Here is a 56,327-nt window from a genome sequence, read left to right on the forward strand (position 1 = left end):
CGGGCCGCCTCGATGGCGGCGTTGAGGGCCAGCAGATTGGTTTGCCCGGCGATGTCCTTGATCACGCCGGCAATGGAGGAAATCTGGTTGGCCTGCTGATCCAGGGTGCGGATGCGGGTGGAGCCTTCGGATACCGTGGCGGCGATGCGCTGCATGGCCTCGGCGGCCTGCTCTGCCCGTTCCCGGCCCTGTTTGGAGAGATCCACGGCTTTGTGGGAATCCCCCTGGGTCTCCTCGGCGCTGTCGGAAATGTGGCTGGAACTGACCGTCAGCTGTTCAATGGCGGCGGCCATGGAGGAGGTGGCATCGGCCTGGGCACCGGTGGTGTCGGCCAGCTGGCTGGAGGCGGAGCTGATCGCCTGGGAGTTGCTGGCCAGGGTTTCCGCGTCCTGGCGGATTTCGGTGAGCATCTGGCGCAGGGAGAGCACCATCTGGCTCAGGGCATGGAGCAGGCTGCCGGGCTGGGTCTGGCCGATGGCCGCATGCAGGTTGCCGCCGGCCACCTGCTGCATGATGGCCGTGGCGGCGGCAGGTTCGCCACCGATCTGCTTGAGCACGCTGCGGGTCACCAGGTAGCAGATGCTGCCGATCAGGGCCAGCACCACCAGAGCCAGCAGGCCCTGGTAGATCAGGGTTTGCTGGAACTCCCGGTCCACTTCGTCGATATAGACGCCGGTGCCGATGATCCAGTCCCAGGCCGGGAATTTCTGGGCGTAGAGCACCTTGGGATACATGGTGGGGTCGCCCGCCTTCTTGACGAACTGGGTGTCCATGTAGGTGGTGGCCTGGTTCTGCAGCAGGCTTGCCAGTTCCCGGATGATCAGCTTGCCGCTGCCGTCCTTCACCTGGTCGCCCATGGGCTTGCCTTCCCATTCCGGCTTCAGGGCATGCATGACGCTGATGCCATCGGGGGTCCAGATGTAGAAATAGTCGCTCTTGCCGTCGGGGCCGTTGAAGCGGATCTGCCGCACGGCCGCCTTGGCGTGGGCCTGGGCCTCGTCGCGGCTGAGGTTGCCGGCGGCTTCCTGGCTTTGATAGTAGGCGACCACGTTGTAGGCGCCCTGGGTGATGGCGCGAATCTGTCCTTTTCTCTCATCCAGCATGAGGGAGCGGGTATTGAAGGCGGCGATGGCCGCCAGTGCCAGGACCCCCAGGAGCGCCACCAGCACCACCGCCAGGAGTCGGGTACGCAGGGAAAGTTGATCAAGCATGGGATTGTCCAAACTATATGAAACATGAAGTGCGCATTATATTTCCGCCACCAGCCATGCTGTGAAGGAAATCACACTTTTCTGCTTCAAATTGGTGCGCCTGCTTCTGCCCATGGTGCATGGTGGCACCGTTTTCTGGCGCCGCTTCCGCCAATTCCCCGGAAGTCCTTTAAGGATCAAGCGATTATGATCCTGGCACAACCCCTGCTATTTGATTGTCGCCCTTCCTCATGGCGCGACCATCATGAACAAGCCCAGCTTCTTCGACGAAATGAACGGTGCCGACGGCGCCGTCCGCTCCCACTACCAGACCTACCGGCGCTGGCTTTCCGAAACCCCTGACGAACGCATCGCCCGCAAGCGGGCCGAGGCCGACATCGCCTTCCGCCGCGTCGGCATCACCTTCGCCGTCTATGGCGAGGAGGCCGGCACCGAGCGGCTGATCCCCTTCGACATCATTCCCCGGGTCATCCCGGCAGATGAATGGAAGGCCCTCAAGGCCGGCCTCAAGCAGCGGGTCAAGGCTCTCAACCTGTTCCTCCACGACATCTACCACGACCAGGAAATCCTCAAGGCCGGGCGCATTCCCCGGGAGCAGGTGGAGGGCAACGCCCAGTTCCGTCCCATCATGCGCGGGGTGGACGTGCCGGCCGGCATCTATGCCCACATCGCCGGCGTGGACCTGGTGCGGGCCGGGGCCGGCGAGTTCTACGTGCTGGAAGACAACCTGCGGGTGCCCTCCGGCGTCTCCTACATGCTGGAAGACCGCAAGATGATGATGCGGCTCTTCCCCGAGCTCTTCTCCAAGCACAAGGTGGCCCCGGTGGAACACTACCCGGACCTGTTGCTGGAAACCCTGCGGGCCTCCGCCCCCAACGGCGTCTCCGATCCCACGGTGGTGGTGCTGACCCCGGGGGCCTACAACAGCGCCTACTTCGAGCACACCTTCCTGGCCCAGCAGATGGGGGTGGAACTGGTGGAAGGGCGGGACCTCTTCGTCGATAACGACACGGTCTACATGCGCACCACCCAGGGCCCCCAGCGGGTGGACGTGATCTACCGCCGCATCGACGACGACTTCATCGACCCCCAGGTCTTCCGCGCCGATTCCATGCTCGGCGTGCCCGGCATCCTGCAGGCCTACCGGGCCGGCAAGGTGACCCTGGCCAATGCGGTGGGCACCGGGGTGGCCGACGACAAGTCCATCTACCCCTATGTGCCGGAGATGGTGCGCTTCTACCTGGGGGAGGAGCCCATCCTCAACAACGTCCCCACCTACATGTGCCGCAAGCCCGACGACCTGGCCTACACCCTGGCCCACCTGCCGGAACTGGTGGTGAAGGAAGTCCATGGCGCCGGCGGCTACGGCATGCTGGTGGGGCCGGCCTCCACCCAGGCCGAGATCGAGGACTTCCGCCGGCGTCTTGTCGCCAACCCGGAAAAGTACATCGCCCAGCCCACCCTGGCCCTCTCCACCTGCCCCACCTTCGTCGAATCGGGCGTGGCGCCACGCCACATCGACCTGCGCCCCTTCGTCCTCTCCGGCAAGGAAGTGACCATGGTCCCCGGCGGCCTCACCCGGGTGGCCCTGCAGGAAGGCTCCCTGGTGGTGAACTCCTCCCAGGGCGGCGGCACCAAGGACACCTGGGTGCTGGAATGAAAAGCTTTGCCACAGAGGGCACAGAGAACACAGAGAAAATGCGATTGCATGACCAAGCCAATTTTTCTAGGCAAGGCCTATCTGCTGCGAGCTTGTCCCTCTGTGATCTCTGTGTCCTCTGTGGCTAATAAATAAGGAGCCGCATATGCTCAGTCGTACCGCCGATCACCTCTACTGGATGGCCCGCTACATCGAGCGGGCCGAGAACCTGGCCCGCCTGCTGGACGTCACCTACCAGATGTCCCTGGTGCCCCAGTCGCCGGAAGCGGCGAACCAGAACTGGAACGCCATCATCGTCCTCAACAGCCTGGAAGAGCCCTTCGCCAAGGCCTACGGCGAGCCCAGCGCGGAAAACGTGCTGCGCTTCATGGTGCGGGACGAAAGCAACTTCTCCTCCATCTACAGCTGCCTGCGGGCGGCCCGGGAAAACGCCCACGCCGTGCGCGGCACCCTCACCACGGAAATGTGGGAGACCATCAACGCCGCCTGGATCGACCTGCGGGCCCAGAGCTTCGAGCAGATCATGGCCGGCGGCATCACCGAGTTCTTCGAATGGGTCAAGCTGCGCTCGGCCCTGACCCGGGGCGTCACCTTCGGCACCCTGCTGCAGGACGAGGCGGCCCACTTCATCCGCATGGGTGGCCTCCTGGAGCGGGCCGACAACACAGCCCGCATCCTGGACGTGAAATACCACTTCCTGCAGCCCAACGGCGAAGGGGAGGAGGGCGGCGTCACCGACTTCTACCAGTGGGGCGCCCTGCTGCGCTCCCTTTCCGCCTTCGAGGTGTACCGCAAGGTGTACCGGGACGTCATCACCCCGGCCCGGGTGGCCGAGCTGCTGATCCTGCGCATGGACATGCCCCGCTCCCTGCACCACTGCCTGGACAAGGTGAATCACCTGCTGGGCCTGGTGGGCAACCGCCAGTCCAGCGAGACCCTGCGCCGGGCCGGCCTGCTGCATTCGCGCCTGCACTACGCCCGCATCGACGACGTGCTGGAGGCGGGCCTGCACGAGTACCTGACCGAGTTCATGGACGACATCTACGACCTGGGCAATCGCATCTCCCAGGATTTCCTGGTGCCGGCCTGAGGCGCACCAGTCGGGGGGCAGCCGGCGGCAGCTGCCTCTGGCCTTTTTTCACCCTCATAAAAACAGCGACGACGACATGACTTACTGCGTGGCAATGCGGCTCGATGCCGGCCTGGTCTTCCTTTCCGATTCCCGTACCAACGCCGGGGTGGACCACATCAACACCTTCCGCAAGATGACCGTCTGGGAGCGCCCGGGGGAGCGCATGCTGGTGCTGATGACCTCGGGCAACCTCTCCATCAGCCAGTCCGTGGTCAATGTGCTGAACGAGCACCTGGCGGCCAGCGACAAGCCCAATCTCTACAACGCCCCCAACCTGTTCGAAGCAGCGCGCCTGGTGGGCGACGCCCTGCGCGAGGTGCACCAGCGGGATGCGGCGGCCCTCAAGGAATTCGGCGTCGATTTCGCCGCCGCCTTCATCCTCGGTGGCCACATCCACGGCGAGGAGCCGCGCCTGTTCCAGATCTACGCCGCCGGCAACTTCATCGAGGCGACCCACGACACGCCCTATTTCCAAATCGGCGAATCCAAGTACGGCAAGCCCATCATCGACCGGGTGGTGAAAAAGGCCACCAGCCTGGAGGAGGCCTCCAAATGCGCCCTCATCTCCATGGATTCCACCATCCGCTCCAACCTCTCCGTCGGGCTGCCCCTGGACCTGTTGGTGTACGAGAAGGGAGACTTCAAGGTCACCCACCGCATCAAGATCGGCGCCGACGATGCCTACTTCAATCAGATCCGCACCCAATGGGGCGAACGCCTGCGCCAGGTCTTCGCCGAACTGCCCGACCCGGCCTGGGACTAAGGCCGGGAGCGGGCCGGCAGGCAACAAAAAAGGCGCCCGCGGGCGCCTTTTGCTTGGGCCGGGAAACGGCTCAGGGCTTGTTCACTTCCACCGCCGGATAGACGTAGGAGAACTTCTCGTTGCCCTTGAACAGTTCCAGGACGAAGGGCTGGGCCAGCTGGTAGAGGTCCAGGCGGGTGTAGTCCTTGCCCGGCACGGCGCCACCGTTGAGCAGGGAGGTCTCGATGTTGTAGGCGATGGCGTAGAACTCGTCGGCCAGGTCCAGGGCGCCCATCAGGTCGGCGGCACCCAGCAGGCGCTGGGGCGCGGCGCTCTTGGTCGCCGGCTTGGCGGCAGCAACGGGCTTGGTGGCGGGCTTGGTGCTGGCGGCCGGCTTGGCGACGACCGGCTTCGCTGCCGGTTTGGCCACGGGCTTGGCGGCAACTTTGGCGACAGGTTTGGCTGCGGGCTTCGCTGCCGGTTTTACGGCGGCTTTGGCGACGGGCTTGCTGGCGGGCTTGGCGGCGGTGGCGGCTTTGACGGGGGCTTTGGTGGCCATGGCGGTTTTCCTGTTTATTTGCGGCCGAATTTTTCGGCCAGGGCGGTGAGCTTGGCGGCGCGCTGGGCTTCCGCCTTCTTGGCATCTTCTTCGGCCTTCTTGGCGGCGGCTTCGGCGCGGCGTTGTTCGGCCTGTTTCTTGAAGCGTTCCTTCAGCACTTCGGCGGCGTGCTGGCGGTGTTCCTCGGCCACCTCGCCGGCGGCGTTGCCCTGCAGGTCGTGGCGCTGGGTGGCCTTCTCCATGTTCTTCAGGTAGCGGACCGAGTTGGTGTGGCGGAACAGGCTCACCTTCAGCAGCTTGGGGTCGATTTCCGGATACAGGGCGGCCAGTTGCTGGTTGATGCCGATGGCCAGGGGCAGGTGGTCGCGGAAAACCTGGAATTTTTCGCTCAGTTCGGCGAGGAATTCGCGGGGCGTGCTGAAGGCGGGAGAGGTCATCTGGGTGTTGGGTTGAAATGCGGAAGGGTGGGAGGTTATCACGCAGGGAAAATGCTGCAACTGGGCTGTAACAGGGGGCTGGGGCTCCCGTTCCTGGTGCGCCCGGGGCAGGCGTGCTCCGGGATGGTGCGGTTGATGGCTGGCGGCCGGCCCGGGGCCCAGTATCCATGCGCCTCTCCAGGGGGTGATCCGTCCTGGGGCATGGCCCGGCTCTTGCTAAATCCGGCTATCGCCCATCGCCCGGAGCCGCCCCGTGTCCATCCATGTCGCGCTGAACCACGTCACCCATTACCGCTACGACCGGCCCATCGCCCTGGGGCCCCAGGTGATCCGGCTGCGTCCGGCGCCCCACAGCCGCACCCCCATCCTCTCCTATTCCCTCAAGGTGATGCCGGGGGAACACTTCATCAACTGGCAGCAGGACCCCCAGGCCAACTGGCTGGCCCGCCTGGTGTTCCCGGAGAAGACCCGGGAGTTCCGGGTGGAGGTGGATCTGGTGGCCCAGATGTCGGTCATCAATCCCTTCGACTTCTTCCTCGAACCCTATGCGGAGGAGGTGCCTTTCGCCTACGAGGCCTGGCAGCGACACGAGCTGGCGCCCTATCTGTACACCCTGCCGGCGACGCCGAAATTCCAGGCCTATCTGGCTTCCATCTCCCGGGAGAAGTGCCGCAGCGTGGATTTCCTGGTGGCCCTCAACGCCCGCCTGGCCCGGGACATTTCCTACCTGATCCGCCTCGAGCCCGGGGTGCAGACGCCGGAAGAGACCCTGGCCAAGGGCTCCGGCTCCTGCCGCGACTCGGCCTGGCTGCTTTGCCAGCTGCTGCGCCACCTGGGCCTGGCGGCCCGCTTCGTTTCCGGCTACCTGATCCAGCTCACCGCCGACGTCAAATCCCTGGACGGTCCCTCCGGTCCCGCAGCCGATTTCACCGACCTGCACGCCTGGTGCGAGGTGTACCTGCCCGGCGCCGGCTGGATCGGCCTGGACCCCACCTCCGGCCTCTTCGCCGGCGAGGGCCACATTCCCCTGGCCGCCTCCCCCGAGCCTTCCTCGGCGGCGCCCATCAGCGGCGCCCTGGAGCCATGCGAATGCGAGTTCGGCCACACCATGGGCGTGACCCGCATCTGGGAAGCTCCCCGGGTGACCAAGCCCTACAGCGAGGAACAGTGGTCCCGCATCGAAGCCCTGGGGCAGACGGTGGACAGCGACCTGGCGGCCCGGGACGTGCGCCTGACCATGGGCGGCGAACCCACCTTCGTCTCCATGGACGACCCGGACGGGGCTGAGTGGAACACCGAGGCCCTGGGGCCGAAGAAGCGCCTGCTGGCGGCCGACCTGTTCCACCGCCTGCGGCAGAAGTACGCCCCCCGGGGCTTCATGCATTTCGGCCAGGGCAAGTGGTATCCGGGGGAACAGCTGCCCCGCTGGTCCCTCAACTGCTACTGGCGCCAGGACGGCGAGCCCCTGTGGCAGCGGCCCGAGCTGTACGCCGACGAGTCCCGGGACTACGGCGTCGATGCCGCCCGGGCCGGCGCCTTCCTCGGCGAAGTGGCGCGGCGCCTGGGCCTGGAGGAAAAGCATGTGTTCCCCGCCTACGAGGACGCCTTCTACTACCTGTGGCGGGAGCGGCGCCTGCCGGCCAACGTGGATCCCTTCGACGCCCGCCTCGACGATCCCCTGGAGCGGGCGCGCCTGGCCAAGGTGTTCACCCGGGGCCTGGAGCAGGCCGTGGGCCAGGTGCTGCCCCTGGGCAAGACGGCCGCCGGCCGCTGGCAGAGCGGCTCCTGGTTCCTGCGCAGCGAGCGCTGCTACCTGATCCCCGGCGACTCCCCGGTGGGCTACCGCCTGCCCCTGGATTCCCAGCCCTGGGTCAGCCAGTCCGACTACCCCTACCTCAATCCGCCGGACCCGGCGGCGCCCCGGGCGCCCCTGGCCCGCCACGCCGAACTGCGGCGGCAGGTGCCGGGCATTCCCACGGAGGCCATGCCTGGCAGGCAGGCAGCAAGCGCATCTCCGGGTGGCCTGCCTGGAGAAGCAAGTGGGGAGCGGGTCCCGGGGCATCACCAATCCGCCGCCTGGATCACCCGCACCGCCATGTGCGCCGAACCCCGTAACGGCGTGCTCTACATTTTCATGCCCCCCGTGGGCTGCCTGGAGGACTACCTGGAAGTGCTGGCGGCGGTGGAAGCCACCGCCGAGGCCCAGGGCCTGCCGGTCATGTTCGAAGGCTACGAGCCGCCCCGGGACCCGCGCCTGGAAGTGTTCCGGGTGACGCCGGACCCGGGGGTGATCGAGGTGAACATCCACCCGGCCAAATCCTGGGACGAACTGGTGGAGCGCACCAGCCACCTCTACGAGGCGGCCCGGGAAACCCGCCTCTCGACCGAGAAGTTCATGCTCGACGGCCGCCACACCGGCACCGGCGGCGGCAACCACTTCGTCCTCGGCGGCGCCACGCCGGCCGATTCCCCCTTCCTGCGCCGGCCCGACCTGCTGCGCAGCCTCATCTCCTACTGGCACAACCACCCCAGCCTGTCCTACCTCTTCTCCGGCCTCTTCGTCGGCCCCACCTCCCAGGCACCGCGGGTGGACGAGGCCCGCAACGACAGCCTCTACGAGCTGGAGACCGCCTTCCGCCAGTTCCCGCCGCCGGGGGAGGGGGGCGCCCCCTGGCTCACCGACCGGCTGCTGCGCAACCTGCTCATCGACGTCACCGGCAACACCCACCGGGCCGAGTTCTGCATCGACAAGCTGTTCTCCCCCGACGGCCCCACGGGGCGCCTGGGCCTCCTGGAACTGCGGGCCTTCGAGATGCCGCCCCACGCCCGCATGAGCCTGACCCAGCAACTGCTGCTGCGGGCCCTGGTGGCCCGCTTCTGGGCCCGTCCCTACGCCCCGGAGCGGCTGGCCCGCTGGGGCACGGAGCTGCACGACCGCTTCATGCTGCCCCACTTCATCGCCCAGGATTTCGCCGACGTGGTGACGGAAATGCAGGCGGCGGGCTACGCCTTCGATCCGGCCTGGTTCGCGCCCCACCTGGAATTCCGCTTCCCCCGCATCGGCGGCTTCGCCGTACGCGGCGTCGCCGTGGAGCTGCGCCACGCCCTGGAGCCCTGGCACGTCATGGGCGAGGAGGGCGCCGCCGGCGGCACCGTGCGCTATGTGGATTCCTCCGTGGAACGGCTCCAGGTCAAGGTCACGGGCCTGCCACCGGACCGCTACCGCCTCACCTGCAACGGCCATGCCGTGCCCCTGCAGCCCACCGGCACCGTCGGCGAGTTCGTCGCCGGGGTGCGCTACCGGGCCTGGCAGCCGGCCGCCTGCCTGCATCCCACCATCGGCGTCCATGCGCCCCTGACCTTCGACCTGGTGGATACCTGGATGGACCGCTCCCTGGGCGGCTGCCAGTACCACGTGGCCCATCCGGGCGGGCGCAATTTCGAGGCCTTCCCGGTCAATGCCTTCGAGGCCGAGAGCCGGCGCCTGGCCCGCTTCTTCCCCATGGGCCACACTCCGGGTCCCCTGGCGGGCCGGGGCCAGGCGGCGCCGCCGCAGAACCCGGAATTCCCGTTTACGCTAGACTTGCGCCGCCAGGGCCGGCCCTAGTCCCTCCCTGGAAAAAACCACCAGCGCGGCGCCCCTTTTCCCCGCCGCGCTTTTTTGCGGAACGCCATGGCGCGCACCCTTCTCTCCATCTATCCCGATTCCGCCGGCCGCTACGACGAAATGCTCGCCGGCGGCGGCGCGGTGCGTCCCCACTGGCAAGCCTTCTTTTCCCACCTGGACGCCGCCTCGCCGGAGCAGATGCGGGCCCGCCTGGCCTTCGTGCAGCGGCGCATCCAGGAAAACGGCGTCACCTACAACGTCTACGCCGACCCCAAGGGCACCGACCGGCCCTGGGAACTGGACCCCCTGCCGCTGATAATCCCCGCCGACGAGTGGCGCCAGCTCGCCGCCGCCGTGGCCCAGCGCGCCACCCTGCTCAACGCCGTCCTGGCCGACCTCTACGGCCCCCAGGACCTGCTGGCCTCGGGCCTGCTGCCGCCGGCCCTGGTGTACGGCCACGGCGGCTTCCTCTGGCCCTGCCGCCAGGTGCGCCAGCCCGGCGACACCTTCCTCCATTTCTACGCCGTGGACCTGGCCCGTTCGCCGGACGGCCGCTGGTGGGCCATCGCCGACCGCACCCAGGCCCCCTCCGGCGCCGGCTATTCCCTGGAAAACCGGCTGATCGTCTCCCGGGTCTTCCCCGACCTCTTCCGCGACCTGAAGGTGGAGCATCTGGCCGGCTTCTTCCGCAGCGTCCAGGAGAGCCTGGCCCACTACGCCCCGGACAGCGGCGAGGGCGGCGAGCCACCCCTGATCGTGCTGCTCACGCCCGGGCCCTACAACGAAACCTACTTCGAGCACGCCTACCTGGCCCGCTACCTGGGCTTCCCCCTGGTGGAAGGGCCGGACCTGACGGTGCGGGGCGAGACCGTCTTCCTCAAGACCCTCACCGGTCTGAAACGGGTGCACGCCATCCTGCGCCGCCAGGACGACGACTTCTGCGACCCCCTGGAGCTGCGCGGCGATTCCGCCCTCGGCGTGCCGGGCCTGCTGCAGGCGGTGCGGGCCGGCCGGGTGCTGGTGGCCAATGCCCTGGGCAGCGGCGTGGTGGAGTCGGGGGCGTTGCCGGGCTTCCTCCCGGCCATCTGCGAGCGCCTCCTGGGGGAACCCCTGCAGATGCCCTCGGTGGCCACCTGGTGGTGCGGCGAGGCGCCGGCCCTCAAATACACCAGCGAACACCTGGACCAGCTGGTGATCAAGGCGGCCTTTCCCGGCCGCCGCTTCGACCCCATTTTCGGCGCCGACCTGAAGGGCGCCCAGCGGGAGCAGCTGCTGGCCCGCCTGCAGGCCGAGCCCCAGGCCTACGTTGCCCAGGAACTGGTGCAGCTGTCCCAGGCCCCCACCTGGAGCCGCAGCCACGAGCGGCGCCTGCTGGCCCGGCCGGCGGGGCTGCGGGTCTATGCCGTGGCCACGCCCCAGGGCTACCGGGTGATGCCCGGCGGCCTCGCCCGGGTGGCCGGCGGTGCCGGTGCCCGGGTCATTTCCATGCAGCGGGGAGGCGCCTCCAAGGACGCCTGGGTGCTGTCCGACGAGCCGGTATCCACCTTCAGCCTGCTCAAGCCCTCCATCGGTGCCCGGGACGTGGTGCGGGGCGGTCGCAGCCTCTCTTCCCGGGTGGTGGAAAACCTCTTCTGGCTGGGCCGCTATTCGGAACGCTGCGACCATACCAGCCGCTTCCTGCGGGTGGCCCTGACCCGGCTCATCGACGCCGGCGGCGAGCCGGGTCCGGAGCTGTTCGCGGCCCTGGCGGTGGGCGAGGCCATGGGCCTGCTGCCGCCCCGGGACGATGCCGGGGAACAGGCGGCGGCCCGGCCGCCGGCCCCGCCCCCGACCCTGGCCGAGCGGCTGACCCGGGCGGTCTTCGACGACGCCTGGGATACCGGCCTGGCGGCGGGCCTGAAGCGCCTGCAATGGTCCGCCACCCAGGTGCGGGAGCGCCTCTCCATGGACCACTGGCACGCCATCAACCGCCTCAATCACGGCATGCAGGCCAGCAAGGAAAGCCGGCCCGAGCCCGGCGAGACCCTGGCCTGTCTCGACCAGGCCCTGCTCTCCTGCGCCTCCCTGGCCGGCTTCACCATGGACAACATGACCCGGGACGACGGCTGGCGCTTCCACGTGGTGGGCCGCCGCCTGGAGCGGCTGCACTTCCTGGCCTCGGCCATCGCCGGCTTCCTCGCCCTGGAGGGCAAGGATCGTTCCCAGGGCCAGGGCGGCCTGGAGTGGCTGCTGGAGCTGGCCGACAGCACCATCACCTACCGCTCCCGCTACCTCTCCCAGCCCGAGCTGCTGCCGGTGATCGACCTCCTGGTGCTGGATGAGGACAACCCCCACTCGGTGGCCTTCCAGGCCCAGGTGGTGGGGCGCTACCTGGGCCGCCTGCAACAGTCCCTGGGCGGCGGGGCCGGGGAGGCCGGCGCCCCCTTCACCGACGACCTGGAACTGCTGTTGGCCCGCCTGCGCAGCGTGGACCTTTCCCGCTTCCAGGGCGACGTCTGCGGCGACTGCATCGGCTGCAATGCCTGCGAGGACCTGGCGGCCGTGCTGTGGGCCCTGGCGGCGGCGGTGCGGGAGCTTTCCGACCGCCTGGCCATGCGCTACTTCACCCACGTGGGCGACGTCAGCTATCAGACGGTGGCGGCCTGAGCATGCCCTTGCACGATCCGGTTCCGGCCCTGGAGGCGCCCCTGGCGGCGGCCTACCGCATCACCCACGCCACCGAATACCGCTACGGAGCCCCGGTGGCCCTCTCCCAGCAGCTGCTGCACCTGACGCCCCGGCCCCTGCCCTGGCAGACGGTGCGGGAACACCGGCTGGAGGTGGAGCCCCTGCCATCCCTGCGCCTGGAGCGCTGGGACGCCTTCGGCAATCCGGTCACCCAGCTGGCCTTCGACGGTCCCCACGACAGCCTCACGGTGCGGGCCGAGACCGAGATCGAGGTGCTGCCCCGCTTTGCCGGCGAACTGCCCCCGGGCCAGCCCTGGGAAGGCTGGCGCCAGGCCCTGGTGTACCGGGGCGCCCTGCCGCCGCCGGCGGAACTGCTGGAGGCGGTGCAGTTCGCCTTTCCCTCTCCCTTCGTCAGTCTGGGGCCCGCCTTCGCCGCCTATGCGGCGCCGTCCTTCACCCCCGGCCGGGGCCTGCTGGCGGCGGCCAGGGACCTCATGGGGCGCATCCATGCCGAGTTCGAATTCGACCCCCAGGCCACCAGCGTCGCCACCCCGGTGGCCGAGGTGCTGGCCAGGAAGCGGGGCGTCTGCCAGGACTTCGCCCACCTCATGCTGGCCTGCCTGCGCTCCCTCGGCCTGCCGGCCCGTTACGTCAGCGGCTACCTGCTCACCGAGCCGCCCCCGGGCAGCCCCCGGCTGATCGGGGCCGACGCCTCCCACGCCTGGGTCTCCCTGTTCTGTCCCGGCCTGGGCTGGGTGGATCTGGACCCCACCAACGACCTCATTCCCGACAGCCGCCACATCACCCTGGCCTGGGGCCGGGACTTCGGCGACGTTTCCCCCATGCGCGGCGTCATCCTGGGCGGCGGCGCCCACGAGCTGGAGGTGGCTGTGACGGTGCTGCCCCTGGCTGCGCCGGCCTAGCCGCCGCAGCCATTGATAAAAGCCAAGGGGCCCTCGGGCCCCTTCTTTTTTGCCCCGGGCGGGGCAAGGGCCTCAGGCGGCCACGGCCAGGGTGTTGCGGTCGATGACCCGGCGCAGGACGAAGCTGGTATGGACGCCGGTGACTCCGGCGATGCGGTTGATGCGGTTGAGCAGCAGCTCCTGGTAGGCGTCCATGTCCTGCACCGCCACCTTCAGCTGGTAGTCGGACTGCTGGCCGGTGATGAGCAGGCATTCCAGGACCTCGGGCACCTGGGCGATGGCAGCCTCGAAATTGGTGAAGCGCTCCGGCGTGTGCTGGTCCATGGAAATGCCGATCAGGGCCATCAGGGACAGGCCCAGCTTTTTCGCGTCCAGCTGGGCCCGGTAGCCGGTGATGAGGCCCGCTTCCTCCAGGGCCCGCACCCGGCGCAGGCAGGGGGAGGGGGAGAGGCCGATGCGGTCGGCCAGGTCCTGGTTGCTGATGCGTCCGTCCTCCTGCAGCAGCTGCAAGATCTGGCGGTCGTAGCGGTCGATTTCCATAAAATTCCCGGGGTTTGTGAATGCTTGAAATTATTATTGTGCAATAGGTGATTTAGCGCAATTAAATTGCCGCAAATGTGATTTTTAGGCTGAAGAACGCAAGCACCTGCGGGGCCGAATTCTCTAACATTGCTCCATCGTTTGATTCATTCAGGAGCCCGCCATGTTGTCCAACCCGTCCAGCAAATATCGGCCTTTCGCCCCGGTGCAGCTCGCCGACCGCCAGTGGCCCAGCCGGGTCATCACTACCCCGCCGATGTGGATGAGCACGGACCTGCGGGACGGCAACCAGTCCCTCTTCGAACCGATGAATGTCGAGAAGAAGATGCGCATGTTCAAGACCCTCTGCCAGGTGGGCTTCAAGGAAATCGAGGTGGCTTTCCCCTCCGCTTCCCAGACCGACTTCAACTTCGTGCGCAGCCTCATCGAAGACGGCCACATCCCCCAGGACGTGACCATCGAGGTCCTCACCCAGGCCCGGGAACACCTCATCCGCCGCACCATGGAGTCCATCAAGGGCGCCCCCCGGGCCATCGTCCATGTCTATAACGCCACCTCCCAGCCCTTCCGCGACTTCGTCTTCGGCATGAGCAAGGCCGAGGTGGTGGCCATGGCGGTGGAAGCCGTCACCCTGATCAAGCAGCTGGCCGCCGAGATGCCGGAGACCGAGGTGGTGCTCGAGTACAGCCCGGAAACCTTCACCGCCACCGAACTCGATTTCGCCCTGGAAGTGTGCGACGCCGTCACCGCCGCCTGGGGCGCCACCCCGGACAACAAGGTGATCCTCAACCTGCCGACCACGGTGGAAATGGCCACGCCCAACATCTACGCCGACCAGATCGAGTGGATGCACCGCCACCTGGCCCGCCGCGACAGCGTCATCCTCAGCCTCCATCCCCACAACGACCGGGGCACCGCCGTGGCCGCCGCCGAGCTGGGCCTCATGGCCGGCGCCGACCGGGTCGAGGGCTGCCTCTTCGGCAACGGCGAGCGCACCGGCAATGTGGATATCGTCACCGTGGCCCTTAACATGTACACCCAGGGCGTCCATCCCGGCCTCGACTTTTCCGACATCAACGCCGTCGCCCGCACCGTCGAACACTGCAACCAGTTGCCCATTCACCCGCGCCATCCCTATGTGGGTGATCTCGTCTTCACGGCCTTCTCCGGCTCCCACCAGGACGCCATCAAGAAGGGTTTTTCCGCTCAAAAGGCGGATGCGCCGTGGAACGTTCCCTACCTCCCCATCGATCCCGCCGACGTGGGCCGCAGCTATGATTCCGTGATCCGGGTGAATAGCCAGTCGGGCAAGGGCGGCATCGCCTACCTGCTGGAGACGGAGTACGGCGTGGTCATGCCGCGCCGCCTGCAGGTGGAGTTTTCCGGGGTGGTCCAGCAGCACGCCGACAGCCACGGCAGCGAACTCACCGCCGCCGACATCTGGCAGCTCTTCTGTCGCACCTACCTGGAGCCGGTGGCGCCGGTGCATTACCGGGAACACCACCTGTTCGAGCACGGCAGCGCCCAGGGCATCCGCCTCTCGGTGGACATCGACGGCACCGCCCACCTGCTCAGCGGCGAAGGCAACGGCCCCATCGATGCTGCCATCCATGCCCTGCGCGGCGCCGGTATGCAGGTCCAGGTGCGCAGCTACGAGGAGCGCTCCATGACGCCGAGCCAGGACGGCGGCGAGGCCCGGGCCTGCGCCTTCGTCGAGATGGCCTGCGACGGCCGGGAGTTCTACGGCGTCGGCATCGACGGCAACATCGTCACCGCCTCCCTCAAGGCCATCGTCAGCGGCCTCAACCGCAGCGGCCAGCAGTTCCGCACCCACCAGGCGGCCTGAGGCCGGCGGCCGTCGCCGCATGCAAAACGGGGCCCGCGGGCCCCGTTTTTTTTTCGTGCTGCCGGCGCTGCCGGCTCAGCCCCAGCGGGCCAGCATCCACTTCTGCCGCTCGGCCCGGCCGACGAAGCTCCACACCGCCAGACGGCTCTGCTTCTGCCCCTGGCTCATGGCAATGATGCGGCTGGCGGTGGGCTTGACCTTGGCCAGGGCCGCTTCCACATGGCGCAGGTTTTCCGCCTTGGAGATGAGGGCGGAGAACCACAGGGCCCGCTTGGGGATGCCGGCGCTCTGCTCGATCAGGCGGGTGAGGAAGGCCCGTTCGCCACCGGGATACCACAGCTCGTTGTCCTGGCCGCCGAAGTTGGAGCCGCCCTTGCCCGGCGCCTGGCCCAGGTTCTTCTGCTTGCGCTCGCTGGCGAAGCGGGCGTCGGCGGCGGAGGCGTGGAAGGGCGGGTTGCACAGGGTCAGGTCGAACTTCTCGCCGGAGCGCAGCACGCCGACGAAGATGTTGTCCGGCACCGGCTGGTGGCGCAGCTCGATGGCGCCGGCCAGATGCTCGTTGGCGGCGACGATGCGGGCCACGTTGTCCAGGGACTTCTGTTCCGTATCGACGCCGACGAAACGCCAGCCGTATTCGGCGTGGCCGATGAGGGGATAGACGCCGTTGGCGCCGACGCCGATGTCCAGCACCCGCACCCGCTCCCCGGTGGGGATGCGGCCCTCGTTGCCTTCCGCCAGCATGTCGGCCAGGTGGTGCAGCAGGTCGGCCCGGCCCGGGATGGGCGGACACAGATAGCCGGGGGGGATGTCCCAGCCGGAAACGCCGTAGTCCGCCTCCAGCAGGGCCTTGTTGAGGGCCTTGACCGCCTTCGGGTTGGCGAAGTCGATGCTGGGGCTGCCGGCGGGTGTGGTGACGATGAAGCGGGCCAGCTCGGGCGTGATGGCCGCCAGGGTGGCGAAGTCGTAGCCGTGGGCGTGGCGGTTGCGCGGATGCAGGCCGGGCTTGGGGCTGGCGGGGGCGGCGGGATTGGTCATGGGCGATGGGCGGTGAGAGAGGGGGCGAGTATCCCACGGATCGGCGACGGCGCCGGGGAAAGGGTGGGGAAGGGCATGAATGGCCGTTTTGCTGGCGGCGGCAAGGCCGGCGGGTGGGGCAGCAAGGGAGGCGAGCGGTTTGCAGCGGCGTTTCCGGCCGGGGCGGCGGTTCGGCGGCGGGCCCGGATTCTACCGATACCCCCGCCAGGACGCCCGTCCCGCTGGCCTCTCCGTCATGGCATGCCCGGGATGGCCGTCCTGCCTGGCCCCTGGCCTGCCTAGCTGCTGGCGCTCTGGTACAGGGTGCGGAATACGGCCCAGCGGCGCGGGTCGATCTGGCCTGCTTCGAGGGCGCTGCGCAGGGCGCAGTCCGGTTCCCGGTCGTGGCGGCAGTCGCGGAAGCGGCACTGGCCCAGGTGGGGCGCCAGTTCGGCGAAGGCGTGCTCGATGTCGCTGCGAGACAGGTGCTGCAGGCCGAAATCCTGCAGGCCGGGGGAGTCGATCAGGTCGCCGGCCTCGGGTTTGGCCGGGTCCAGGTGGTAGAGGCGGGCGTGGGTGGTGGTGTGCTTGCCCGAATCCAGGGCTTCGGAAATTTCCCGGGTGGCGGCCCGGGCTTCGGGAATGAGGGCGTTCACCAGGGTCGATTTGCCCATGCCGGACTGGCCCACCAGCAGGCTGGTGTGGCCAGCCAGGAGCGGGCGCAGGGCCTCGGCCCCGTGCAGGGCGGAAAGCTCCAGCACCGGCACGCCGAGGGCGACGAAGGGGGCCAGGGCCTGGCGGGCCGGGGCGATCTTGTCCGCCAGGTCGCACTTGTTGAGGATGATGCGGGCGGCCACGCCCTGGTCCTGGGTGGCCACCAGGGTGCGGCAGACCAGCTCGAAGCTGAAGCCCGGCTCGGTGGCGACCACGATCAGCACCTGGCTGACGTTGGCGGCGATGAGCTTCTGCCGGTATTCGTTGGAGCGGTAGAGCAGGGAACTGCGCGGCGTGATGGCCTCGATGGCGCCCTGGTCCTTGGCCGGGCGGCTGATCTCGACCCGGTCGCCGCAGGCGATGTCGCTCTTCTTGCCCCGGGGGAAGCACAGCAGGGTCTCCCCGCCGGCCAGTTCCACCATGTACTGGCGGCCGTGGGCGGCCACCACCTGACCTGGGATGCGCTCGCTCATAGGGCCGCCAGCGCTTCGATCTTGGCGGCGCAGATGAAGTCGTTGCGGGAGAGGCCGCCCACGTCGTGGGTGCCGTAGGTGACGCGCACGGTGTTGTAGTTCACTTGCAGTTCCGGGTGATGGTTTTGCCGCTGGGCCAACCAGGCGACGCCGTTGGCGAAGAGCATGGCCGCCTCATAGCCGGTGAAATGGAAAGTCTTGGCGATATGGCCGTCCTCCCGGCTCCAGCCGGGCAGCAGGGGCAGCAGCATGGCCACCGTGGCGTCGTCCAGCCGGTGCTGGGGGCCGGAGAGGTGACGGCAGGTGTCGCGGGCCAGATCGTCCAGGAGCATGGCGCTTTCCTTCAGGCGGTTGCCCCGGCGCTGCTTCGGCGCTGGCTCAGGCGGGTGATGTGAGCGATGCGCAGGGCGGCGGGCGGGTGGGAATCGTAGAACAGGGAATGGAGCGGGTCCGGGGTCAGGGTGCTGGCGTTGTCCTCGTACAGCTTGACCAGGGCGGCCACCAGCTGCTCGCCGTCGGCGTGCTCCACCGCGTAGGCGTCGGCCTCGTATTCGTGGCGGCGGGAGAGCAGGCTGGAAAGGGGCGTCAGCAGGAAGGTGAACACCGGCGCCACCATGAAGAAGAGGATCAGGGCCAGGGCCGTGTTCCGGGCCGAGACGCCGAGACCGGCATAGAACCAGGGCGCTTCCATGAGCTGGCCGAGGAGCCAGAGGAAGCCCAGGGACATGGCGAAGAGCAGGGCGATGCGCTTGACGATGTGGCGCCGCTTGAAATGGCCCAGTTCGTGGGCCAGCACCGCTTCGGCCTCCACCGGGGAGAGGCGGGAGAGCAGGGTGTCGAAGAAGACGATGCGCTTGTTTTTGCCGAAGCCGGTGAAATAGGCGTTGCCGTGGGCGCTGCGTTTGGAGCCGTCCATGACGAAGAGGCCGGAGGCGGCGAAACCGCAGCGGGCCAGCAGGTCCTCGATGCGGGATTTCAGCTCGCCCGCTTCCAGGGGCGCGAACTTGTTGAAGAGGGGGGCGATCCAGGTCGGGTAGATGAACAGCAGCAAAAGATTGAAGCCGGACCAGAAGAGCCAGACGTAGAGCCACCAGTTCTCGCCCATGGAGCCCATCAGCCACAGCACCGCCAGCACCACCGGGGCGCCGATGGCGGCGCCCAGCAGGGTGCTTTTGAGCAGATCGGTGAGGAACAGGGCCGGGGTCATGCGGTTGAAGCCGAAGCGCTCCTCCAGCACGAACTGGCGATACCAGGCGAAAGGCAGGTCGATGGCGCCGGAAATGAGGGTGACGCTGCCGATCAGGCCCAGGCCGTAGCCCAGGGGGCTGTCCGGCAGCCAGCCCTGCCACAGGCCGTGCAGGGCCTGGATGCCGCCGCCTAGGGTGAAGCCGAGCAGGACCAGGGCTTCCAGGAGGGTGGCGGCCATGCCGAAGCGGTTGCGGGCCACGGTGTAGTCGGCGGCCTTCTGGTGGGCCTCCAGGGAGACGCGGGCGGAGAATTCGGCCGGCACCGCCTCGCGGTGGGCCTGGACGTGGGCGATCTGGCGCCGGGCCAGACCCAGGCGCAGGGCCAGGCTGAGGAGGAGGGCGGCGAGGAATACGAGGGTGAAGGTCACGGCAGGAAAGTCGTCTCGACAGGGAAAAAGCGGATTCGGGGCTGGTCCGGGGCGGGTTCGGCAGGCCGATGATGCAGGAAGGCAGTCAGCCGGCATGAAGCTGTGACAAAATAGAGGCTTCGCAAGTTTCTCCTCGGATTATGGCACAGGACGCAAACCACCTCGTCTGGCTGGATATGGAAATGACCGGCCTCAACCCGGACCAGGATCGCATCATCGAAATGGCCATGGTGGTCACCGACGTCAATCTCAACGTCCTGGCCGAGTCCCCCGTGTGGGCCGTGCACCAGGCCGAAGCGGTGCTGGACGGCATGGACGACTGGAACAAGAACACCCACGGCAAGTCCGGCCTGATCGACCGGGTGCGCGCCTCCGCCACCGACGAGGCCAAGGTCGAGGCCGAGGCCCTGGCCTTCATGGAACAGTGGGTGCCTCGCCGCGCCACGCCCATGTGCGGTAATTCCATCGGCCAGGACCGCCGTTTCATGGCCCGCTACATGCCGACCCTGGAAGACTATTTCCATTACCGGAATCTGGATGTGAGCACCCTCAAGGAACTGTGCCGGCGCTGGGCGCCCGAGGTGGCCCAGGGCTTCGCCAAGAAGGGCCTGCATACGGCCCTTTCCGACATCCACGAATCCATCGAAGAATTGCGGTACTACCGCGAAAAATTCCTGCGGGTCTGAGAATCCGCGGAAAAAACATTTACCACGTTGGGAGGAACAATGAGAAAAATTCTGGGAATGGCATTTCCCCTGCCCCTTGCCCTGAGCCTGTCCCTGGGTCTGCTGGCGGCGCCCGCGCACGCCGCGCCGCCCAAGAAGGAAGCCGCCCCGGCCCCCGCCGCCGCGCCGGCCCCGACCACGCCGGAAGAAAAGCTGGCGGCCATGAAGATCAACATCGCCGCCGCCGTCGCCGCCGGCAAGAAGGCCTCCTTCTTCTGCGCCAACTGTCACGGCGAGGACGGCAACAGCAAGTACCCGGAAGTGCCCAACCTGGCGGGCCAGAACCCGGCCTACCTGCTGGAGCAGATCCGCAAGTTCGGCTCCGGCCAGCGCAAGGATGAATTCATGCAGGGCCTGATCAAGGTGCTGTCCGACGACGAGCGGGTGCAGATTTCCCTGTTCTATTCCGAGTCCAAGGTGGTGCCGGGCAATGCGGACGCCGCCCTGGTGCGCCGCGGCCAGGATACCTTCGCCAAGCTGTGCGTGCGCTGCCACGGCGAGGACGCCCGCGGCAATGAGAAAATCGCCCGTCTGGCCGGCCAGCAGAAGGAATACCTGATCCGCTCCATCACCCGTTACCGGGACAAGACCGGCGAGCGCATCGATCCCCTGATGCAGATCGCCACCGCGCCCCTGACCAACGACGACATCAAGGCCGTGGCCGCCTACCTGACCACCAAGCGCTGAGCTGCTTCAGCCCGCGTCTGGCGCCGTCAAAAAGCCCGGGCCCCTGCTCCTGCGAAGGAGAGGGGCCCGGGTTTTTTCTTGTCTGAAAAAAAGCGATCTTTGCGGCGGCCTCAGCCGGCGCGGCGCTGGTACAGACGCAGCCTTTCCGTCTTGTCACCGGGACGGGCGCCTTCCCAAACCCGTTCCCAGCCGGTGCCGGCGGTACCGCTGCTCTTCACCGGCACCAGGGCCAGCATCCAGTCGCAGCGCTTGCCTTCGCTGCTGGCCAGGGGCAGGGGACGCAGGTCGCCGAAGATGTCTAGGGAGGCCTTCAGGGCCGGCGACAGTTCGCCCCGCACCGCGACACAGCCGTGCTTGGTCGGCAGGGCCTGGGTCAGGCCGGCCACCACCGGGCGGTAGCTCTTGCCGTAGTCCACCCAGGGGAACCACAGGGCGGCCACCAGTCCCCACAGCAGGGTGACGCCGGCGGTCCAGTGGGTCAGGCCCCGGTAGGGCGAACGGGGCGAGGAGAAAATGAGCCAGAACCAGGCGGCGCTGAGGGCCAGGGCAAAGAGCACGGGGAACAGGGCGAAGCTGCCTTCGAAGCCCGGCGCCAGCTTGACGAAATTGCGGGCGATCTTGGGCGGCAGGCCGAAGACCATGGCGCTCCAGCCCAGCCAGATGAGGGCGGCGGCCACGGTGAAGGTCATCATACCGAACCAGTCGAAAAGATTGGTGGCGCCCCGGCGCAGGGTCTTGATGCCGCCGGCGCCGAGCAGGGCCAGGGGGGGCAGCAGGGGCAGGGCGGCCACGCTCTTGGCATCCACCGTGCTGACCACGGTGAGGAAACTGGCGAGGAAGGCCGCCAGGGGCAGCAGCAGGGCCGGGGCGGGCGTCGCGGTCAGCCATTCCCGGCGCCGGGCCCACAGGGTCCACAGGGCCAGGGGCAGGGCCGGCCAGGCGTACCAGGGCAGCATGTTGAGCAGGACCAGGGCGTTGCGCCAGCCGGCTTCCAGGCTGCGCAGCTGGGCCAGTTCGCCGTTCCACCAGACGCCGGCCTGGGCCGGGGTCAGCAGCACGGACCATAGCAGGGGACCGGTGGCGGCCAGGGCCAGGGACAGCAGCAACAGGGGGGCGACCAGGGTTTTGCGCGGCGCCAGCCAGGGCAGCAGCACCAGGGGCAGGAGCAGGCCGGGCAGGGCGGCCAGGCCGGCGGCGAGGAAGGCCGTCAGGGCGCCGCCGCCGAAGACCAGGGCGCCGCTCCAGGGGTGGCGCCGCAGCAGGGTGAGGCCGGCCAGGGTGGCGGCCTGGGCGGCGAGGAAAGCGATGGCCGGCTGGGCTTCGTGGCTATGCACCAGCAGGCCGATGCAGCCGGCCAGCAGCAGGGGGGCGGAGGCGCTTTCGTCGCGGCCATGCAGCTCCCGGCTGGCCAGGGCGAGGAAACCCAGGGTCAGGGCGGCATAGAGGGCGGTGGCCAGGCGTGCGCCGTCGAACCAGGGCAGCAGCCAGGCGAAGGCCTTGGCGGCCAGGGCTGCGGTCCAGTAGTAGAGCGGCATGGCGTCGGGCCAGGCATCCCGCCCCAGTTGCAGGACCAGGCCGCCGTCGCCCTGCAGCAGGCGCCAGACGATGCCCAGGTGGGTGGCGTCCTCGGCCTTCCACGGATCGTGGCCCACCAGTCCCGGCAGCAGGAACAGGGCGAGCAGCAGGAGCAGGGGCAGTCCCCGGAAAGGGACGGGGTAGCGCGTGGCGGGGCCGGGGAAGTGGCGGTCGATCATGGCCGATAGGTGACTGGGGGTAAGGGCGGTCAAAGCAAAAAAGGCAGCCCGTGGCTGCCTTTTTCATTGCGCGGCGCCAGGCGCCGGATCGTCCGCAGAAGCTTAGGCGGACTTGCGCAGGTTGCCGAACTTCTGGTTGAACTTTTCAACGCGGCCGGCGGTGTCCATGATCTTCTGCTTGCCGGTGTAGAACGGGTGGCAGGAGGAGCACACTTCCACGTTCAGGGGCTTGCCCATGGTGGACTTGGTGGTGAAGGTGGCGCCGCAGGAGCAGGTGACCTGGATGTCGTTGTATTCGGGGTGGATACCGGGCTTCATGGTGTGTCCTTTCGAGTCTCTTGGCCGGCGGTTGTGACCGGCCCCTGGAAAACGCGGGATTATCCCTGAACTTTCCAGTAGTTGCAAATGTTTTGTCGGGGCGCCGCCGGGCCTCAGCGGCCGCTGCGCATGGCGTCGAAGAACTCGGCGTTGGCCTTGGTGGCCTTGACCTTGTCCAGCAGGAATTCCATCGCTTCCAGGTCGTCCATGTTGTACAGCAGCTTGCGCAGCACCCACATCTTCTGCAGCACGTCGGGCTTCAGCAGCAGTTCCTCGCGGCGGGTGCCGGAGCGGTTCACGTTGATGGCCGGGTAGATGCGCTTCTCGGCCATGCGGCGATCCAGGTGGATTTCCATGTTGCCGGTGCCCTTGAACTCTTCGTAGATCACGTCGTCCATGCGGGAGCCGGTTTCCACCAGGGCGGTGGCGATGATGGTGAGGGAGCCGCCTTCCTCGATGTTGCGGGCAGCGCCGAAGAAGCGCTTGGGCTTCTGCAGGGCGTTGGCGTCCACACCGCCGGTCAGCACCTTGCCGGAGGCGGGCTGCACGGTGTTGTAGGCGCGGGCCAGGCGGGTGATGGAATCGAGCAGGATGACCACATCCTTCTTGTGTTCCACCAGGCGCTTGGCCTTCTCGATGACCATTTCGGCGACGATGACGTGGCGGGTGGCCGGTTCGTCGAAGGTGGAGGCCACCACTTCGCCGCGCACGGTGCGCTGCATTTCCGTCACTTCTTCCGGACGCTCGTCGATGAGCAGGACGATCAGCTGCACGTCCGGATGGTTGGCCGTGATGGCGTGGGCGATGTGCTGCAGCATCACGGTCTTGCCGGACTTGGGCGGGGCCACCAGCAGGCCGCGCTGGCCCTTGCCGATGGGGGCGATCATGTCGATGACGCGGGAGGTGGTGTTCTCCTCGGCGCGGATCGGCCGCTCCAGGTGCAGGTGGGAGGAGGGGTGCAGGGGCGTCAGGTTCTCGAAGAGAATCTTGCTCTTGCACGCTTCCGGGGACTCGTAGTTGATCTTGTCCACCTTGACCAGGGCGAAGTAGCGTTCTCCGTCCTTGGGGGTGCGGATCTCGCCCTCGATGGTGTCGCCGGTATGCAGGTTGAAGCGGCGGATCTGGGAGGGGGAGACGTAGATGTCGTCGGTACTGGCCAGGTAGGAGGTTTCCGGGGAACGCAGGAAACCGAAGCCGTCGGGCAACACTTCCAGGACGCCGTCGCCGAAGATGCTCTCGCCCTTCTTCGCATGCTTCTTGAGCAGGGCGAAGATCAACTCCTGCTTGCGCAGCCGGTTGGCGCCCTCGATTTCGTTGGTCGTCGCCATTTCCAGCAATTGGCTGACGTGGAGGTTTTTCAGTTCGGATAGATGCATGGCGTAGGGGGAGTGTCGAGTTTCAGGAAGGGCGGACGGAAGCCGCGTTGAAACGACAGGCAGTGGAAGGCAGACAGAGAAAGTGTCGGGAATCGAAGGTGCGGCGTGCGGGCCGGACCCGGTCAGGGCTGAAACGAAAACGGTCAGGGCGGGGGAGAGCGACGGTGCTTCTTGGCCCGGAGAACCCGGTGTGTTGCAGCCTGAAAGTCCAACCCTTAATCGCGCAGGTTTTTAGTGTTCGTATGCGCTAGGCGCCCTGGTGCGGCGCGGCCGGAACTTTCAGGCAGGCAGCCTAAAGACTTTACAGGTTGCTGTCAATAAAGGCGGTGAGCTGGGACTTGGAGAGGGCGCCGACCTTGGTGGCCTCGACGTTGCCGCCCTTGAACAGCATCAGGGTGGGGATGCCGCGGATGCCGTACTTGGCCGGGGTCTTCTGGTTGTCGTCGATGTTCAGCTTGGCCACCTTGAGCTTGCCGGCGTATTCGGTGGACACCTCGTCCAGGATCGGGGCGATCATCTTGCAGGGACCGCACCATTCGGCCCAGTAGTCCACCAGCACGGGTTGCTCGGACTGAAGAACTTCGGCCTCGAAGCTGTCGTCGGTGACGTAATGGATGTGTTCGCTCATGGAAAAAGCCTCGTTGGGAATCTAAGTCTTTGGAGATTGGGGGAAATGTGTCCGGCGCCGGAAGGGGCGGACAGGTTGGAACGGGCCTATCCTAACGAAAAACCACGGGCATGGGAAGTTGCCGTAAACTTCGTCTCCCGGGAATCCGGCGCCACGGCCCGACTTCAGGCGAAGGCCGGTTGCGTCTGGCAATTCCCGATTCCGCATGCCGATATTATTTCGAGATTCCCATGGCCTACGTCGTCACTGAAAACTGCATCCGCTGCAAGTACACCGATTGCGTCGATGTCTGCCCCGTAGACTGCTTCCGCGAGGGGCCCAACTTCCTCGCCATCGACCCCCAGGAATGCATCGACTGCTCCCTGTGCGTGGCCGAGTGCCCGGCGGAGGCCATCTTCGCCGAGGACGACGTGCCCGTGGAACAGCGGCACATGATCGAACTCAACGCCGAGCTGGCCCGCCAGTGGCCGGCCATCACCCAGCGCCAGCCGGCGCCGGCGGATGCGGACGAGTGGAACGGCAAGCCGGACAAGCTCAAGCTGCTGCAACGCTGAGCCGGGTCCGCCTCGATGTCCGCCCTGCAAATCCTGCCCCTGCCTGCCGGTCCCGGTTTTCTGCCGGCCGTGGCCCAGGGCATCCTGGCCCTGGGCGCCGAGCGCGGCCTGGGCCTCAACCTGGCGTCCCTGCACGTCTGCGTCCCGGGCCTGCCCCTGGCCTCCCTGCTGCGCCGGGAGCTGGGCAGGGTGGCCGCCCAGCCCCTGCTGCTGCCGGTGTGCGACACCCTGGCCCGCTGGGCCGGGACCCAGGTGCTGCAGCCGCCCCCCCTGCCGGAGAGCGAGCGCCTGCTGCTGCTGCGGGCCGCCCTGGCCGAGCGCCGCTGGTTCGAGGAGGGCGCCCTGTGGGGCGTGGCCGGGGAGATGGCGGCCCTCTTCGACGAACTCACCGAGAATGCCCTGGCCCTGCCGGCGGACGAAGCCGCCTTCGTCGCCGAGCTGGAGGCGGCCTACGCCATTCGCCACAGCGTGCCCCTGGCCTTCGAGGCCCGGGTGGTGCATGAACTGTGGCGGGTCCTGGCCGGCCTGGGGCGACCCGACGCCCCAGGCGCCTACGCCCTGCAACTGGCCCGCCTCGCCGAGGCCGCCGCGGCGCCTCTGGTGGCGGTGCTGGACGGTCCGCCGGAAACGGCCCTGAAGCCGGCGGAAAAAGCCTTCTACCAGCGCTACGCCGAGCACCAGCCGGTGTTCCTCTACTACCCCATGCCGCGGCAGCAGGATGAAGCACCCCTGATGCGCACCCTGGCCGCCGCCTGGCCCCTGCCCGATCCGGCTCAGGAGATGGTGCCCCTGCTGGAACGGGCCCACGCCCTGCCGGCCCGGGTGCCCGCCAGCCCCCTGGCCGAGGGCCTGCAGATACTTGCCGCCCGGGGTCGGGAACAGGAGGCCCGGGGCGCTGCCGCCCTGGTGCTGCAATGGCTGCAGGAGGGCAAGCGGCGCATCGCCCTGATCGCCCAGGACCGCCTGGTGGCGCGCCGGGTGCGGGCCCTGCTGGAGCGGCGCGAGGTGCTGGTGGCGGACGAGACCGGCTGGAAGCTGTCCACCTCCCGGGCCGGCGCTGTCCTCGACGGCCTCCTGGAGACCGTGGCCGGCGCCGCCTATTACAAGGACGTGCTGGACCTCTTGAAGTCCCCCTTCCTCTGCGACGACCTGCGGGACAACGCCCGCAAGGGCGCCGTCTTCGTCCTGGAGCAGGCGGTGCGCCGGGGCGGCGTCAAGGCCGGCCTGGCCGGCATGCGCCGGGTGCTGCAGGCCGTGGATCAGCCCACCGCCGCCCAGGAGCGGGCCCTGGCCCTGCTCGATCGTCTGGAAGCGGCCCTCAAGCTGCTGGCCAGTCGCGATGCCACCCTGCCCGACTGGATCGCCCGCCTGGAAAAGGCGGTGGATGCCCTGGGCGCCCGCCAGCGCCTGCTCAAGGATGCCGCCGGGGCGGTGATTCTGGACCTGCTGGCCCAGCGCCGGGAGGAACTGGCGGAGAGCCGGGACCGCTTCCCCTTCCACGTCTTCCGCGACTGGCTCAACCGGGAGCTGGAAAGCGAAGTCTTCCGCGACCTCTCCATCGACAGTCCGGTGCTCATGACCCACCTGGCCGCCACCCGCCTGCGGCCCTTCGAGGCCGCCGTGTTGCTGGGCGGCGATGCGGGGCGCCTCAAGCCCGCCGAGCCGGCTGCCGCCTTCTTCAACCAGAGCGTGCGCCAGGAACTGGGCCTGCCCACCCGGGCTGTGGCCCAGGAGCGCCTGCGTGCCGACCTGGCCCTGCTCCTGGCCAGCGTGCCCCAGGTGGCGGTGACCTGGCAGGAGGAACGGGACGGGGAACCCCAGCTGCTGGCGCCGGAGCTGGACCGCCTCGCCGCCCTGCACCGCTTCGCCTGGGGGAGCAGCCTGCAGGGCGCCGTGGCCGCCCTGGCCGATCCGCCGGAAGGCGACGAGGCGCGCCCCGGCCCCACCCGGCGGCCGGCGCCGGTGCTGGCGCCGGAAGCGGTGCCCCTCAAGTATTCGGTCAGCGCCTACACCGCCCTGGTGGGCTGCCCCTACCGCTTCTTCGCCCGCCACGTGCTGCGCCTCAACGAGCTGGACGAGGTCAGCGAGGAAATGGAAAAGCGGGACTACGGCCTGCTGGTGCACGAAGTGCTGGAACGTTTCCATAAACAATACCCGGTGCTGACCCCGGTGCCCGAGGCCGAAGCCCTGGCGGCCCTGCAGGCGCTCACCCGGGAGGTCTTCGCCCGGGCCCTGGCCGACAACTACCTGGCCCTGGGCTGGCGCCTGCGCTGGGAAAAGCGCCTCGCCGCCTATCTCGCCTGGCAGCGCCAGCGCGAAGCCGAGGGCTGGTACTGGCACGACGCCGAGACCAAGCAGAGCCGCCTTTTCCCCCTGGCCGACGGCGTCCAGGTGGAACTGCATGGCCGCATCGACCGCACCGACACCGGCCCCGACGGCTATTCCCTGCTCGACTACAAGACCCGCAGCCGCCAGGCCATCAAGTCCGGCCTGGAAGAGGACCTGCAGCTGGCCGCCTACGCCGCCCTGGTGGGCGAGGACGCGGAAGAGGCCGCCTACGTGGTGCTGGACGACGACAAGGTGGAAGCCCTCTCCGCCAGCGAAGACCTGCAGGCCGACGCCCAGGCCCAGGCCGCGCGCCTGGTGCGGACGGTACAGGCCATGCGGGCCGGTGCCTCCCTGCCGGCCCACGGCGTCGCCGCCCTGTGCACCTATTGCGAAATGTCCGGCCTGTGCCGCTACGAACACGTGGATGAAATGAACGACGGCGTGAATGCCTGTGCCCCGGGGGAGCCCCGCCATGACTGATCCCCGCCAACTGGTGCTGGACGCCCTGGACCCCCGCCGCTCGGTGGTGGTGGAAGCCTGTGCCGGCAGCGGCAAGACCTGGCTGCTGGCTTCCCGCATCGTCCGTCTGCTGCTGGAGGGCGCCGCCCCCGGCGACATCCTGGCCATCACCTTCACCCGCAAGGCGGCCCGGGAAATCGAGGAGCGGGTCATGGGCTGGCTGCGGGACCTGGCGGCCATGCCCGATGTCGAGGCCACTGTTTTCCTCGCCGAGCGCGGCATGACGGCGGATGCCGGCCTGCTGCGCCGGGCCCGGGGCCTCTACGAGCGGGTGGCGGATGCCCAGCCGCCCCTTTCCGTGCATACCTTCCACGGCTGGTTCCTCCAGCTCATCGCCGCCGCGCCCCTGGTCTCCGGCCTGGCCGGCAGCAGCCTGGTGGAATCCACCGGGCGTCTGCTGGAAGAACTGTGGCAGAACTTCGCCGCCGAACTGCAGGCCGATCCTGAAGGCGAACTGGCGGGCCATTTCACCGCCCTGCTGCAGGGCGCCGGCCTGGACAGCACCCGCAGCCTGCTGATGCGCCTGGTGGCCCGCCGCGCCGAATGGCTGGCCTACACCGGCGGCCAGGAAGACGGCGTCGCCCACGCCCTGGAGCGGCTGCAACAGCTGCTCGGCGTTGGCGAAGCGGGGGAGGGCCTGCAGGCCTTCTTCGCCCCGGGCTGGGAGGCCGACTACCACGCCTACCTGGGCTTTCTCGAACAGAGCGAGACCAAGACCGACCAGGGCCTGGCCACCACCCTGCGTGGGGCCCTGCAGCCGGGGCTGGCGGCGGAGGCCGCCTTCGACATTCTCGGCAGCGTGGTCCTGACCCAGAGCGGCACCCTGCGCTCGCGCAAGCCCTCCGGCGCCCTCGACAAGCGCTTCGGCAGCGACGGCGCCGCCCGCTTCCTCGACCTGCACCAGCGTCTCGGCGAAGCCATCCTGGCCACCAGGGAAGTGCTGCGGGCCGAGCAGATTCTCGAGTTCAACCGCCACGGCCTCAGCCTGGGGGCCGCCTTCCTCGAGCGCCTGGAAAAGCATAAGCAGGCCCGCCGCCTGATCGACTTCGTGGACGCGGAATGGCAGGTGCTGCAACTGCTGCAGGACGAGGGCCACGCCGCCTTCCTGCAGGCCCGCCTGGACGCCCGCTACAAGCACATCCTGCTGGACGAGTTCCAGGACACCAACCCCCTGCAATGGCAGATCCTCCTGGCCTGGCTTGACGCCTACACCCATGGCGACGGTGGCGAGGCCCCCTGCCTGTTCCTGGTGGGCGACCCCAAGCAGTCCATCTACCGTTTCCGCCAGGCCGAGCCCAGGCTTTTCGCCACGGCGGCGGATTTCCTCGAACACAACTTCGGCGCCCGCCGCCTGGCCCAGGACGCCACCCGGCGCAACGCCCGGTCGGTGGTGGAGGTGGTCAATGCCCTCTTCAGCGTCGAGCCCGCCTTCACCGGCTTCCGCCCCCAAAGTTCCCTGGCCGGTGAGTTGCCGGGCCGGGTGGAGCTGCTGCCCCTGGTGAGCCTGGCGGAAGAGGAGGAGCAAAGCGCCGGCACCGCCCTGCGTGATCCCCTTACCACCCCGGCGACGGAAGCCAGGGACCCGCGGCGGGACGAGGAGGCGGCCCGCCTGGCAGCCCACCTGCAGCAGTTCATGGCCACGCTGCGGGTCAAGGAAGGGGAGGGCGAACGCCCGGCCCGCTGGGGCGACGTCATGCTGCTGGTGCGCAAGCGCACCCAGCTGGCCGCCTACGAGCGGGCCCTCAAGGCCGCCGGCATCCCCTATCTGGCGGCCTCCCGGGGCGGCCTGCTGCAGACCCTGGAAGCCCGGGACATCGCCGCCCTGTTTGAATTCCTGGTACTGCCCTCCGCCGACCTGGCCCTGGCCCAGGTGCTGCGCACGCCCCTCTTCGCCGTGGGCGACGAGGACCTGCTGCAACTGGCCGCTGCCGGCCCCGGCCCCTGGTGGGAACGCCTCATGGGCCTGTGCAACCGGGGCGAAGCGCGGCCGCGCCTGGCCCGGGCCTTCGCCCTCCTGGACGGCTGGCTGAAGGCTGCCGACGTGCTGCCGGCCCACGATCTGCTGGACCGGGTCTTCCACCAGGGCGAGCTGCTGGCCCGCTACCGGGAAGCCGTGCCGGCGGCCCTCTGGCCCGGGGTGGAGGCCAATCTGCTGGCCCTGCTGCAACTGGCCCTGGACCTGGACGGCGGCCGCTACCCCAGCCTGCCCCGTTTCATCGACGAGCTGTCCCGCTTGCGCGACGCGGATGCCGATGAGGCGCCGGACGAAGGCATCGTCGAAGGTGACAGCAACGACGGCCAGGGCCGGGTGCGCATCCTCACCATCCACGCCGCCAAGGGCCTGGAAGCGCCCATCGTCTGGCTGCTCGACGCCAATGCCGAGGGCGGCGGTCCCGCCGACGCCTGGAGCCTGCTGGTGGACTGGCCGCCGCAAGCGCCCCGGCCCGAGCACCTTTCCCTCTACGGCATCAAGGCCGACCGGGGGGCGGCCCGGGAGCCCCTGTTCGAGGGCGAGGCGAAGCTGGCGGAGCGGGAGGAACTGAACCTGCTCTACGTCGCCATCACCCGGGCCAAGCAGGTGTTCGTCGCCAGCGGCAGCGCGCCGAAAAAGGGCGACTCTCCCGAGAACAGTCCCTACCAGCGCCTGGCCCGGGCCCTGGCTGCCCTGGGGGCGACGGCGGACGAGGCCGGCACCCTGGCCTACGGCGATCTTTGTCTGGATGCCATGGCCAGGATCCAGGAGGGAAGCCAGTCTTCGCCGGGTCTGCCTGAAGAATGGCGTCCTGCGCCGTTCCTGGCGGTGGAGCCCGTGGGCGAGCGGCGCCTGGGGCCGGGGGAGGACGCCCTCTTCGGCATCCTCCTCCACGGCTGCCTCGAGCGCCTTACCGCCGGCCTTGCCCTGGAGCCTGACTGGTGGCGCAAGGTGGGCGGCGCCACAGCCAGCGAAGCCGGCGGCGAGGAAGCCGAGGCTGCCGCCCGGCGCCTGATGGCCCGGCCCGAGCTGGCCTTCCTGCTCGACCCGTCCCTGGTGGCCCGCAACGAGGCCGAGATCAGCAACGCCGAAGGCCAGGTGAAGCGGGTCGATCGTCTGGTGGAAACGCCGGAGGCGGTGTGGGTGGTGGATTACAAGAGTTCCCGCGCCGACACCAAGCGCCTGGCCGAGTACCGCCGCCAGGTGGCGGAGTACCGGGAACTGCTGACGCCCCTCTATGGGCAGAAGCCCGTACGCGCCGCCCTGGTATTCGGCGACGGCACCCTGCTGGAGGTGCAAGAAATGCTGTCCGATTTGGGGTAAACGCCACTTTCCCTATTGCAGGGGATGAACTAACATCCGATCACTAATCCGGGTCCGGCCCTCCCCAGGTGCCGGAGACAATGAGACAGCGACGACAGCGAACATAAGCGACAAGGGGAACAGACATGCATGTGCGGGATATTCTGGCGATCAAGGGAACGGTGCTGTTCACGGCCATGCCCCAGCAGACCCTGGACAACGCCGTGGCCGCCATGGCCGAAAACGACGTGGGCTCCCTGGTGGTCATGGGCGGCGGCAAGATGGTCGGCATGCTGACCTTCCGCGAAGTGCTGAAGGCGGTGCACCGGCACAAGGGCAACCTGGCCAGCGTCAAGGTCGAGGACGTGATGCTCTCCGCGCCCATCACGGCCAGCCCCGATATGGAAACCAACGAGCTGCGCCACCTGCTCATCGAAAACCACCAGCGCTACGTGCCGGTGATGGACGGCACCACCCTGATGGGCGTGCTCTCCTTCCTCGACGTGGCCAAGTCCGTACTCGAGGAACAGAACTTCGAGAACAAGATGCTGAAGAACTACATCAAGAACTGGCCGGACGAGGAAGGCTCCGCCTGATCCGCCGCCGTAGCCTCCATGCCAAGCTGCCCGCCGCGCCTTCCAGGTCCGGCGGGCAGCGGCGTTTACGGCCCGGGAAAAAGCCCGGGAGGTGCTCCGGAGTGCAGCCCGAGGAGCCTTTGCCGGGGCTGGCGGCAGGGCCGTGGCGATGGCCGCCGGGGGCCGGGTGAGGCGATGAATCGGCAGGGCCTAGGGGATTTCCCCCGGGCCCCGGTTGTCCCACTACCAAGGGGGTGAAACTCGGGTTACAATGATTTCAAACGGTCGTTTGAACCGTCAATAAGAAAACCCACAAGACCCTTGGCCACTGCCATAGGAGGAGACCAAACCATGGAAAAGATCTGGCTGCGGAGTTACCCGCAAGGCGTGCCGGAGTTTATCGACGTCAACGAATTCAAGTCCCTGGGCCAGCTTTTCGAGCAGAGCTGTGCCCAGTACCGGGACCGGGTGGCCTACATCAATATGGGCGTGGGTATCACCTACGGCGAGCTGGACCGGCTCTCCCGGGACTTCGCCGCCTATCTGCAGGACGTGCTGAAGCTGCCCCAGGGCGCCCGCGTCGCCCTGATGATGCCCAATCTGCTGCAGTATCCGGTGTGCATGTTCGGCGCCCTGCGGGCCGGCTACGTGGTGGTGAACTGCAACCCCCTCTATACCCACCGGGAGCTGGAACACCAACTGAAGGATTCCGGCGCCGAAGCCATCGTCATCGTCGAGAACTTCGCCCACACCCTGGAGCAGGCCCTGCCCCTGGTGCCGGGCCTGAAGCACGTCATCGTCACCTCCCTCGGCGACATGCTCGGTGCGCTCAAGGGCACCGTGGTCAATCTGGTGGTGCGCCACGTGAAGAAGATGGTGCCGGCCTGGAAGTTGCCGCGCCACGTCAAGTTCAAGGCCGCCATGGCCCGGGGCAAGGGTGCCACCCTGCGTCCGGTGCAGGTGGGCCACGAGGACATCGCCTATCTGCAATACACCGGCGGCACCACCGGCGTGGCCAAGGGCGCCATGCTGCTCCACCGCAACATCATCGCCAACCTGCAGCAGGCCCACGCCTGGATCGAGCCTTTCCTGCACAAGGACCAGCAGCTCATCATCACCGCCCTGCCGCTGTACCACATCTTCTCCCTGACGGCGAACTGCCTGACCTTCCTCAAGATCGGCGCCACCAATGTGCTGATCACCAATCCCCGGGATATTCCGGGCTTCGTCAAGGAGCTGGCCCAGTACAAGTTCACCGTCATCACCGGGGTGAACACCCTGTTCAACGCCCTGCTCAACAACCCGGATTTCGCCAAGCTGGATTTTTCGGCCCTGCGCGCGGCCCTGGGGGGCGGCATGGCGGTGCAGAAGTCCGTGGCCCAGAAGTGGCGCCAGGTCACCGGCAAGCCCCTGATCGAAGCCTACGGCCTGACCGAGACCTCGCCGGCGGCCACCATCAATCCCCTGGACCTGGGCGAATTCAACGGCGCCATCGGCCTGCCCATCTCCTCCACCGAGATCGTCATCCGCGACGACCTGGGCAACGACCTGCCGGTGGGCCAGGCCGGCGAAATCTGCATCCGCGGCCCCCAGGTGATGAAGGGCTACTGGCTGCGCCCGGATGAAACCGCCACGGTGTTCTACGCCGACGGCTTCCTGCGCACCGGCGACGTTGGCGTCATGGACGAGAAGGGCTTCGTGCGCATCGTGGACCGCAAGAAGGACATGATCCTGGTGTCCGGCTTCAATGTGTATCCCAACGAGGTGGAGGCCGTGGTGGCCATGCATCCGGCGGTCATGGAAGTGGCCGCGGTGGGGGTGCCGAGCGAGCATTCGGGCGAGGCGGTGAAGATATTCGTGGTGCTCAAGGACAAGTCGGTGACCAAGGAGCAGCTCATCGCCCACTGCAAGGAGAACCTCACCGGCTACAAGGTGCCCCATCTGGTGGAGTTCCGCGACGACCTGCCCAAGACCAACGTGGGCAAGATCCTGCGCCGGGCGCTGAAGGAAGCGGCCTGATCCGCCGCGCCAGGTCCCATGAAAAAGGCCCCGCATGCGGGGCCTTTTGTTTTGGCCTTGGCGCCGGGATCAGACCACGCCCTGGGCCAGCATGGCGTCGGCCACCTTGACGAAGCCGGCGATGTTGGCGCCGGCCACGTAGTTGATGCTGCCCCGCTGGCCCCGGCCGCTGCCGTGGCCGACGCAGGCGGCGTGGATGGAGAGCATGATCTGCTTCAGGCGCTGGTCCACCTCGTCCCGGGTCCAGGACAGGCGCAGGGCGTTCTGGCTCATTTCCAGGCCGGAGACGGCGACCCCGCCTGCATTGGAGGCCTTGCCCGGGGCGTAGAGGATGCCGGCCTCGAGGAAGGCATGGACCGCTTCCAGGGTGGAGGGCATGTTGGCGCCCTCGGCAACGCAGCGCACGCCGTTCTGCAGCAGGGTGCGGGCGTCGTTGCCGTCCAGCTCGTTCTGGGTGGCGCAGGGCAGGGCCACGTCGCAGGGAATGGACCAGGGCCGCTGGCCCGGCAGGAAGGTGAGGCCGAACTGGCGGGCATAGTCCTCGACCCGGCCCCGCTGCACTTCCTTGATGTGGTGCAGGGCCGACCACTTCTCTTCGGTCATGCCGTCCGGGTCGTGCACTGTGCCGCCGGAGTCGGAAACGCTGATGACCTTGGCCCCCAGGCGCATGGCCTTCTGGGCGGCGAACTGGGCCACGTTGCCGGAGCCGGAGACGGTGACGCGCAGGCCTTCCAGGCCCATGTTGCGGGTGGCCAGCATGTTCTCGACGAAGTAGATGGTGCCGTAGCCGGTGGCTTCGGGGCGGATCAGGCTGCCGCCGTAGTCCAGGCCCTTGCCGGTGAGGACGGAGGAAAACTCCCCTTCCAGCTTCTTGTACATGCCGAACATGTAGCCCACCTCCCGGCCGCCGACGCCGATGTCGCCGGCCGGCACGTCGATGTCGGCGCCGATGTGCTTGTGCAGTTCGGCCATGAAGGCCTGGCAGAAGCGCATCACCTCCAGGTCGCTCTTGCCCTTGGGGTCGAAGTCGGCACCGCCCTTGCCGCCGCCCATGGGCAGGGTGGTGAGGGAGTTCTTGAACACCTGTTCAAAGGCCAGGAACTTGAGGATGGAGAGATTGACCGAGGGGTGAAAGCGGATGCCGCCCTTGTAGGGGCCGATGGCCGAACTCATCTGGATGCGGTAGCCCCGATTGACCTGGACCTGGCCGGCATCGTCCACCCAGGGCACGCGGAACATGATGGCCCGTTCCGGCTCGACGATGCGTTCCAGCAGGCCCAGGCGACGGTAGCGGGGATTTTCCTGGAGGAAGGGCCACAGGGTTTCCAGGACCTCCTTCACGGCCTGGAGAAACTCCGGCTGTTGCGGGTCCCGGAGCTGCAGGCGGGCAAGAAAGGAATCCAGGGTGTCGTTCATGGCGTGCTTTCGGAAGATGAAAAAAACGCCGGGAATTATGCACCAATTTGGTGCGCGTAGACGCCAAAAGCTCGGAATGCCCCTTGCCAGCAGGGCGCCGGGGTTTCCCTGTCGGGGCCAGGCAGCCGCCGTTTCCTGCCGGCGCTGCGACCTTCCGCCGCCGCCTCGTTTTAAGACGGATCATGTTATTTCCCCGGCCGGATGGGGAGCATAGGGGCCCCTAGAGAAACCGGAGTGAACACATGAACAAGAAACCCCTCGTGACCGTCCTTTGCCTGCTGGCCCTGGCGGCGCCCCTGTCATCCAGCCTGGCGGCGGACCACAGCCATCACCACCACGGCGCCGCCACGCCGACCCTGCAGCTCAACCAGGGCCAGAAGTGGGCCACCGATGCGCCCCTGCGGGACGGCATGAGCCGTATCCAGGCTGCCATGGAGCCCCGTCTGGCGGAAATCCACGGCAACCGCCTGAACCGGGCCGGCTACGCCAAGCTGGCGGCGAGTCTGGAGCGGGAGGTGGGCGGCATCGTTGCCGCCTGCAAACTGGCACCGGAAGCCGACGCCATGCTGCATCTGGTGCTGGCCGACCTGGGCGCCGGCATCGAGGCCATGGCCGGCAAGAGCAAGGGCGGCGATCCCCGCCGCGGCGCCGCCAAGGTGCTCGGCGCCCTGGAGGATTACGGCCGCTACTTCGACCACCCGGGCTGGAAGCCCATGGCCCACTGAGGCCGGTGCTTCAGGCCTCGAGGCTGCGCAACAGTTCCCGGCCCCAGGGCCAGTCGCCGAGGCCGCTGTCGGCATTGATGTGGCCGCAGTAGCCCGCGTCCACGAAGCGGCTGCCCCACAGGGCGGCGCACTGGGCGGCGAAGATGAGGTGGCCGTAGGGATCGTCCCGGCTGGCCACCACCAGGCTGGGAAAGGGCAGGGCGCTGCGGGCCAGGGGCGAGAAACCCCTGGCCTCGGCCGGAAAGGCCGGCCCCTGGGGGTCGGGGGGCGCCACCAGCAGGGCGCCTTGTACCGGCAGGCGGCTTTCTTCCGCCCAGCGGCTCACCAGCAGGCAGCCCAGGCTGTGGGCCACCAGGATGGGCGGGCTGGGTGCCGCCGCCACGGCCGCTTCCAGGGCATGGCGCCAGTCTGTGTAATGGGGCGCCTCCCAGGATTGCTGCTCGACCCGGCGGAAACGGGGCTCGGCAGCCTGCCAGCGGCTCTGCCAATGGTCGGGCCCGGAGTTGCCGAAGCCGGGCACGATGAGGACGGGATGGGCGTTGCTCATGGGCGCTTCCTGCCGTGCCCGGACAGCCGAACGCCCCGGCGGGCCGGGGCGTTCGGGAGCATCCGGGGTCAGACTTCCAGGTGCTGGTAGAGGGCGGTGGACAGGTAGCGTTCGCCGAAGGAGGGGATCACCACCACGGTCAGCTTGCCCTTGTTTTCCGGTTTCCTGGCGATTTCCAGGGCGGCCCATACCGCGGCGCCGGAGGAAATGCCCACCAGCAGGCCTTCTTCCGTGGCCAGGCGGCGGGCGGTGGCGAAGGCGTCGTCGTTCTTGACCCGCACCACGCCGTCGTAAACCTGGGTGTTGAGCACGGCGGGCACGAAGCCGGCGCCAATGCCCTGGATGGGGTGGGGGCCCTTGGCGCCGCCGGAGAGCACCGGGGAGGCATCGGGCTCCACGGCGAAGACCTGGACGCCGGGTTTGCGGGCCTTCAGCACTTCGCCGACGCCGGTGACGGTGCCGCCGGTGCCGACGCCGGCGACGAAAATGTCCACCTGGCCGTCGGTGTCGGCCCAGATTTCCTCAGCGGTGGTGTTGCGATGCACTTCCGGGTTGGCCGGGTTCTCGAACTGCTGGGGAATGAAATAGCGCGAGTCGCTCTCGGCCAGCTCCTGGGCCTTCTTGATGGCACCGCCCATGCCTTCGGGGCCGGGGGTGAGGATCAGCTCGGCGCCGTAGGCCTTGAGCAGCAGCTTGCGCTCCCGGCTCATGGTTTCGGGCATGACGAAGGCGGCCTTGATGCCGCGGGCGGCACAGACCATGGCCAGGCCGATGCCGGTGTTGCCGGAGGTGGGTTCCAGGACGATGGTGTCGGGCTTGATCTTGCCGGCGGCCTGGGCCGCGTCGATCATGGCCACGGCGATCCGGTCCTTGACGCTGTGGGCCGGGTTGAAATATTCCAGCTTCAGGGCCACGGTGCCCTCGATGCCGGCAGCGACGCGGTTGAGTTGGACCAGGGGGGTCTTGCCCACCAGCTGGGTCACATCCTTGGCGATTTTCATGGAATTTCCTTTGGGCGGTATGCGGAGAATGGCGCCAATCTAAACCATGGCGCCCGGCGAACAAAGATCAGGTGGGACTAAAGAGATAACGTCTGGTTATTTCGACCGCCCCGGCACCTCCGGGTTTTGATGCAGGTGAAAGACAAGCCGCGAGGGGGTGGTAGATGCTACGCTGCATCCAACGAAATTCCCGGACCCCGCTCAAACCATGCGCCCACGCCAGTTCCCCGCTTTTCCCTCCTGCGTCGCCGGAGACCGTGCCATGCCCTATGCCCTCCGCTCCCTGATCGGCCTTTGCATCGGCGTCGTCTTCAGCCTGTTCCTTTCCGTCTTCCTGGCGCCCCATGCCCACGCCCAGAGCCTGTCGCCGGACCAGCCGGTGCACGACGTGGCCCGCCTGGGCACGGCCGCCGAGATGCAGGCCCTGCTCAAGCGCCAGCCCGGCCTCAAGGACGCCCGCACCGACATGGGCTCCACCCCCCTGCACCTGGCCGCCACCAATCCGGACAGCGGCGTGGTCAAGGCCCTGCTGGCCGCCGGTGCCGACGTCAATGCCCGGGACGGGGAGGGCGCCACCCCCCTGCATCTGGCGGCCTACGCCGACAAGTCGGCCAACGCCACCCTGCTGCTGCAGGCCGGCGCCGACGTCAATGCGGTGACCAGCAACGGCCGCACGGTCACCAGCATGGGCCGCAAGACCATGGCCAACGAGGCGGTGGGCATCATTTCCCTGTGGATGCTCAAAGGCTGCAAGCCGGGGAAAGCCGGATGCTGAACCGCCGCCTGCTGCTGTGCCTGGCCCTGCTGGCCCCGGCCCTGCCCCTGCATGCCCAGGAGGGCGGGGCACCGGTGATCGAGATTTTCCACGAATCCGCCTGCCGTCCCTGCGGTGAATGGGAAGCCCAGTTGCGCGCCAACGGCTTTACCGTGCGCCGCAACGAAGTGGTGAGCGTGGCCTCCACCCGCCGCTGGCTGGCGGTGCCGGAGAATTTCGCCTCCTTCGTCACTGCCCGCACCGGCGGCTACATCATCGAGGGGCCGGTGCCGCCGGCCCTGATCCGCCAGCTGCTCAAGGAAAAGCCCGTGGCCCTGGGTCTGGCCCGGGCCGGCACGCCGGCGCCCGCCGGCCAGACCGAGCTGATGTTCTGGGGCGGCCGTTCCGCCCCCTTCCCGGCGGCGCCCTGAGCCTCCGTTCCCGGGCCGGCGGTGGCCGGGCGGCGCCTTCTTGAGGTAGGCTGCGCCTTTTTTGCGACCTGGCAGCTTCCGTGATTTCCTATCAGCCTCCCCCCGATGCAGGCCTCGACCTGCTCTACGAAGACGGCGCCCTGGTGGTGGTCAACAAGCCGGCCGGCCTGCTTTCCGTGCCCGGCCGCGGCGAGGACAAGGCGGACTGCCTGGTGTCCCGGGTGCAGGCGGTCTTTGCCGACGCCATGATCGCCCACCGGCTGGACATGGACACTTCCGGCCTGCTGGTGCTGGCCCGGGGGCCGGCCATGCAGAAAAAGCTGTTCGAGATGTTCCGCGAGCGCAAGGTGAGCAAGCGCTACCAGGCGGTGGTGGCCGGCGTGCTGCAGGACAAGGAAGGGGCGGTGGATCTGCCCCTGATCGTGGACTGGCCCAACCGGCCCCGGCAGAAAGTGGATTTCCAGGAGGGCAAGCCTTCCCTGACCCGTTTTCGCCGCCTGGCCGCCGATGCCGCCGGGGACTGTTCCCGGGTGGAGCTGGAGCCAGTGACCGGCCGCACCCATCAGCTGCGGGTACACATGGCGGCCATCGGCCATCCCATCCTGGGGGACGAGTTGTATGCCGGGCCGGCCCAGGCGCGGGCCGAACGTCTGCTGCTGCACGCCTCCCGCCTCGAATTCCGCCATCCCATCACCGACGAGGCCCTCCGCTTCGAGTCGCCGCCGCCCTTCTGAAACCGGCGTCTTCCACGCCTCGGCCGGGGAGGGCGCCGGGCGGGCCTGTGATAAACTCCGAAACCTTTCCAGCACAAGGTTTCTGCGCCCATGTCCGGCAATACTTTCGGTACCCTGTTCACGGTCACTTCCTTCGGCGAATCCCACGGCCCGGCCATCGGCTGCGTCGTCGATGGCTGCCCTCCCGGGCTGGAGCTGACTGAGGCCGACATCCAGGCCGAACTGGACCGGCGCAAGCCCGGCACCTCCCGCCACGTCACCCAGCGGCGGGAGCCGGATACGGTGGAAATCCTCTCCGGCGTCTTCGAGGGCAAGACCACCGGCACGCCCATCGGCCTCCTGATCCGCAACCAGGACCAGCGCAGCAAGGACTACGGCAACATCGCCAGCACCTTCCGTCCCGGCCATGCCGATTACGGCTACACCCAGAAGTACGGCTTCCGCGACTACCGCGGCGGCGGTCGTTCCTCCGCCCGGGAAACCGCGGTGCGCGTGGCCGCCGGCGCCATTGCCCGCAAGTGGCTGCAGCAGCGCTACGGCATCAGCATCCGGGGCTGGATGAGCCAGCTGGGCCCCATCGAGATTCCCTTCGTGGACGCCGCCGCCATCGACGGCAATGCCTTCTTCGCCCCCAACGCCGCCATCGTGCCGGAGCTGGAAGCCTACATGGACGCCCTGCGCAAGTCCCTGGATTCGGTCGGCGCCATGATCACCGTCACCGCCACCGGCGTGCCGCCGGGCTGGGGCGAGCCGGTCTATGACCGCCTGGATGCGGAAATCGCCTACGCCATGATGGGCATCAACGCCGTCAAGGGTGTGGAGATCGGCGCCGGTTTTGCCAGCATCGCCCAGAAGGGCAGCGAGCACGGCGACGAGATGACTCCGGCGGGTTTCCTCTCCAACCACGCCGGCGGCGTCCTCGGCGGCATTTCCACGGGCCAGGACATCGTGGTGAACATGGCCATCAAGCCCACCTCTTCCATCGCCCAGCCGCGCCGTTCGGTGGATGTGCAGGGCAATGCGGTGGAAGTGGCCACCGAAGGCCGCCACGACCCCTGCGTCGGCATCCGCGCCACGCCCATCGCCGAGGCCATGCTGGCCCTGGTGCTGATGGACCATGCCCTGCGCCACCGCGCCCAGTGCGGCGATGTGGTCTGCGCCACGCCCCGCCTGCCGGCCGCTCCCGGCCGCGGCTGATCGGTCCCCCGTCAGGCCCCGCGGCGAAGGCATGAGCCCGGGGCCGTGCATCCGGTAAAATCGCCGGATGCACCCATCCCTGCCGTACTGGCGCCTCTCCGGCTACTACTTCTTCCATTTCGCCTTCGTCGGCGTCTTCCAGCCCTATTTCGGGCTCTATCTCCAGTCCCTGGGCCTTTCCTCCTGGGAAATCGGCCTGATCCTGAGCCAGATGGCCCTCATGCGCCTGTGCTCCCCTGCCGTCTGGGGCTGGCTGGCGGACCACCTGCACGTGCGCATTCCCCTGGTGCGGCTGGCGGCCGGGGTCAGCGTGGTGGTCTTCAACCTGTTCTTCTTCGCCCAGACCCTGGTGCCCCTGCTCGGCGCCATGGCCCTGCTGGCCTTCTTCTGGTCGGCGGCCCTGCCCCTCATGGAAACCGTGGTTTTCGACCATCTCCACGCCGAACCGGCCCGCTACAGCCGGGTGCGCATCTGGGGCTCCATCGGCTACATCGTCACCGTGCTGGCCACCGGCGCCCTGCTCGATTACCTGCCGCCGGCCAGTGTGTTGTGGATGTCCTTCGTCCTCATGGGCGGCATCCTGGCCTTCGCCCTGCTGGTGCCGGAGAGCCCGACGCCGCCCCAGCACGTGGCGACGCCGCCCGTATCCACCATCCTGGCCCAGCCCCGGGTGCGGGCCCTGCTGGGGGCCTGTTTCCTCATGTCGGCGGCCCATGGGGCCCTTTACCTGTTCTATTCCATCTACCTGGCCGACCACGGCTACAGCAAGACCCTGGTGGGCAGCCTGTGGTTTCTCGGCGTGATCGCCGAGATTGGCGTCTTCTTCTTCATGGCCCGCCTGCTGCGCCGCTTCTCCCTGCGCCAGGTGCTGCTGGCCAGCTTTGCCGCCGCCGTGCTGCGTTTCCTGCTCATCGGCTGGGGCGTGGATTCCCTGTCGGTCCTGCTCGGCGCCCAGTTGTTGCACGGCCTCACCTTCGGCGCCTACCATGCGGCGGCCATCGCCGCCATCAACCGCTGGTTTCCGGGGCGCTGCCAGGCCCGGGGGCAGGCCCTCTATTCCAGTCTCTCCTTCGGTGCCGGCGGCCTCCTCGGCGGCCTGGTCAGCGGCTGGACCTGGGATGGCCTGGGCAATGCCGCCACCTTCGGCATCGGCGCCCTGTTTGCCGTCTGCGGCCTGGTCCTGGTGGCCGGCTGGGTGCGGGACGAGTCAGCCCCAGCGGCCCCGGTGCGTTGAGTATTCACTTTCTTCCGGATTGATTGCGCCATGAAAATGCGTCCCTGGCTTCTTGCCTCCGCCGTCCTCCTCTTTACCGCTTGCCAGACGGTGCCCCTGACCGGGCGCAGCCAGCTGCTGCTGCTCGGCGAAGGGGAGGAGGTGCGGATGGGGCTGCGTTCCTACGAGGACTTCCTGAAGAAGGAAAAGATTTCCGACGATCCGGCCCTCAATGCCCAGCTGCAGCGGGTGGGCAAGCGCATTGCCGCCGCCACGGGCAAGAACTACCAGTGGGAATTCAAGGTGGTGGAGAACGACAAGGCCATCAATGCCTTCTGCCTGCCCGGCGGCAAGGTGGCCGTCTATACGGGCATCCTGCCCCTGACCCGGGACGATGCGGGCCTGGCGGCGGTGGTCGGCCACGAGGTGGCCCACGCCATTGCCCGCCACGGGGGCGAACGCATGAGCCAGCAGATGCTGGTGGCCGGGCTGACGGCTGCGGTGGTGGTTTCCGCCAGCGACTCGCGCAAGGCCAATATGTACGCCGGCCTGCTCGGCGCCGGGGCGGCGGTGGGCTACCTGCTGCCCTATTCGCGCCTGCAGGAATCGGAGGCGGACCGCATGGGCCTGATCTACATGGCCAAGGCCGGCTACGACCCCCATGCGGCCCTGGCCCTGTGGCAGCGCATGGCCGAGGAGAGCAAGCGGGAAGGCAAACCGCCGGAGTTCCTTTCCACCCACCCGGCGGACAGCACCCGCATCCGCCAGATCCAGCAGTGGCTGCCCGAGGCCATGGGCTACTACGTGCCCCGCAGCGAAGCGGCCCCGGAGGCCGCGTCCGGAGCGGAGCGGGAAAAGGCGGGCGAGCCGGCGAAGGATGCCGCCAGGGAAGGCGCCGAGAAACCGGCAAAACGACGGAAATGAGACAGGGGTTTCCAGTCCCCCAGGCCCCGGGCGGCCCTGAAAACGCCTTTTTGCGATAAAATTTCCACCCTTTTCCCAAGGCCGGAACAAAAATGCCGCAAACCCTCTACGACAAGCTCTGGCAGAACCATGTGGTACATGAAGAAGCCGATGGCACTGCGCTGATTTACATTGACCGCCACCTGGTCCATGAAGTGACCAGCCCCCAGGCTTTCGAGGGTCTGAAGCTGGCCGGCCGCAAGCCCTGGCGCGTCTCCTCCATCGTCGCCACCGCCGACCACAACACCCCCACGGACCACTGGGAAGAGGGCATCAAGGACCCCATTTCCCGCCAGCAGGTGGAAACACTGGACGCCAACATCCGTGAAGTGGGCGCACTCGCCTACTGGCCCTTCAAGGACATGCGGCAGGGCATCGTGCATGTGGTGGGCCCGGAAAACGGCGCCACCCTGCCCGGCATGACCGTGGTTTGCGGCGATTCCCACACTTCCACCCACGGCGCCTTCGCCTGCATGGCCCACGGCATCGGCACCTCCGAGGTGGAGCACGTGATGGCCACCCAGTGCCTGATCCAGAAGAAGTCCAAGTCCATGCTGATCCGCGTCGAGGGTAAGCTGGGCAAGGGCGTCACCGGCAAGGACGTGGCCCTGGCCATCATCGGCAAGATCGGCACCGCCGGCGGTACCGGCTATGCCATCGAATTCGGCGGCTCCGCCATCCGCGGCCTCTCCATGGAAGGCCGCATGACCCTGTGCAACATGGCCATCGAGGCCGGCGCCCGCATGGGTTTCGTGGCTGTGGACGACACCACCATCAATTACCTGAAGGACCGCCCCTTCTCGCCCAAGGGCGAGACCTGGGACAAGGCGGTGGCCTACTGGCGCACCTTGAAGTCCGACGAAGGCGCCTGCTTCGACTGCACCGTCGATCTGAAGGCCGAGGAAATCCAGCCCCAGGTGACCTGGGGTACATCCCCCGAAATGGTGGTGCCCATCGGCGCCACCGTGCCGGACCCGGCCAAGGAAGCCGATCCGGTGAAGCGCGAAGGCATGGAGCGGGCTCTGCAGTACATGGGCCTGACGCCCAATCTGGAAATCAAGAAGATCGCCATCGACAAGGTCTTCATCGGTTCCTGTACCAATTCCCGCATCGAGGACCTGCGCGAAGCCGCCGCCGTGGTGCGCGGCCGCCAGAAGGCTGCCAACGTCAAGCTGGCCCTGGTGGTGCCGGGCTCCGGTCTGGTCAAGCGCCAGGCCGAGGCCGAAGGCCTGGACAAGATTTTCGTTGCCGCCGGCTTCGAGTGGCGCGAGCCGGGCTGCTCCATGTGCCTGGCCATGAATGCCGACCGGCTGGAGCCGGGCGAGCGTTGCGCCTCCACCTCCAATCGCAATTTCGAAGGCCGTCAGGGCCCCGGCGGGCGTACCCACCTGGTGAGTCCGGCCATGGCCGCGGCCGCCGGCATCGCCGGTCATTTCGCCGACGTGCGTGACATTCTCTGAAGACCGAGGAGATTAGAGCCATGAAGAAACTGACCCTGATTCTCGCAGCCCTGGCTTTCCTGTCCGCCGGCTGCAACACCGTGCGCGGTATCGGCCAGGACATCGAAAAGGGTGGCGAGGCCATCCAGAAGGCGACCAAATAATGCAGGCATTCACCAAACTCGACGGCCTGGTGGCCCCCCTCGACCGTAACAACGTCGATACCGATGCCATCATCCCCAAGCAGTTCCTCAAGTCCATCAAGCGTTCCGGCTTCGGTCCCAACGCTTTCGACGAGTGGCGCTACATGGATCATGGCGAGCCAGGCATGGACAATTCCAAGCGGCCCCTGAATCCGAACTTCGTGCTCAACCAGCAACGCTACCAGGGCGCCTCCGTGCTGCTGACCCGCAGCAACTTCGGCTGCGGCTCCTCCCGCGAGCACGCCCCCTGGGCCCTGCTGGACTACGGCTTCCGCGTGGTCATCGCCGAATCCTTCGCCGACATCTTCTTCAACAACTGCTTCAAGAACGGCATCCTGCCCATCGTCCTGCCCAAGGCCGAGATCGATGCCCTGTTCGGCCTCACCGAATACACCCCGGGCTTCAAGCTGGTGGTGGATCTGGAGCAGCAGAAGGTGGTGCGCCCCGACGGTCACGCCATTCCCTTCGAAGTGGATGCCTTCCGTCGCGAATGTCTGCTCAACGGCTGGGACGACATCGGCCTGACCCTGCGCCATGCCGACAAGATCAAGGCCTTCGAGGAGCTCCGCCGGGCCGAACAGCCCTGGCTGTTTTCCTGATCTAATTTTTGCCACAGAGGACACAGAGGACACAGAGAAAGGCAGCGGCTTTGGCCTGTTAACGCAGGTGTCCGTGGCACCGCGAGGTTTCAACCTCTGTGTTCTCTGTGCCCTCTGTGGCCAAGTTCTTTAAGGTTCTCAAAATGAAAATTTGCGTTCTCCCCGGTGACGGCATCGGTCCCGAAATCATGGCGGAAGCCGTGCGTGTGCTGGAAGCCCTGAACCTGGGCTTCGAGATGGAAACCGCCCTGCTCGGTGGCTGCGCCGTGGACGCCACCGGCAACCCCTATCCGGAAGCCACCCAGAAACTGGCCCAGGCCGCCGATGCCGTGCTGCTGGGCGCCGTGGGTGGTCCCCAGTGGGACACCCTGCCCCGGGAACAGCGCCCCGAGCGCGGCCTGCTGGGCATCCGCAAGCAACTCAATCTGTTTGCCAACCTGCGCCCCGCCATCCTCTATCCGGAACTGGCCAATGCCTCCACCCTGAAGCCCGAAGTGGTGGCCGGCCTGGACATCCTCATCGTGCGCGAACTGACCGGCGACATCTACTTCGGCCAGCCCCGCGGCATCGAGGAGCGCGAGATCGACGGCCAGAAGCAGCGCTTCGGCTTCAACACCATGCACTACAGCGAATCCGAAATCCGCCGCATCCTGCGCGTGGCCTTCGAGGCCGCCCGCAAGCGCAACAAGAAGCTGTGCTCGGTGGACAAGATGAACGTGCTGGAAACCACCCAGTTGTGGCGCGACATCGCCAATGAACTGGCCCCCGAATACCCGGATGTGGAACTGTCCCACATGCTGGTGGATAACGCCGCCATGCAGCTGGTGCGCAATCCCAAGCAGTTCGACGTGATGGTCACCGGCAACATGTTCGGCGACATCCTCTCCGACGAAGCCTCCATGCTCACCGGCTCCATCGGCATGCTGCCCTCCGCCTCCCTGGACGCCAACAACAAGGGCCTCTACGAGCCCTCCCACGGTTCCGCCCCGGACATCGCCGGCAAGGGCGTGGCCAATCCCCTGGCCACCATCCTCTCCGCCGCCATGATGCTGCGTTACACCTTCAATATGGAAGAAGCTGCCGTGAAGGTGGAAAACGCCGTGAAGAAGGTGCTGGCCCAGGGCTACCGCACCGGCGACATCTACGAGCCGGGCACCACCAAGGTGGGCACCAGGCAGATGGGCGACGCCGTCCTGGCCGCCCTGTAATCCCAGGCAAAACCTTGACGGCGGCGGGGTGGTAAACCTCGCCGCCTGTGATACCGTTACATATTCATTAAGTTCTTACCCAAGGAAGCAGTGATGAAGCGAGTTGGTCTGGTTGGTTGGCGCGGTATGGTCGGTTCCGTCCTCATGCAGCGCATGGTGGAAGAGGGCGATTTCGCCCATATTGAACCGGTGTATTTCTCCACTTCCAACGCCGGCGGCAAGGCCCCGGTGTTCGGCGGCAAGGAAGCTGCGGCTCCCCTGCAGGACGCCATGTCCGTGGATGCCCTGAAGACCTGCGACATCATCATCACCTGCCAGGGTGGCGACTACACCAAGGAAGTCTTCCCCAAGCTGCGCGCTGCCGGCTGGAACGGCCACTGGATCGACGCCGCCTCCGCCCTGCGCATGGCCGACGACGCCGTGATCATCCTCGACCCGGTGAACAAGAACGTCATCCAGGACTCCCTGGCCAAGGGTGGCAAGAACTGGATCGGCGGCAACTGTACCGTTTCCCTGATGCTGATGGGCCTGGGCGGGCTGTTCCAGAACGACCTGATCGAGTGGGCCACCTCCATGACCTACCAGGCCGCGTCCGGCGCCGGCGCCCAGAACATGCGCGAGCTGATCGCCCAGATGGGGACCATCCACGCTTCCGTCGCCGACCTGCTGGCCGACCCATCTTCCGCCATCCTGGAAATCGACCGCAAGGTGGCCGAAACCATCCGTTCCGATGCCTTCCCCAAGAAGAACTTCCGCAACACCCCGCTGGCCGGCAGCCTGATCCCCTGGATCGACGTGCCCGTGGAAAACGGCCAGTCCAAGGAAGAGTGGAAGGGCGGCGCCGAATGCAACAAGATCCTGGGCAAGCCCGCTTTCCGTAGCCAGGGCTCCATTCCCATCGATGGCCTGTGCGTGCGTATCGGTGCCATGCGCTGCCACTCCCAGGCCCTCACCATCAAGCTGAAGAAGGATGTGCCCCTGGACGAGATCAGCGACATGCTGGCCAAGGCCAACCAGTGGGCCAAGGTGGTGCCCAACGAGCGCGAGATTTCCGAGCGTGAGCTGACCCCCGCCGCCGTCACCGGCACCCTGACCGTGCCCGTCGGCCGTCTGCACAAGATGGCCATGGGTCCCGAGTACCTGGCCGCCTTCACCTGCGGCGACCAGCTGCTGTGGGGTGCTGCCGAACCCCTGCGCCGTATGCTGCGCATCCTGCTCGAAGCCTGATCCGGCCGGGAGCCAATACCAGAACCGGGGCCGAGAGCCCCGGTTTTGTTATACAAAAGGGATAACTACATTAGAATAAAGATTAGCTTGCATGGCTAACTTGCTGATGTTATTTTATTTCTTCCAAAATCGACGCTCAGGGTGGCGCCGTGGCCAAAACTAAAGATACCAATATGAAAATTCGTGCCTCGCTCCTGGCAACCGCGCTTGCGTGTATGCCTTTCGCGGCGGATGCGGCAGGGTTGGGAAAGATCACCGTTTATTCCGGCTTGGGGCAACCCCTGCGTGCTGAAGTGGAGGTGTCCGCTACCAAGGCGGAACTGTCCAACATGACGGCCCGTCTGGCTTCCCAGGATGCCTTTGCCCAAGCCGGCATTGAATACGCTTCCACCCTGCTCGGCATCAGATTTTCCCTGGACCAGAAGGGGGGGCAGCCGGTCATCCGCGTCAGTTCGGACAAGCCCATCAACGATCCTTTCGTGGATATGTTGCTGGAACTGAGCTGGCCCTCCGGCCGTTTGGTGCGCGAATACACCTTCCTCCTTGATCCGCCGGAAATGGCCATCAAGGGCGGTGCCCAGGTATCCACCGTCGAGGCCAAGCAGCCTCCCCGCATCGAAACTCGTCCCCTGGCGCCTGTGGAAGAAAAGCCTGTTGCCCGGATGGCGGAAGAAAAGCCCGCCAAGGTGACTACCAGCCGCAAGCCTAAGGTGGCGGCGGAAGAAAAGTCCGTGGCAGAAGCCATGCCTGCCGCCGAGAAAAAAGCAGCGGCCCAGCCTGTAGTAACCGATGGCAGCATCGAGGTGAAGAAGGGCGATACCCTGCGCAAGATTGCCGGCGAAACCGTGCACGAGGGTGTCTCTCTGGAGCAGATGCTGGTGGGCCTGTACCGGGCCAACAAGGAGGCTTTTGACGGCGGCAACATGAACCGCCTCAAGGCCGGCAAGATTCTGGCGGTGCCGGACAAGGAGTCCGTCGCTGCCGTTTCCGAGAGCGAGGCGCGCAAGATCGTCTTTGCCCAGTCCTCCGATTGGAATGCCTACCGCCGCAAGCTGGCCGGGGCCGTGGCTCAGGAGGCGCCCAAGGACGACGGCGCCACCCAGGCCGTTGCCGGTCGGGTCACCGCCAAGGTGGAAGACAAGGCCGCGCCGGCCGCTGCGCCCAAGGACCAGGTGAAGGTCGCCAAGACCGAAGGTCCGGCCGCGGGCAAGGCAGGCGCCGGCAAGGCCAGCGAAGAGGACCTGATTGCCAAGGACAAGGCCCTCAAGGACGCCAACGAACGCATGGCGGCCCTGGAAAAGAACGTCAGCGAACTGCAGAAGCTGCTGGAACTGAAGAACCAGAACCTGGCCGATCTGCAGAAGCAGGCTGCGGCCAAACCGGCTGCTCCGCTCCCCGCCGCCGCCCCCACCAAGCCAGCCGAAGCGGCGCCGGTGGAACCGCCCAAGCCCGAGGTCAAGCCCGAGCCTCCCAAGGCCGAGGAGGCCAAGCCGGCCGAAGCCGCCAAGCCGGAAGAAAAGCCGGCCGAGGCTGCCGTCCCGGAAGCCAAGCCCGAACCCAAGCCGGAGCCGAAACCGCCCGTGGTAGTGCCGCCGCCGGTGCCGGTGGAAGAGCCCAGTCTGGTGGATGAACTGCTGGACAACCTGCCCCTCCTGGGCGGCGGCCTGGTCGCCATCGCCGGCCTCGGCGCCCTGGCCGTGGTCCGTCGCCGTCGCCAGGCTCCCGCCGGCGAGGCCACCCTGCCGCCCACCAGCTCCCTGTCCCAGCCGAGCCTGGGCGCCAATTCCGTGTTCAAGAGCACCGGCGGCCAGAGCGTGGATACCTCCAACACCCCGGCCACCGATTTCAGCCAGGCCGGCCCCGGCACCATCGATACCGACGAAGTGGATCCGGTGGCCGAAGCCGATGTGTACATGGCCTACGGCCGGGATGCCCAGGCCGAGGAAATCCTTCTCGAAGCCATGCAGAAGGATCCCAAGCGCTTTGCCATCCACGTCAAGCTGCTGGAAATCTACTCCAACCGCAAGGCCGTCAAGCAGTTCGAAACCCTGGCCAGCGAGCTTTACGCCCAGACCGGCGGCGTTGGCGCCGAGTGGGAAAAGGCTGCCGCCATGGGCGCCAAGCTGGACCCGGCCAACCCGCTCTACGGCGGCAACCCGGCGCCCGCGGCTGCTGCTGCCGATTTCGATCCCGATGCCACCATGATCGTCGGCGCCGAGCAGCTGAAGGACACGGTGACCATGCCCGGCACCCTGTCCCAGCTGGCTGAAGCCGCTGCCGAAGCGGAGCCCCTGCCGGTGGTGGAAGCGCCCCAGGAAGCGGCGGCCGAGCCGGTGCCCGATCTGGTCAGTCTGGACTTCGACCTGGGTCTCGAGGCTCCTGCCGCGCCCCAGGCCGACGTCGCTGCTGAACCTGAAGCCGCCCTGCCCGGCGCCATGGACTTCGACCTGGACCTGGGTGCGGCCGAGCCCGCCCCGGCCGCCGCTGCCGAGTCCGAGGTGCTGGACTTCCAGCTGCCGGACGCGGCCCCTGAGGCAGCCCCGGCGGCTCCTGCCGACAACATCATCGACTTCGACCTCGATCTGGGGGCCGGGGCCGAAGAGCCTGTTTCCATCACAGCGGAAGCCCCCGGCGGCGACCTGGACATCCAGCTGGATGACGAGGCCCTGCCGGTGGAAGAGGCGCCCCGCGCCTTCGATCTCTCCAGCATCAATCTGGACCTGGATGCGGCGCCCGCGCCGGCTGCCGAGCCGGCCGCCAGTGCTGCCGAGCCGGCCGCCAGTGCTGCCGACGACACCGTGGTGCTGCCGGAAGTTGCCGACGAAGCCCTCAGCCTGGATGACCTGGCTGCAGCCGCGGCCGAGACCACCCTGACGCCGGCGGCGGATGAAACCGTGGTCATGCCCGAGCTGGCGATGGAGGAGGTGACTGCTGCACCGGCTCCGTCCTTCGACTCCGCCGAAACCGTGGTCAATCCGGAACTGGGCGCCCAGCTGGAGGCTCAGCTGGAAGCCGAGCAGGCTGCCGATGCCGAGGGCGACGATGCCCGCTGGCAGGAGGTGGCGACCAAGCTGGATCTGGCCAAGGCCTATGAAGAAATGGGCGATCTGGAAGGGGCACGGGAACTGCTGCAGGAAGTGCTCGGCGAAGGCAATGCCGAACAGCAGGACGTGGCCCGCACCCTGATGGAGCGCGTCGGCAGCTGAGCGCCGTCGTCGTTCCGCCCCCTCCATGCCGCAGCCCGGGTATCCCGGCTGCGGCATTTGTTTTACAGTGCGGGCTTCGCACCCCCTGGTCCTCTTCTTGAACCGTTCCGCCCCGCCCTTGCCCGCTGCCATGCCGGCGCCGCCCTCCGCCCGTCATCCGGCCGTACGCCTGCTGCTGTGCCTGCTCCTGGCCCTGGCGGCCCAGGCCCTGCCGGCGCTCCTGGCGGCCGCCCTGGTCCTGCCTTTGCTGCGGGCCGACGGCGTGGCCGGACGCTGCCGCACCCTGCTGCTGCGCACGCGCTGGCTGCTGCTTTCCCTCTTCCTCGTCTTCGCCCTGGGCACCCCGGGCACGCCCCTCTACGACCACGCCTGGAGCCCTTCCCGGGAAGGGGTGTTCCTCGGTCTGGAACAGTGCCTGCGCCTGGCGACGGTGCTGCTGGCCGTCTCCTGGCTGTTGCACACCACCCGGCCGGCGGCCCTGGCCCAGGGCCTGCTGACCCTGTTGCAGCCCCTGCGCTACCTGGGGCTGGCGCCGGAGCGGGGCATCGCCCGCCTGCTGCTGGTGATGCGGCACGTGGATTCCGCCGACGCCTGGCCCCGGGGACAGGACTGGCGCCGTTTCCTGGAGATGCCGGCCCAGGAGCAGGAAAGCGTCCTGGAGGTGGAACTGCATCCCCTGGCAGGCCCTGACCGCCTGCTTCTCGCCGGCATGGGCCTCGGCATCCTCGTCCTGCTTGCCTCTCCGCTGTGGTTGCCATGAGCGAATCCACTATTCTTTCCGCCACCACCCCGGGCCGCATCGCCCTGGGCCTGGAGTACGACGGCAATGCCTTCCACGGCTGGCAGACCCAGCCCGGCGGCCGCACCGTGCAGGATGCCCTGGAGGCCGCCCTGGGCGCCATTGCCGGGGTGCCGGTGGCCACCACCTGCGCCGGCCGCACCGATACGGGCGTCCATGCCACTTCCCAGGTGGTGCATTTCGACGCGCCCGTGTCCCGGCCCGAATCGGCCTGGGTGCGGGGCGTCAATTCCCATCTGCCCGACGGCGTCGCCGTGCGCTGGGCCCAGGCCGTGCCTGCCGATTTCCATGCCCGCTTCTCCGCCCGGGGGCGGCGCTACCGCTACCTGCTGCTCAACCGCCCGGTGCGGCCGGGCCTGGCCGCCGGCCGGGTGGGCTGGTTCCATCTGCCCCTGGATGTGGCGAAAATGCAGGAGGCGGCCGACCTGCTCCTGGGAGAACACGATTTCTCCACCTTCCGCGCCGCCGAATGCCAGGCCAAGACGCCGGTGAAGGAACTGCGGCAGGCCCGGGTCAGCCGCCAGGGCGAGCTGGTGGTGTTCGACTTCGAGGCCACCGCCTTCCTGCACCACATGATCCGCAACCTGGTGGGCAGCCTGGTCTATGTGGGCAAGGGCAAGCACGAGCCGGCCTGGATCGGCGAACTGCTGGCGGCCCGGGACCGGCGCCTGGCGGCCCCCACCTTCAGTCCCTCCGGTCTTTACCTGGCCGGCGTCAGCTACGAACCCCACTGGGGCCTGCCGGAGACCACGGTGCTGCCCCAAATCTGGAGCCTGGAACCATGACGAGCGCCACCCATGCCCGTACCAAGACCCGCATCAAGATCTGCGGCCTGACCCGGGAGGCGGACGTGGATGCCGCCGTGGCTGCCGGCGCCGACGCCATCGGCTTCGTCTTCTACCCGCCCAGCCCGCGCTACGTCACGCCCGAACGGGCGGCGGAGCTGGCCCGGCGGCTGCCGCCCTTCGTCGCGGCGGTGGGGCTGTTCGTGAACCCGGAACCGGCCCAGGTGGAGGCGGTGCTGGCCAAAGTGCCCCTGGAGGTCCTGCAATTCCACGGCGACGAGACGGAAAGCCAGTGCCGGCGCTACCTGCGGCCCTACCTCAAGGCGGCCCGCGTAAGGCCCGATCTGGATTTGGTACAATACGCGGCTGCTTACCCTTCGGCCCGGGCCATCCTGCTGGATGCCTTCGTCGATGGTTACGGCGGCGGCGGCAAGACCTTCGACTGGTCCCTCATCCCGGCCGGCCTGGCCCAGAGCATCGTGCTTTCCGGCGGCCTGGACGGGGACAATGTGGCGGAGGCGGTACGGCGGGTGCGCCCGGCGGCGGTGGATGTGTCCTCCGGCGTCGAAGCGGCCAAAGGCATCAAGGATGCTGCCAAGATCCGGGCCTTCATCGCCGCCGTTCGCAGTGCCGACAACGATTGATTTGACGAACTGATTTATGCGCAAGAAACCGGGCGGACATACTCGCACTCACTGGCGCCACCACCTGGCGGACCACACCTGAGAGACGGCGGCTGACTAAGCAGTCCCTGTCCTTCTCAACGTTCGTCTTCTGGAGTCCTACCATGTCCTACAACCTGCCCGACGCCTCCGGCCACTTCGGCCCCTACGGCGGCATCTTCGTCTCCGAAACCCTCATCGCCGCCCTCGAAGAACTGAAGGCGGCCTATGCCCACGCCTGCACCGATCCTGCCTTCCAGGCCGAGTTCGACTACGAGCTGAAGCACTACGTGGGCCGTCCCAGCCCCATCTACCACGCCAAGCGCTGGTCCGAGCTGCTGGGTGGCGCCCAGATCTACCTGAAGCGGGAAGACCTGAACCACACCGGCGCCCACAAGGTGAACAACTGTATCGGCCAGGCCCTGCTGGCCAAGCGCATGGGCAAGCCCCGGGTCATCGCCGAGACCGGCGCCGGCCAGCACGGCGTCGCCACCGCCACCGTGGCCGCCCGCTACGGCTTCGAGTGTGTGGTGTACATGGGCTCCGAGGACGTCAAGCGCCAGGCTGCCAACGTCTATCGCATGAAGCTCCTGGGCGCCACCGTGGTGCCCGTGGAGTCCGGCTCCAAGACCCTCAAGGACGCGCTCAATGAAGCCATGCGCGACTGGGTCACCAACATCGAGAACACCTTCTACATCATCGGCACCGTGGCCGGTCCCCATCCCTATCCCATGATGGTGCGGGACTTCCAGACCGTCATCGGCAAGGAAGCCCTGGTGCAGATGCCGGAGATGGCCGGGCGCCAGCCCGACGCGGTGATCGCCGCCGTCGGTGGCGGTTCCAACGCCATGGGCATCTTCCATCCCTACATTCCCCATGAGAGCGTCAAGCTGATCGGCGTCGAGGCCGCGGGGGAGGGCATGGATACCAACCGCCATTCCGCCAGCCTGCAGAAGGGCCGCCCCGGCGTGCTGCACGGCAACCGCACCTACCTGCTGCAGGACGAGAACGGCCAGATCACCGAGACCCACTCCATCTCCGCCGGCCTCGATTACCCGGGCGTCGGCCCCGAGCACGCCTGGCTGAAGGACTCCGGCCGGGCCGAGTACGTCGGCATTTCCGACAGCGAAGCCCTGCAGGCCTTCCATGACCTGTGCCGCTTCGAGGGCATCATTCCCGCCCTGGAGTCCTCCCACGCTCTGGCCTATGCCGCCAAGCTGGCCCCCTCCCTGGCCAAGGACAAGATCCTGCTGGTCAATCTTTCCGGCCGCGGCGACAAGGACATGCACACCGTCGCCGAAAAGTCCGGCATCCAATTCTGAGAGCCCGCCCCATGTCCCGCATCCAACAGACTTTCGACGCGCTCAAGGCCCAGGGCAAGAAGGCCCTGATTCCCTTCATCACCGCCGGCGATCCCCATCCGGCCCTCACCGTCACCCTGCTGCATACCCTGGTGGAAGCCGGCGCCGACGTGATCGAGCTGGGCGTGCCCTTCTCCGATCCCATGGCCGATGGCCCCACCATCCAGCGCGCCTCCGAGCGGGCCCTGGCCAAGGGCGTCAGCCTGCGCCAGGTGCTGGCCATGGTCAGCGAATTCCGCGAGAAGGACCGCGAGACTCCCATCGTCCTCATGGGCTACGCCAACCCCATCGAGTCCATGGGCATGGAGACCTTTGTTGCCGCCGCCGCCGAGGCCGGTGTGGACGGCGTGCTGGTGGTGGACTACACCCCGGAGGAAAGCGCCGCCTTCTGCGCCGCCATGAACGCCCGGGACCTGGACACCATCTTCCTCCTCGCCCCCACCTCCACCGACGCCCGCATCAATCAGGTGGGCCAGCTGGCCCGGGGTTACGTCTATTACGTTTCCCTCAAGGGAGTGACCGGCAGCGGCGCCCTTAACTTCGACGAAGTGGCCGAACGCATTCCCAAGATCCGCGAAGCCACCGGCCTGCCCGTGGGCGTGGGCTTCGGCATCCGCGATGCGGAGACCGCCAAGCGCATCGCCGGCATGGCCGACGCCGTGGTGGTGGGCAGCCGCATCATCGAGGAAATGGAAAAGTACCCGGATGACGCCGTGGCCCGCGTCAAGGGCCTGGTGGCCGACATCCGCCGCGGTGTGGATGCCGCCAACAAGTGATTTTTAGCCACAGAGGGCACAGAGGACACAGAGAGTAAAACCGACAGGACAGTCATGCCGCGAGGGCTTTTGATCAGGCCCTGTCGCGTTGTCCAGGAATTGTTTTAACTCTGTGATTTCTGTGCCCTCTGCGGCCAACCCGAATTTAAAAAAAGTACCGGAGAACGCCATGAGCTGGTTGCAGAAACTGCTGCCCCCGAAGATCAAGCGTGAAGGCGCGCCGCGCAAGTCCAACCTGCCGGAAGGCCTGTGGCGCAAGTGCCCGTCCTGCGAGGCGGTGCTTTACGCCACCGACCTGGAAGGCAACCTGCACGTCTGCCCCAAGTGCGGCCACCACAACCGCCTCAATTCCCGGGAACGCCTGGACCTGCTGCTGGACCCGGAAGGCCGTTTCGAGATCGGCGCCGAAGTGCTGCCGGTGGACAGCCTCAAGTTCAAGGACAGCCGCCGCTATCCGGAGCGCCTCAACGACGCCACCGAAGACACCGGCGAGACCGATTCCCTGGTGGTGATGCAGGGCGCCATCAAGACCCTGCCCGTGGTCGTGGCCTGCTTCGAATTCAACTTCATGGGCGGCTCCATGGGCTCCGTGCTGGGTGAGCGCTTCATCCGCGGCGTCCAGGTGGCCCTGGAGCAGAACGTGCCCTTCATCTGCATCACCGCCTCCGGCGGCGCCCGCATGCAGGAAGGCCTGTTCTCCCTGATGCAGATGGCCAAGACCACCGCTTCCCTGACCAAGCTGTCGGAAGCCGGCCTGCCCTTCATTTCCGTGCTCACCGATCCCACCATGGGCGGTGTCTCCGCCTCCTTCGCCTTCCTTGGCGACGTGGTTATCGCCGAGCCCAATGCCCTGATCGGCTTCGCCGGTCCCCGGGTGATCGAGCAGACGGTGCGCGAGAAGCTGCCGGAAGGCTTCCAGCGCTCCGAGTTCCTGCTGGAAAAGGGCGCCATCGACCTGATCGTGGACCGCCGCGAAATGCGCGACAAGATCGCCCAGCTGCTGGCCCTGCTGCAGAAGCTGCCGGCGGCTGCCTGAAAATCTTTTTTGCCACAGAGGGCACAGAGAACACAGAGAGCTTCCGCGCCGTGCGTAAGGACGGAGCGGAAACTGTGTGGGCCTGTGCCCCGGGAGGCAACAGGGACGCCATTCTTCAGCCTGCCATGGCCGAGGTCCGCGTCCCTCC

48 protein-coding genes (1 of these 48 running past the window's edge) are annotated in these 56,327 nt (G+C 67.5%); 33 read left to right on the plus strand and 15 right to left on the minus strand.

Features of this window, described 5'->3' with window-relative positions; translation table 11 throughout:
• Positions 1-1,211, minus strand: partial view of a methyl-accepting chemotaxis protein gene (locus tag AZSP09_RS00565; protein WP_014238249.1) — the 5' portion only. Its footprint begins 433 nt before the window's first position; 1,211 of the gene's 1,644 nt are visible here — the first part of the coding sequence; the start codon lies at positions 1,209-1,211; its stop codon lies off the left edge, out of view.
• A gap of 244 nt (positions 1,212-1,455) precedes the next feature.
• On the opposite strand from AZSP09_RS00565, the gene AZSP09_RS00570 reads away from it, so the two are divergent.
• The 3 genes from AZSP09_RS00570 to AZSP09_RS00580 all read left to right on the plus strand — a co-directional run bounded on the left by AZSP09_RS00570 (position 1,456) and on the right by AZSP09_RS00580 (position 4,766).
• Positions 1,456-2,871 carry a circularly permuted type 2 ATP-grasp protein gene (locus AZSP09_RS00570; protein WP_172974662.1) on the plus strand — a complete coding sequence of 472 codons (1,416 nt, stop codon included), beginning with the start codon at positions 1,456-1,458 and terminating at the stop codon, positions 2,869-2,871.
• Between the two features lie 145 nt (positions 2,872-3,016).
• Positions 3,017-3,961: an alpha-E domain-containing protein gene (locus tag AZSP09_RS00575; RefSeq protein ID WP_152088852.1), complete on the plus strand. Its 945-nt coding sequence runs from the start codon at positions 3,017-3,019 to the stop codon at positions 3,959-3,961.
• Positions 3,962-4,037: 76 nt separating this feature from the next.
• Entirely contained in the window at positions 4,038-4,766 is a 729-nt protein-coding gene (locus AZSP09_RS00580; protein ID WP_152088853.1) for a proteasome-type protease, read from the plus strand.
• 70 nt (positions 4,767-4,836) lie between these two features.
• Here AZSP09_RS00580 and AZSP09_RS20090 read toward each other — a convergent pair whose 3' ends face one another.
• A complete protein-coding gene (locus tag AZSP09_RS20090) occupies positions 4,837-5,304 on the minus strand; it encodes a hypothetical protein (protein ID WP_197739035.1) in 468 nt (155 codons plus the stop codon).
• 14 nt (positions 5,305-5,318) lie between these two features.
• Positions 5,319-5,741, minus strand: a complete 423-nt coding sequence (locus tag AZSP09_RS00590; RefSeq protein ID WP_152088854.1) for a ProQ/FINO family protein — start codon at positions 5,739-5,741, stop codon at positions 5,319-5,321.
• Between the two features lie 253 nt (positions 5,742-5,994).
• Here AZSP09_RS00590 and AZSP09_RS00595 point away from each other — a divergent pair, with 253 nt between their 5' ends.
• From AZSP09_RS00595 to AZSP09_RS00605, 3 genes are all read left to right on the plus strand, one after another.
• The gene (locus AZSP09_RS00595; RefSeq protein WP_152088855.1) at positions 5,995-9,348 is read left to right on the plus strand and encodes a transglutaminase family protein; all 3,354 of its coding nucleotides are present in this window, start codon (positions 5,995-5,997) and stop codon (positions 9,346-9,348) included.
• A gap of 66 nt (positions 9,349-9,414) precedes the next feature.
• Positions 9,415-11,994 carry a circularly permuted type 2 ATP-grasp protein gene (locus AZSP09_RS00600; protein ID WP_152088856.1) on the plus strand — a complete coding sequence of 860 codons (2,580 nt, stop codon included), beginning with the start codon at positions 9,415-9,417 and terminating at the stop codon, positions 11,992-11,994.
• 2 nt (positions 11,995-11,996) lie between these two features.
• Positions 11,997-12,938 (plus strand): transglutaminase family protein, encoded by a 942-nt coding sequence (locus AZSP09_RS00605; protein WP_014238241.1) that lies wholly within the window; start codon positions 11,997-11,999, stop codon positions 12,936-12,938.
• A gap of 72 nt (positions 12,939-13,010) precedes the next feature.
• Here the strand turns inward: AZSP09_RS00605 and AZSP09_RS00610 are convergent, their stop codons facing one another.
• Complete coding sequence (locus AZSP09_RS00610; RefSeq protein WP_014238240.1) at positions 13,011-13,478, minus strand: Lrp/AsnC family transcriptional regulator; 468 nt, start codon at positions 13,476-13,478, stop codon at positions 13,011-13,013.
• A 163-nt stretch (positions 13,479-13,641) separates the two neighbouring features.
• Between AZSP09_RS00610 and leuA the strand changes: the two genes are divergently transcribed.
• Positions 13,642-15,324 carry a 2-isopropylmalate synthase gene (gene leuA / locus AZSP09_RS00615; protein WP_152088857.1) on the plus strand — a complete coding sequence of 561 codons (1,683 nt, stop codon included), beginning with the start codon at positions 13,642-13,644 and terminating at the stop codon, positions 15,322-15,324.
• A 75-nt stretch (positions 15,325-15,399) separates the two neighbouring features.
• Here the strand turns inward: leuA and rlmF are convergent, their stop codons facing one another.
• From rlmF to AZSP09_RS00635, 4 genes are all read right to left on the minus strand, one after another.
• Complete coding sequence (rlmF, locus tag AZSP09_RS00620) at positions 15,400-16,359, minus strand: 23S rRNA (adenine(1618)-N(6))-methyltransferase RlmF (RefSeq protein ID WP_152088858.1); 960 nt, start codon at positions 16,357-16,359, stop codon at positions 15,400-15,402.
• Between the two features lie 278 nt (positions 16,360-16,637).
• Complete coding sequence (gene rsgA / locus AZSP09_RS00625; protein ID WP_152088859.1) at positions 16,638-17,525, minus strand: ribosome small subunit-dependent GTPase A; 888 nt, start codon at positions 17,523-17,525, stop codon at positions 16,638-16,640.
• Positions 17,522-17,857 (minus strand): 4a-hydroxytetrahydrobiopterin dehydratase, encoded by a 336-nt coding sequence (locus AZSP09_RS00630; RefSeq protein WP_014238236.1) that lies wholly within the window; start codon positions 17,855-17,857, stop codon positions 17,522-17,524. Before AZSP09_RS00630 ends, rsgA begins: the two co-directional genes overlap by 4 nt.
• Positions 17,858-17,868: 11 nt before the next feature.
• Positions 17,869-19,140: a M48 family metallopeptidase gene (locus AZSP09_RS00635; RefSeq protein WP_152088860.1), complete on the minus strand. Its 1,272-nt coding sequence runs from the start codon at positions 19,138-19,140 to the stop codon at positions 17,869-17,871.
• 140 nt (positions 19,141-19,280) lie between these two features.
• Here AZSP09_RS00635 and orn point away from each other — a divergent pair, with 140 nt between their 5' ends.
• Together orn and AZSP09_RS00645 are read left to right on the plus strand one after the other, a co-directional pair.
• Positions 19,281-19,826, plus strand: coding sequence for an oligoribonuclease (orn, locus tag AZSP09_RS00640; RefSeq protein ID WP_152088861.1), 546 nt, complete (start codon positions 19,281-19,283; stop codon positions 19,824-19,826).
• Positions 19,827-19,883: 57 nt separating this feature from the next.
• Positions 19,884-20,552: a c-type cytochrome gene (locus AZSP09_RS00645; RefSeq protein WP_232058827.1), complete on the plus strand. Its 669-nt coding sequence runs from the start codon at positions 19,884-19,886 to the stop codon at positions 20,550-20,552.
• A gap of 110 nt (positions 20,553-20,662) precedes the next feature.
• Here AZSP09_RS00645 and AZSP09_RS00650 read toward each other — a convergent pair whose 3' ends face one another.
• From AZSP09_RS00650 to trxA, 4 genes are all read right to left on the minus strand, one after another.
• A complete protein-coding gene (locus AZSP09_RS00650) occupies positions 20,663-22,306 on the minus strand; it encodes a hypothetical protein (protein WP_152088863.1) in 1,644 nt (547 codons plus the stop codon).
• A gap of 102 nt (positions 22,307-22,408) precedes the next feature.
• Positions 22,409-22,624 (minus strand): 50S ribosomal protein L31, encoded by a 216-nt coding sequence (gene rpmE / locus AZSP09_RS00655; RefSeq protein ID WP_014238231.1) that lies wholly within the window; start codon positions 22,622-22,624, stop codon positions 22,409-22,411.
• 113 nt (positions 22,625-22,737) lie between these two features.
• A complete protein-coding gene (rho, locus tag AZSP09_RS00660; protein ID WP_014238230.1) occupies positions 22,738-24,000 on the minus strand; it encodes a transcription termination factor Rho in 1,263 nt (420 codons plus the stop codon).
• Between the two features lie 301 nt (positions 24,001-24,301).
• Positions 24,302-24,628 (minus strand): thioredoxin TrxA, encoded by a 327-nt coding sequence (trxA, locus tag AZSP09_RS00665; RefSeq protein WP_014238229.1) that lies wholly within the window; start codon positions 24,626-24,628, stop codon positions 24,302-24,304.
• Positions 24,629-24,858: 230 nt separating this feature from the next.
• Between trxA and fdxA the strand changes: the two genes are divergently transcribed.
• From fdxA to AZSP09_RS00690, 5 genes are all read left to right on the plus strand, one after another.
• Positions 24,859-25,182, plus strand: a complete 324-nt coding sequence (gene fdxA, locus AZSP09_RS00670; RefSeq protein ID WP_014238228.1) for a ferredoxin FdxA — start codon at positions 24,859-24,861, stop codon at positions 25,180-25,182.
• A 15-nt stretch (positions 25,183-25,197) separates the two neighbouring features.
• Positions 25,198-27,990, plus strand: a complete 2,793-nt coding sequence (locus AZSP09_RS00675) for a PD-(D/E)XK nuclease family protein (protein ID WP_152088864.1) — start codon at positions 25,198-25,200, stop codon at positions 27,988-27,990.
• The gene (locus AZSP09_RS00680; RefSeq protein WP_172974663.1) at positions 27,983-31,324 is read left to right on the plus strand and encodes a UvrD-helicase domain-containing protein; all 3,342 of its coding nucleotides are present in this window, start codon (positions 27,983-27,985) and stop codon (positions 31,322-31,324) included. The genes AZSP09_RS00675 and AZSP09_RS00680 overlap by 8 nt, the downstream gene beginning before the upstream one ends.
• Positions 31,325-31,449: 125 nt before the next feature.
• The gene (locus AZSP09_RS00685) at positions 31,450-31,899 is read left to right on the plus strand and encodes a CBS domain-containing protein (RefSeq protein ID WP_014238225.1); all 450 of its coding nucleotides are present in this window, start codon (positions 31,450-31,452) and stop codon (positions 31,897-31,899) included.
• 330 nt (positions 31,900-32,229) lie between these two features.
• Positions 32,230-33,897: a long-chain-fatty-acid--CoA ligase gene (locus AZSP09_RS00690; RefSeq protein WP_152088866.1), complete on the plus strand. Its 1,668-nt coding sequence runs from the start codon at positions 32,230-32,232 to the stop codon at positions 33,895-33,897.
• A 69-nt stretch (positions 33,898-33,966) separates the two neighbouring features.
• Here the strand turns inward: AZSP09_RS00690 and gdhA are convergent, their stop codons facing one another.
• Entirely contained in the window at positions 33,967-35,313 is a 1,347-nt protein-coding gene (gene gdhA / locus AZSP09_RS00695; RefSeq protein ID WP_130458853.1) for an NADP-specific glutamate dehydrogenase, read from the minus strand.
• 242 nt (positions 35,314-35,555) lie between these two features.
• Here gdhA and AZSP09_RS00700 point away from each other — a divergent pair, with 242 nt between their 5' ends.
• Positions 35,556-36,038, plus strand: coding sequence for a hypothetical protein (locus tag AZSP09_RS00700; protein WP_152088867.1), 483 nt, complete (start codon positions 35,556-35,558; stop codon positions 36,036-36,038).
• 10 nt (positions 36,039-36,048) lie between these two features.
• Here the strand turns inward: AZSP09_RS00700 and AZSP09_RS00705 are convergent, their stop codons facing one another.
• Positions 36,049-36,585 carry an RBBP9/YdeN family alpha/beta hydrolase gene (locus tag AZSP09_RS00705; RefSeq protein WP_152088868.1) on the minus strand — a complete coding sequence of 179 codons (537 nt, stop codon included), beginning with the start codon at positions 36,583-36,585 and terminating at the stop codon, positions 36,049-36,051.
• 68 nt (positions 36,586-36,653) lie between these two features.
• Positions 36,654-37,586: a cysteine synthase A gene (gene cysK, locus AZSP09_RS00710; RefSeq protein WP_014238220.1), complete on the minus strand. Its 933-nt coding sequence runs from the start codon at positions 37,584-37,586 to the stop codon at positions 36,654-36,656.
• Positions 37,587-37,848: 262 nt separating this feature from the next.
• On the opposite strand from cysK, the gene AZSP09_RS00715 reads away from it, so the two are divergent.
• From AZSP09_RS00715 to accD, 18 genes are all read left to right on the plus strand, one after another.
• A complete protein-coding gene (locus AZSP09_RS00715; protein ID WP_014238219.1) occupies positions 37,849-38,361 on the plus strand; it encodes an ankyrin repeat domain-containing protein in 513 nt (170 codons plus the stop codon).
• A complete protein-coding gene (locus AZSP09_RS00720) occupies positions 38,355-38,771 on the plus strand; it encodes a DUF411 domain-containing protein (RefSeq protein WP_152088869.1) in 417 nt (138 codons plus the stop codon). Before AZSP09_RS00715 ends, AZSP09_RS00720 begins: the two co-directional genes overlap by 7 nt.
• Before the next feature lie 80 nt (positions 38,772-38,851).
• A complete protein-coding gene (locus AZSP09_RS00725; protein ID WP_152088870.1) occupies positions 38,852-39,505 on the plus strand; it encodes an RluA family pseudouridine synthase in 654 nt (217 codons plus the stop codon).
• A gap of 90 nt (positions 39,506-39,595) precedes the next feature.
• Positions 39,596-40,702: a chorismate synthase gene (aroC, locus tag AZSP09_RS00730; RefSeq protein ID WP_152088871.1), complete on the plus strand. Its 1,107-nt coding sequence runs from the start codon at positions 39,596-39,598 to the stop codon at positions 40,700-40,702.
• 67 nt (positions 40,703-40,769) lie between these two features.
• Complete coding sequence (locus AZSP09_RS00735) at positions 40,770-41,936, plus strand: MFS transporter (protein WP_152088872.1); 1,167 nt, start codon at positions 40,770-40,772, stop codon at positions 41,934-41,936.
• Between the two features lie 30 nt (positions 41,937-41,966).
• A complete protein-coding gene (locus AZSP09_RS00740) occupies positions 41,967-42,839 on the plus strand; it encodes a M48 family metallopeptidase (RefSeq protein WP_152088873.1) in 873 nt (290 codons plus the stop codon).
• 92 nt (positions 42,840-42,931) lie between these two features.
• Positions 42,932-44,338 (plus strand): 3-isopropylmalate dehydratase large subunit, encoded by a 1,407-nt coding sequence (leuC, locus tag AZSP09_RS00745; RefSeq protein ID WP_130458845.1) that lies wholly within the window; start codon positions 42,932-42,934, stop codon positions 44,336-44,338.
• Positions 44,339-44,358: 20 nt separating this feature from the next.
• Positions 44,359-44,481: an entericidin A/B family lipoprotein gene (locus AZSP09_RS00750; protein WP_014238212.1), complete on the plus strand. Its 123-nt coding sequence runs from the start codon at positions 44,359-44,361 to the stop codon at positions 44,479-44,481.
• Positions 44,481-45,119 carry a 3-isopropylmalate dehydratase small subunit gene (leuD, locus tag AZSP09_RS00755; protein WP_152088874.1) on the plus strand — a complete coding sequence of 213 codons (639 nt, stop codon included), beginning with the start codon at positions 44,481-44,483 and terminating at the stop codon, positions 45,117-45,119. Before AZSP09_RS00750 ends, leuD begins: the two co-directional genes overlap by 1 nt.
• A gap of 143 nt (positions 45,120-45,262) precedes the next feature.
• On the plus strand, positions 45,263-46,327 hold the full coding sequence (leuB, locus tag AZSP09_RS00760) for a 3-isopropylmalate dehydrogenase (protein ID WP_152088875.1): 1,065 nt from the start codon (positions 45,263-45,265) through the stop codon (positions 46,325-46,327).
• Positions 46,328-46,420: 93 nt separating this feature from the next.
• Complete coding sequence (gene asd / locus AZSP09_RS00765; protein ID WP_026687255.1) at positions 46,421-47,554, plus strand: aspartate-semialdehyde dehydrogenase; 1,134 nt, start codon at positions 46,421-46,423, stop codon at positions 47,552-47,554.
• Between the two features lie 215 nt (positions 47,555-47,769).
• On the plus strand, positions 47,770-50,760 hold the full coding sequence (locus tag AZSP09_RS00770) for a FimV/HubP family polar landmark protein (protein ID WP_442858683.1): 2,991 nt from the start codon (positions 47,770-47,772) through the stop codon (positions 50,758-50,760).
• Positions 50,761-50,857: 97 nt separating this feature from the next.
• Complete coding sequence (locus tag AZSP09_RS00775; protein WP_172974664.1) at positions 50,858-51,520, plus strand: CbiQ family ECF transporter T component; 663 nt, start codon at positions 50,858-50,860, stop codon at positions 51,518-51,520.
• Complete coding sequence (gene truA / locus AZSP09_RS00780) at positions 51,517-52,344, plus strand: tRNA pseudouridine(38-40) synthase TruA (RefSeq protein WP_152088878.1); 828 nt, start codon at positions 51,517-51,519, stop codon at positions 52,342-52,344. Before AZSP09_RS00775 ends, truA begins: the two co-directional genes overlap by 4 nt.
• The gene (locus AZSP09_RS00785) at positions 52,341-52,988 is read left to right on the plus strand and encodes a phosphoribosylanthranilate isomerase (RefSeq protein ID WP_014238205.1); all 648 of its coding nucleotides are present in this window, start codon (positions 52,341-52,343) and stop codon (positions 52,986-52,988) included. Before truA ends, AZSP09_RS00785 begins: the two co-directional genes overlap by 4 nt.
• A 143-nt stretch (positions 52,989-53,131) precedes the next feature.
• Entirely contained in the window at positions 53,132-54,328 is a 1,197-nt protein-coding gene (gene trpB, locus AZSP09_RS00790; RefSeq protein WP_014238204.1) for a tryptophan synthase subunit beta, read from the plus strand.
• 11 nt (positions 54,329-54,339) lie between these two features.
• A complete protein-coding gene (gene trpA / locus AZSP09_RS00795; protein WP_152088879.1) occupies positions 54,340-55,143 on the plus strand; it encodes a tryptophan synthase subunit alpha in 804 nt (267 codons plus the stop codon).
• 169 nt (positions 55,144-55,312) lie between these two features.
• Positions 55,313-56,179 carry an acetyl-CoA carboxylase, carboxyltransferase subunit beta gene (gene accD, locus AZSP09_RS00800; protein ID WP_014238202.1) on the plus strand — a complete coding sequence of 289 codons (867 nt, stop codon included), beginning with the start codon at positions 55,313-55,315 and terminating at the stop codon, positions 56,177-56,179.
• The last annotated feature ends 148 nt before the right edge of the window (positions 56,180-56,327 follow it).

The sequence above is a fragment of the Azospira sp. I09 genome (genome assembly GCF_009177135.1).
GTDB lineage: Bacteria > Pseudomonadota > Gammaproteobacteria > Burkholderiales > Rhodocyclaceae > Azospira > Azospira oryzae.

What these genes read in the sequence shown, in the direction of transcription:
- trpB (WP_014238204.1), top strand. Translation starts at nt 53,132, where the DNA reads ATGTCCTACAACCTGCCCGACGCCTCCGGCCACTTCGGCCCCTACGGC.
- AZSP09_RS00610 (WP_014238240.1), bottom strand. Translation starts at nt 13,478, where the DNA reads ATGGAAATCGACCGCTACGACCGCCAGATCTTGCAGCTGCTGCAGGAG.
- aroC (WP_152088871.1), top strand. Translation starts at nt 39,596, where the DNA reads ATGTCCGGCAATACTTTCGGTACCCTGTTCACGGTCACTTCCTTCGGC.
- AZSP09_RS00605 (WP_014238241.1), top strand. Translation starts at nt 11,997, where the DNA reads ATGCCCTTGCACGATCCGGTTCCGGCCCTGGAGGCGCCCCTGGCGGCG.
- leuB (WP_152088875.1), top strand. Translation starts at nt 45,263, where the DNA reads ATGAAAATTTGCGTTCTCCCCGGTGACGGCATCGGTCCCGAAATCATG.
- AZSP09_RS00650 (WP_152088863.1), bottom strand. Translation starts at nt 22,306, where the DNA reads ATGATCGACCGCCACTTCCCCGGCCCCGCCACGCGCTACCCCGTCCCT.
- AZSP09_RS20090 (WP_197739035.1), bottom strand. Translation starts at nt 5,304, where the DNA reads ATGGCCACCAAAGCCCCCGTCAAAGCCGCCACCGCCGCCAAGCCCGCC.
- AZSP09_RS00645 (WP_232058827.1), top strand. Translation starts at nt 19,884, where the DNA reads ATGGCATTTCCCCTGCCCCTTGCCCTGAGCCTGTCCCTGGGTCTGCTG.
- gdhA (WP_130458853.1), bottom strand. Translation starts at nt 35,313, where the DNA reads ATGAACGACACCCTGGATTCCTTTCTTGCCCGCCTGCAGCTCCGGGAC.
- AZSP09_RS00700 (WP_152088867.1), top strand. Translation starts at nt 35,556, where the DNA reads ATGAACAAGAAACCCCTCGTGACCGTCCTTTGCCTGCTGGCCCTGGCG.
- AZSP09_RS00735 (WP_152088872.1), top strand. Translation starts at nt 40,770, where the DNA reads ATGCACCCATCCCTGCCGTACTGGCGCCTCTCCGGCTACTACTTCTTC.
- leuC (WP_130458845.1), top strand. Translation starts at nt 42,932, where the DNA reads ATGCCGCAAACCCTCTACGACAAGCTCTGGCAGAACCATGTGGTACAT.
- AZSP09_RS00630 (WP_014238236.1), bottom strand. Translation starts at nt 17,857, where the DNA reads ATGCTCCTGGACGATCTGGCCCGCGACACCTGCCGTCACCTCTCCGGC.
- AZSP09_RS00770 (WP_442858683.1), top strand. Translation starts at nt 47,770, where the DNA reads ATGCCTTTCGCGGCGGATGCGGCAGGGTTGGGAAAGATCACCGTTTAT.
- AZSP09_RS00715 (WP_014238219.1), top strand. Translation starts at nt 37,849, where the DNA reads ATGCCCTATGCCCTCCGCTCCCTGATCGGCCTTTGCATCGGCGTCGTC.
- trxA (WP_014238229.1), bottom strand. Translation starts at nt 24,628, where the DNA reads ATGAGCGAACACATCCATTACGTCACCGACGACAGCTTCGAGGCCGAA.
- rlmF (WP_152088858.1), bottom strand. Translation starts at nt 16,359, where the DNA reads ATGACCAATCCCGCCGCCCCCGCCAGCCCCAAGCCCGGCCTGCATCCG.
- orn (WP_152088861.1), top strand. Translation starts at nt 19,281, where the DNA reads ATGGCACAGGACGCAAACCACCTCGTCTGGCTGGATATGGAAATGACC.
- rpmE (WP_014238231.1), bottom strand. Translation starts at nt 22,624, where the DNA reads ATGAAGCCCGGTATCCACCCCGAATACAACGACATCCAGGTCACCTGC.
- AZSP09_RS00590 (WP_152088854.1), bottom strand. Translation starts at nt 5,741, where the DNA reads ATGACCTCTCCCGCCTTCAGCACGCCCCGCGAATTCCTCGCCGAACTG.
- cysK (WP_014238220.1), bottom strand. Translation starts at nt 37,586, where the DNA reads ATGAAAATCGCCAAGGATGTGACCCAGCTGGTGGGCAAGACCCCCCTG.
- fdxA (WP_014238228.1), top strand. Translation starts at nt 24,859, where the DNA reads ATGGCCTACGTCGTCACTGAAAACTGCATCCGCTGCAAGTACACCGAT.
- AZSP09_RS00570 (WP_172974662.1), top strand. Translation starts at nt 1,456, where the DNA reads ATGAACAAGCCCAGCTTCTTCGACGAAATGAACGGTGCCGACGGCGCC.
- AZSP09_RS00575 (WP_152088852.1), top strand. Translation starts at nt 3,017, where the DNA reads ATGCTCAGTCGTACCGCCGATCACCTCTACTGGATGGCCCGCTACATC.
- leuD (WP_152088874.1), top strand. Translation starts at nt 44,481, where the DNA reads ATGCAGGCATTCACCAAACTCGACGGCCTGGTGGCCCCCCTCGACCGT.
- AZSP09_RS00740 (WP_152088873.1), top strand. Translation starts at nt 41,967, where the DNA reads ATGAAAATGCGTCCCTGGCTTCTTGCCTCCGCCGTCCTCCTCTTTACC.
- AZSP09_RS00785 (WP_014238205.1), top strand. Translation starts at nt 52,341, where the DNA reads ATGACGAGCGCCACCCATGCCCGTACCAAGACCCGCATCAAGATCTGC.
- AZSP09_RS00750 (WP_014238212.1), top strand. Translation starts at nt 44,359, where the DNA reads ATGAAGAAACTGACCCTGATTCTCGCAGCCCTGGCTTTCCTGTCCGCC.
- AZSP09_RS00580 (WP_152088853.1), top strand. Translation starts at nt 4,038, where the DNA reads ATGACTTACTGCGTGGCAATGCGGCTCGATGCCGGCCTGGTCTTCCTT.
- AZSP09_RS00675 (WP_152088864.1), top strand. Translation starts at nt 25,198, where the DNA reads ATGTCCGCCCTGCAAATCCTGCCCCTGCCTGCCGGTCCCGGTTTTCTG.
- truA (WP_152088878.1), top strand. Translation starts at nt 51,517, where the DNA reads ATGAGCGAATCCACTATTCTTTCCGCCACCACCCCGGGCCGCATCGCC.
- accD (WP_014238202.1), top strand. Translation starts at nt 55,313, where the DNA reads ATGAGCTGGTTGCAGAAACTGCTGCCCCCGAAGATCAAGCGTGAAGGC.
- leuA (WP_152088857.1), top strand. Translation starts at nt 13,642, where the DNA reads ATGTTGTCCAACCCGTCCAGCAAATATCGGCCTTTCGCCCCGGTGCAG.
- AZSP09_RS00600 (WP_152088856.1), top strand. Translation starts at nt 9,415, where the DNA reads ATGGCGCGCACCCTTCTCTCCATCTATCCCGATTCCGCCGGCCGCTAC.
- rho (WP_014238230.1), bottom strand. Translation starts at nt 24,000, where the DNA reads ATGCATCTATCCGAACTGAAAAACCTCCACGTCAGCCAATTGCTGGAA.
- AZSP09_RS00685 (WP_014238225.1), top strand. Translation starts at nt 31,450, where the DNA reads ATGCATGTGCGGGATATTCTGGCGATCAAGGGAACGGTGCTGTTCACG.
- trpA (WP_152088879.1), top strand. Translation starts at nt 54,340, where the DNA reads ATGTCCCGCATCCAACAGACTTTCGACGCGCTCAAGGCCCAGGGCAAG.
- AZSP09_RS00680 (WP_172974663.1), top strand. Translation starts at nt 27,983, where the DNA reads ATGACTGATCCCCGCCAACTGGTGCTGGACGCCCTGGACCCCCGCCGC.
- AZSP09_RS00705 (WP_152088868.1), bottom strand. Translation starts at nt 36,585, where the DNA reads ATGAGCAACGCCCATCCCGTCCTCATCGTGCCCGGCTTCGGCAACTCC.
- AZSP09_RS00690 (WP_152088866.1), top strand. Translation starts at nt 32,230, where the DNA reads ATGGAAAAGATCTGGCTGCGGAGTTACCCGCAAGGCGTGCCGGAGTTT.
- asd (WP_026687255.1), top strand. Translation starts at nt 46,421, where the DNA reads ATGAAGCGAGTTGGTCTGGTTGGTTGGCGCGGTATGGTCGGTTCCGTC.
- rsgA (WP_152088859.1), bottom strand. Translation starts at nt 17,525, where the DNA reads ATGAGCGAGCGCATCCCAGGTCAGGTGGTGGCCGCCCACGGCCGCCAG.
- AZSP09_RS00720 (WP_152088869.1), top strand. Translation starts at nt 38,355, where the DNA reads ATGCTGAACCGCCGCCTGCTGCTGTGCCTGGCCCTGCTGGCCCCGGCC.